Origin of the sequence: Marinobacter nauticus, assembly GCF_003634635.1 — a bacterium.
GTDB lineage: Bacteria > Pseudomonadota > Gammaproteobacteria > Pseudomonadales > Oleiphilaceae > Marinobacter > Marinobacter nauticus.
In genome coordinates, this window is record NZ_RBJB01000004.1 from 115,343 (window position 1) to 171,089 (window position 55,747).

Below are 55,747 nucleotides of genomic sequence, written 5' to 3' on the forward strand. Positions count from 1 at the left end.
TTGTTTTTCGGCTCGAAGCCTTCCACTTCCTTGCGCGGAAGCTGCTTCTTGATCAGCTTCTCGATACCCGCCAGCAGCTTGCCTTCGTCAGCACTGACCAGTGACAGGGCATGGCCACTTTCACCGGCACGGCCGGTACGACCAATGCGGTGCACGTAATCTTCCGGCACGTTCGGCAGTTCAAAGTTCACCACTTGCGGCAGCTGTTTGATATCCAGGCCACGGGCAGCAATGTCGGTGGCGACCAGTACGCGCACTTCACCGGCTTTGAAATCCGCCAGGGCACGGGTACGGGCACCCTGGGACTTATTGCCGTGAATGGCGGCAGCCGTGATACCGTCTTTCTCCAGCTTCTGGGTCAGGCGGTTGGCGCCGTGCTTGGTACGGGTGAAAACCAGTACCTGATCCCAGTCGTTGTCACGCACCAGCTTGCTCAGCAAGGCTGTCTTCTGGCTCTGGTCAACCGGGTAGACGGACTGCTTCACTTTCTCGGCGGTGGTGTTACGGGCCGCCACTTCCACCTGCACCGGGTTATCCAGCAGGCCCTGGGCCAGGGTGCGGATTTCGTTGGAGAAGGTGGCGGAGAACAGCAGGTTCTGGCGCTTGGCCGGCAGCAACGCCAGGATCTTGCGAATGTCGCGGATAAAGCCCATGTCGAGCATGCGGTCGGCTTCGTCCAACACCAGAATTTCCACTTCGTTGAAGCGCACCGCGTTCTGCTGGTACAGGTCCATCAAACGGCCCGGTGTGGCCACCAGTACGTCCAGACCCTTGCGCAGCTTCATCATCTGCGGGTTGATCTTTACACCACCAAAAACCACAGCGGCCTTGGTGGGTACGTATTTGCTGTAAAGGTTCACGCTATCGTGTACCTGGGCGGCCAGCTCACGGGTGGGAGTGAGAATCAGGGCGCGGGGGCCTTTGCCAGTGCGGGGGTTTTCCGCCAGGCGCTGCAACAAAGGCAGGGTAAAACCAGCGGTTTTACCCGTGCCGGTCTGGGCCGCGGCCATTACGTCTTTGCCAGACAGCACCGCGGGAATCGCCTGCTGCTGGATGGGAGACGGGGTTTCATAACCCTGATCGGCGGTGGCACGGACCAGCTGCTCGGACAAACCGAGAGAAGAAAAACTCATATACGATGTACTCTTGATTGATTCTGCCTCCACGAACACCGTCGTCGGCGAATGCGGGCAGATGCCATGAAAGTCATGGAATAAAAGACGACTACGGTCACGCGCCGGGTTCGGGGTGACGTCCTCTGACAGGTCGTATGAAATGGTTCGCAAGGCGGCTTTAAGCCGGAAACTGCGGAATCCCTAGAGGCAGGATGCAGGCACGGTAACAGAGCACCCGGCAAATAGCTATAGGTGGTTTTATTGGCCGGCTTTCATTTTCAGGGTGATAAATGGAACTCTGACAGGGCCCGGCGGTCATTAGCCGCCGTATGCTACTAAAAACTCACCGATTTCCGGAGATTCCATGCTCAGCGTAGGCATCGGCCCCCTCAGCCTGTCCATCGGACACCTGCTTCTCGTTCTGGCCTTCGTGGTTGCCCTGGTGGTTGGCGCCCTGATCGGCCGGAAAGAGAAAACGCCGGTGGCCGGTACCCTGGCCGATATCTTTCTGGTGGCCATGGTCAGTGCCCGCATCGGTTTTGTGGTGCGCTACTTCAGCGAGTATCAGGGCGACTGGCTGGGCATGATCGACATCCGCGACGGCGGGTTCGACCTGGTGACCGGCCTGATTGCTGCGTTGGCCTTCACCGGTTACCTGATGTGGAAACGGGCGGCCATACGCCGGGCGCTGGGCTCGGCGGTCGCGGCTGGCCTCATCATCTGGGGCGGTATGTCTGGCATTATTGCGCTGATCAACCAGCAAACCCGGGGCCTGCCGGAAGTGGCCCTGACCGATCTGAACGAACGCCCGGTAGACCTGGCCAGCCTGGCCGGTGACAAGCCCACGGTGGTCAATCTCTGGGCCACCTGGTGCCCACCATGTATCCGCGAGATGCCGGTGCTGGAAGACGCCCAGCAACGCTACCCGAACGTGAACTTTGTGTTCGCCAATCAGGGCGAACATCCGGAAACCATCCGCAAGTTCCTGATGGCACAGAACCTGAACCTGAGCCACGTACTGAGCGACAGGCAGAACCGGTTTGGCCGGGTAGTTGGCAGCCACGGCTTGCCCACCACCCTGTTCTACAACGCCGAGGGCCACCTGGTGGATACCCATATGGGCGAACTGTCCCGCGCCAGCCTTGCCCGAAGCCTCGAGCGCTTCGACCCGGCTTACCTCAGGCCAGCCACAGGGTCAGACTGAAGCCCAGAAGACTGGCGGCGCAAAGACCCGACAGCGACAACGCCAGGCTCCAGCGAAACGAGGCATCCCTTGTCCGGTATCCGGTCAGCCGTTCCATAATTAACGCATTGGCCGCAAAGGGCGTGCCGAAGGCGGTAATACCCCAGCCAGTAACCATGGCGATGGCCAGGCCGAGCTGAGCTGCGCCCGGCCACAGCGAACCCAGAATACCGCCAATGAGGGTAGCAATAATAATCGGGTTCATACCCGCCAGTCCGGCAGCAAAAAACACCCAGGGTACACCGGCCGCCAGCAGCGCCCAGAGCCACACAGGCAATTCCGGCTGACCGCTGATCTGGCCCAGTACCACGCCACTGAGCACCGCCCCGATAAACGCCGAGCCACCAACAATGGCCAGCTCATTGCTGACATTGGCCATGCTGGCCAGGGGCGGATTTTCCCGCTTTAACCAACCCATAATCCGGTACAAGAGCACCGCTGCCAGACAGCTCAAGGCCACCGCATGGGCATAACTCAACCCGAACCGGTGGCTGAGCCAGAGTACCCCCACGCAGATCGCCAGAATCAACCCACCAAACCGCAACCAGCTACCCGCGCCAGCACGGTTAACGCTCCGTTCTGTGCTTTGCAACGGTTCCGGTTCTCGCCAGTGCAGCCCCGCCAGCACCATCAGCACGGAAAACGGTACCGCCAGTAACAACAGCGAAAGCAGACTCACCTGCGGCAACAGCGTCAGGGTCAGCACCACCGAAATGGACAGGGGCGAAAACATGGGGGCGACACCAAACCCTCGCAAAACAGCCCGGGTGGTATTGCGGGTAGATTCGGAATCGCCATTGCGACGGATACGCTCGCCCACCAGGCTGCCCACCACCGCCACCGAACCAAAGTTCAGGGGAACAGACACCAGCGAAGTGCCGAACGCGAGGCTGAGGTATCGGGCCAGCGGCTTACCACCAAACAGACTGACGGAAATCTGTTGCAGGTCCTCGGTGCGGGCCAGCACATTCGACAGCAGCATCACCGCCAGCATCAGGCCGGCCAGCCGGGTCATGTTGCCGGATGCGGTCTCAATCAGCTCCGGGTCATAGCCCAGGGCAAAAACCAGCATAACCAGCGCCACGACAAACACCACCCGGGGCACGTTGCGCATGTCCTGCCAGCCCAGCAAGACGGTCGCACCCGCGGCGGCAGCTCCCAGATAGGTCATACCCGGCAGGCTCGCCAGAATGGCAGAGAGTAAGGCAACGTAGGCTAACGCGGAGCGAAGTGGCAGCAAGACCGTTTCCCGGACAGATCAAAGGAACCCGAATAGATCGTCTATGTTAAGGAAGCTACTTTTACCGCGCCATCAGCAATTATGAGGATGGCCATCAAACCAGCCCGTGCTCCCTGGCACTGGCTTCCAGGCGGGCCTGCTCCTGCTTCAACAACTTACTGACGGCCTTCAGCTCACGAATCCGGGCATCCACCAGGGTCCTCTTACGGGCCATCACCGCCGCACCCTGCAGGCAATCAATCCGGTCCGAGCGAACCGCATCCAGCAACTCACGGATTTCGTTCAGCGAAAAACCCAGGCTTTTGAGTTGCCGCACCATCGCAACACGCGCGACGGCCTGCTCCGGGTAGTCCCGATAGTTGTTCCCGCTGCGGCCCACCTCCCGGATCAGACCCTGTTTTTCGTAGTAGCGCAGGGTATCCCGGGGTATCCCGGTGCGCCGTTCCAGTTCCGATATCCTCATGCCAAGCACTCTCCCTGTTGACCTTCGAGCATACTCCATACTTTAGGCTGCGTTCGACTCAATGAACAAGGAACGCACCATGACCATCCTGATCACCGGCGCCACCGGTTTTATTGGTAAATATCTTTGCCTCACCCTGATGCAGCAGGGGCATGACGTGAAAGCACTGACCCGCTCCAAGTCCAGCCTGAAACAGCTCACCGGCTTTCTCGAACAGCAGGGCGTCGCCATGGAGCGGTTTTCCGCCCTGGAAGGCGATCTGGAAGAGCCGGATCTGGGGCTGGTCACCTTACCGAGCGGCATCGAATGCATCGTGCATCTGGCCGCCCGGTTCGCCTGGAACCTGCCCGAGCACGAGGCCCGTCACACCAACGTTACCGGCAGTCTTCGGGTGGCGGAACTGGCCCGCCACCTGAACTGCCGGCTGGTGTTTATTACGGGGTTCATGCTCGCCAACGAGGCACACCTGTCACGCCAGGGCATTCAACTGAGTCACCCGGAGCAGACCGACTGGACCCAGGTGTACCGGCGGGCCGGTGGCTATGAGGCGAGCAAACTGGAATCCGCATTCCGCTTGCGGAAATTCGTGGCAAGGCACGGGCTGAATGCGGTCGAAGTACAGCCAGCGACGGTGGCGGGCCACGGATCAACGGGGGACCTGGACCCGGCCCAACCGCTGTACAGCTTGCTCGACAACCTCTACCACGGACGACTGGCCATGATTCCGGGGTCGCCAGAGCACTGGTTGCCATTGATTCCGGTGGATAGCCTGGCGCAACTAATTGCAACGGCCTGCACGGCCACTCACGTACCCGATACGCTGTTGGCGCTGGACCAGAACACGCCCAACCTGGCGGGGCTGTTACAGGCTGCGGCGCAACTCCTGGGCAAGCCGGGCCCCCGCAGGCATCTTCCTATCGGCGTGATGAAAGCTCTGCTGGCCATACCTGGCTTGCCCGGGCTGCTGAAGGTGGCCCCGGAGTCCCTGGCGTTTATTCAGACCTGCCGTTTCGACACCTCCCGCACAGAGCAGTTTCTGGCGCAGCAGAACGTGCAACTACCGCCATTCGCTCAGTACCTGGAGGCAAGCTGCCGACACTACTGCCAACGTCTCGGTGTCGGCGGAGGAGCAGTAACGATCGGGGCCTGACTCAGGCCCCGAACAGCGCCGAGCGAAGCGGGCGAAGGAAACCGGATGAACGGCCTTCGCTCGCGCGACTGGGTTGGCCATCAAATTCAAGATAGCCGTCTTCAATGGGATCGAAACGCAGGATCTTCACATCCTGCAGATAGTTCTGGGAGGCTTTCCACGGGCCGTGGGTGCCCTGACGCGGCAACCGGTCTTCTGCCCGCTTGATGTAACCCGCGTCGAGGGAACCGAGAATGGTATCGTCTCCTTTACTGTTCTCGGTATCTCGTGCCACGGCCACCTGATGGCCGTTACGATCCATGTGATTGATCAGCCGGCACAGGTACTCACTGGCAATATCGGCTTTCAGGGTCCAGGAAATGTTGGTGTAGCCAAAGATCATGCCCGCGTTGGGTACGCCTTCCACCATCACATTCTTGTAGATCACCTTGTCCTTGAGCGCCACCTCCTGGCCATCCACCCGGGGCGTGATGCCGCCCAGCATCTGGATGTCCAGGCCGGTAGCCGGAATGATGATGTCGGCTTCCAGCTCTTCACCGGACTTCAGGCGAATGCCGGTTTTGGTGAAGCGTTCGATATGATCGGTCTTGATGGAGGCGGTGCCGGCTTTAATGGCCTCAAACAGGTCGCCATCTTTCACCACGCACAGGCGCTGGTCCCAGGGGTTGTAGTCCGGGCTGAAGTGACGCATGTCGGCCTTGCCTTTGAGCTGCCGTTTGATCACCGACAGAAAGAGCCGGCGCATGGCTTTCGGGCTCTTGCGCGAACGCTCATAGAGCAGCCGGGAAATCGAAATGTTGCGGGCACGGGTTAACCGGTAGGCCGTCTTTTCCGGCAGCACTTTCTGCAGCGCCAGGGTGACTTTATCGGTTGACGGCAACGGCATCAGATAGGTAGGCGAACGCTGCAGCATGGTAACGTGTGCGGCCTTCTCTGCCATAGTGGGCACCAGGGTAATTGCCGTGGCACCGCTGCCAATCACCACCACCTTCTTGCCCGAGTAATCCAGATTCTCCGGCCAGTGCTGGGGATGGACGATCTGCCCCTTGAAGTCCGCTTCGCCCGGGAAATCCGGTTTGTAGCCCTGGTCATAATTGTAGTAACCGGTGCAGCCCACCAAAAAGCTGGCGGTGTAGGTTTCCTGATCGCCGGTCTGCTCGTTCTCAGCGGTCAGAGTCCAGCATTTGTCGGTGCTGGACCAGTCCGCAGTCTTCACGGCCACGCCGTAACGAATGTGGCGCTCGACATCGTTCTCTTTCGCGGTTTCCGCCACGTAGTTTTTGATCGACGCGCCATCGGCCAGCACCTTGCCGCCGGTCCAGGGCCGGAAGTTATAACCAAAGGTGAACATGTCGGAATCCGAGCGGATACCCGGGTAACGGAACAGATCCCAGGTGCCACCAAGGGACTGGCGGCGCTCCAGTATGGCGAAACGCTTGCCGGGGCATTCCCGTTTCAGGTGACAGGCCATGCCAATGCCGGATACTCCGGCGCCAATGATCAATACATCATAATGCTGTTTAGCCATATCCTGCCCTCTCGGAATCCGATCCGTTTCTTGTAATCACGTGTAGAGAATCACGATAGCGCAGGCCGACAGCTCCGGGAATTGGCCAATCTGCGCTCAGGATATGGCTGTTTGAGTCAGTCGTGGTGACCGATTGGCCCCTCTTTGAACAGGAATTCCCGAAGGTACTTGTCCATGGTCGGATCCTTCCGCCGAATCCACTCAAGCACCATGGCCGCGTGTTCTTTCTCCTCGTCGCGATTGTGTTCAAGAATCGCTTTGAGTTCCGGATCCTTGCAGGCATCCACCCGCTGGTTGTACCAGTCAACGGCTTCAAACTCTTCCATCAGCGAACTGACGGCCCGGTGCATATCACGGGTGTCGTCTGTCAGTTCACCTACCGGCTCATGATAACTGTCGTTTGCCATGCATCACTCCTGATTGGCGGTTACGAGGTGCCCATTGGCACCCTTAGACCATAGCCAAAGCCAGCGACGACGACAAACTTACCCGCGCTCTTCTCCCGACCTTGGCGCCTGCAGATCAAGCCCGGGATATTGTTTCTGCAGCCGGTACAGCCGGATGATGGTAATGATGTTGGTAACCAGCACCATACCCTCAGCCAGGGTACCGCCGACGGATCCGATCACCAGGTTATTGAGCATCCAGGCCAGCGCCGCCAGCCCCAGAACAATACGCAGGGGAATACCCCGGAGCATGAACATGCCCACGGTGCCGAGAACGGCGGCGGTGAGGGGAAACACATCGGTAGCAGACGTCCAGGTTGCCCAGGCCACCAGCAGATTGACCACCAGCATGACCGCCATGATCAATCCGTTGCCCTGGTACCGGCGCGCCAGGGCGATGCGCAGGATCACCAGTACCGTCAGGGCCGCCGCCGTCCAGCTCTGAAAGAACGCGAACATCAGGGCGAAGGCCACATTGGCCGAAATCAGCAGGACCAGCAGGCGGTCGTCGTTCTTGTTGGCAAAACCGGCAATACAGAACCCCAGGGCCACCAACCCACACAGCTGCCCCAGCCCCTGGCTGAGCGTAAGCCCGGCAACCAGTTCTGTCATAGCGGTAATCCCCTCTCCCGATGCTGCGCCCCAGCCTGCCACACTTACCGGGTTTGAGCCATGCACAAACCTGTGCCAGAGTGCTTCCACGTTGATATCAAGGACCCGCGCCCTATGAAAACCGTCTTCTCCCCGTTGCACAGCCGGCGCCACGTGCGCACCGAACTGGATGGCGGCCTGCTGATCGAACCCCATGAAAAACCCTCAAGGGCCGAGACCATCCTGGCCAGGGTGAAAGACCAGGCCCTGGGCGAGATTCTGGAGCCGGAAGAATTCGGGCTGGCGCCGATCCAGCGCGTGCACACACCGGATTACGTTGCGTTTCTGGAGACCTGCTGGCAGGACTGGCTGGCTGCGGGCAAACCCGGCGAAGCCATTCCCGCAGTATGGGCTGGCCGGGGCATGCGCCACCGGATTCCCAAGGACATTGATGGCCGCCTGGGCTATTACAGCTTTGCCGCCGAAACCTCGATCTCGGAGGGCACCTGGGAAGCCGCCCGCGCTTCCGCCAACGTGGCCCTGACCGCCCAGAAACTGGTGGCCGATGGTGAGCGCGCTGCCTTTGCCCTGTGCCGACCACCCGGGCACCACGCCCACGCCGACCTGTTCGGCGGCTACTGCTTCTTCAACAACGCAGCTATCGTGGCGCAGGCGTTCCGGGACCAGGGCTACGGCAAGGTTGCTATCCTGGACGTGGATTTCCATCACGGCAATGGCACCCAGGCCATTTTCTATGACCGGGCCGATGTCCTCACCATCAGCCTGCACGGCGACCCGGATCTGGTGTTCCCGCACTTTCTCGGGTTTGAAGACGAGCTCGGAGAAGGTACCGGCGAAGGCTACAACCTGAACATCGTCTATCCGCCTGGCACACCCTACAGCACCTGGAGCCAGGGCCTGGAAACCGCTTGCGAACGCATTGAAGTGTTCAAGCCCGATGCCCTGGTGGTGGCGCTGGGCGTGGACACCTTCGAGCACGACCCCATCTCGTTCTTCAAGCTGGCCTCGGGCGACTACCTCAGCCTGGGGCAGCGCCTGGCGCATCTGGGTTTGCCCACCGTGTTTACCATGGAAGGCGGCTACGATGTGGACGCCATTGGCGTAAATGCGGTCAATGTCATGCAGGGCTTTGAGGGAAAATCCTGAGTAATACTGGCCGACCGGAGGGAGCCCCTTCCTCCGGTGCGCTATCTGCCGCCCTGCTGCATCAACGCCGCCGAAAAACTGTCCATTAATCGCTCGGCACTCACAGGCACCTCGCGGAGCTGTGAATTGAACACCCGACTGAAAGCCCGGAAATCGACAGCTTTCCAGTTTTCCGGCGCAAGCATGTGGGCGATGTTGTCCACGTTGTCGGCAGTCGCTGCCTGAAACTGGTAGTGCATCGAGGCCGATTGCCCGCTATCTGCAAAATCGTATCCCCGGTGATAGTCGTGCACCAGCAGCAACGCCAGCCCTCCACCCATGAAATGCCGGCCAAGACTGACATACAGATCGCCCGCGCGAATCGCCGCAAGCGCTTCCGGCTCCCAGTCAATGCCACCCACTACCAAGTCATTGCCAGGGCGTAAGCCCGCGCGCCGGGCAGCATCCATGGCCCCGAACGCCATGCCGTCGCTGGCGCTCCAGATTGCAGCCGTATTCGGATACCGCCGCAACAGCACCGATGTCTTGTCTCTCGCCTCCTGCTCGCTCCAGTCGGCACGAACGGACTGCAACAGTTCAGAGCCTGCACCATCCGTCGCTTCAAGCAGCCCGAGACTGCGATCACGAGCCGCAGAGGAATCCAGGGTGCCAGTCAGTGCAACAACAGGCACCGGCTCATCAGACCTGACCAGGTTGAGCGCCCGTGCGCGCTGGTCGAGCATCCTGGCCAGTATTTGACCACCGGAGACATTATCGACCCCCAGATGGCCAATCCAGTTCTCCAGTTTTTCCCTGGGCGCGGAACCCACCTTCTCTCGCGCGGCCTCTGGCACCGCAGTGTTAAACGAGAACACCTTAACGCTTTGCCGGCGCGCATAATCCAGGATCTGAGCAGTTACCTGCTCCTTCCACATGATGATCAGGTAATCGGGTTTCTCCTCCCGACTGAGAACTTGCTGGACCAGCTTCAGATAACTGAGCCGATGCCGCTCCTCATCGAACAGGACGTCAAACTCAACCTCCAGGTCCGCAGCCACCTGCTCCATGAATCCTGCAACCATGTGCCAGAAACGGGAGGTATCCGGTGACAGGAACACGACATTCGGGAGCGTGTCCGACGCACTCGGGTTTGGGAGCGTATCCGCATCCGCCACCCGACCAACGGTGCCCAGAAACAGGCTGATCATCAGTACAACACGTAAAACCATGCAGCTCCTTAGCCGTCGGCAAATCTTGCCGGTCAGTATAACGAACAATACGGTATCCGCATCGACCTCTGCCCAGATGATCGAACCCGGTGCCTCTGGTCACCCGGATTGGTGGAAAATGTCATTGCCTGTAGCTTGCTAATCGGGAGATCATCAGCCAACCATGCGCAAACTCTGGATGCCCGGAATGGAAAACTACCTGAGAGCCACCCCCTTCTTCGACTACGACCATCCCGCCGTCGAGGCCTGGGTCCAGCAGCACCTGGCCGGCGTATCGGACGAGCCGGTGGCACAGATCAAGGCGCTGTATCTGGCGGTGCGCGACAGCATCCAGTACAACCCCTACGTGTTCAGAACCGAGCCACGCACGCTCTCGGCCAGTTACGCGCTGGAATCGGGCGAAACCTACTGCATTCCCAAAGCCGTGCTGCTGGGTGCTGCAGCCCGCTCCATCGGCATTCCCAGCCGGCTGGGCCTGGCGGATGTACGTAACCATCTTTCCAGCCCGAAGCTGATTGAGTGGCTGCGTTCCGACATTTTCCGCATGCACGGCTTTATCGAGCTGTATCTCAATGGTCGCTGGGTGAAGGCCACACCGGCCTTCAACCGACAGTTATGCGAGCTGATGAAGGTAGAGCCCCTGCCGTTTGATGGGGTGAACGACTCGGTCTTCCAGGAATTCACGGAAGACGGCCAGGCGCATATGGAATACATCAATGATCACGGCGTGTTCGACGATGTGCCCTTCGATTTCATCGTTGACGGCGTTCGCCGGGCCTATGGCCACCTGTTTGAAGCGGATGGCCAGCCCCAAACCATGACGGGCAGCCTGGAACAGGACATCTCGGACCGTTCCTGAAGCCATAAAAAAACCGGCAGCCCACTTCCCGTGGGCGCCGGTTTCAGGGGTCAGCCTGAATTCAGGCTTGTGTGAACAGCTTACTCAGCAGAGTTACGGATCAGGAAGTCGAAGGCGCTCAGGGCAGCCTTGGAACCTTCACCCATAGAGATCACGATCTGCTTGTAGGGCACGGTGGTGGCATCGCCTGCCGCGAACACACCCGGGATCGAAGTCTCGTTACGGTCATTTACGATGATCTCGCCGTGCTGGCTCAGTTCGATGTCGCCTTTCAGCCACTCGGTGTTCGGCACCAGGCCGATCTGAACAAACACGCCTTCCAGCTCAACGTGATGCGACTCACCGGTGGTACGGTCGGTGTAGTTCAGGCCGCTGACCTTACCATCGGTACCCACCACTTCCGTGGTCTGGCCAGACGTAATGATCTTCACGTTGTTCAGGCTACGCAGTTTCTTCTGCAGCACTTCATCGGCACGCATCTGCTCGCCAAACTCGATCAGCGTCACGTGGCCGACAATACCTGCCAGGTCGATGGCCGCTTCCACGCCGGAGTTACCACCGCCAATCACCGCTACGCGCTTGCCTTTGAACAGTGGGCCGTCGCAATGCGGGCAGTAGGCCACGCCCTTGTTGCGATACTCTTCCTCACCCGGCACACCCATCTGGCGCCAGCGGGCGCCGGTGGACAGAATCACCGTGCGAGCTTTCAGAGAGCCGCCGTTGGCCAGGCGTACCTCGTGCAGGCCTCCGGTCTGCTCGGCCGGAATCAGCTTCTCGGCACGCTGCATGTTCATGATGTCGACTTCGTATTCGTTGACGTGCTGCTCCATGGCCGCCACCAGTTTCGGGCCTTCGGTATAAGGCACGGAAATCAGGTTTTCGATGCCCATGGTGTCGGCCACCTGGCCACCAAAACGCTCAGCCGCGATACCGGTCGAAATGCCCTTTCGTGCGGCATAGATAGCCGCAGCAGAACCTGCCGGGCCGCCACCGATCACCAGAACGTCAAACGCATCTTTCTGGTTGATCTTACGAGCTTCTTTTTCAGCCGAGTTGGTGTCCAGCCTGGCCGCAATCTCTTCCAGCGTCATCCGGCCCTGGCCCCAGGGCTGGCCATTCAGGTAAACACTGGGTACCGCCATCACTTCACGCTGCTCAACTTCGTCCTGGAACAGGGCACCGTCAATGGAGGTGTGCTTGATGTTCGGGTTCAGCACGCTCATCAGGTTCAGCGCCTGAACCACGTCCGGGCAGTTCTGGCAGGACAGCGAGAAGTAGGTTTCAAACTCGAACTCACCTTCCAGCTCCTGAACCTGCTGGATCACTTCCTGAGACGCCTTGGATGGATGGCCACCCACCTGCAGCAGGGCCAGCACCAGCGAAGTAAATTCGTGGCCCATGGGAATACCGGCAAAGCGAACGCCAATGTCGGTGCCTACACGATTGATGGCGAAGGACGGACGACGCACCTCAGTCGATTCCTCGGTCCGCAGGCTGATCTTCTCGGACATCGGCTCGATTTCTTCCAGCAGCTGCTTGAGCTCCTCAGACTTCTTGCTGTCGTCATAGGCTGCCACCAGCTCAATCGGCTGCTGCAGCTTTTCCATATAGGCCTTCAACTGTCCTTTGATATTGGCATCCAACATGTTTGGTATTCCCCTTTATGTCGTGAAACTAAGTTTCTGAATTCAATAATGAATCGTTATCTGAAGTTATGATTAAGATACGGCCAGACGGTTCGTTGCTCAAATTGATTGACCCAAATCTTCTGATAGGCCATACCTATAAAATTCAGTCGTAACGATTGATAGATACAAAAAAGGCCCGCAGTGCGGGCCTTTCTGTAAGTTTCACCGAATCGGGGAAACTTAGATCTTGCCAACCAGGTCCAGAGACGGGGCCAGAGTTTCTTCGCCTTCTTTCCACTTGGCCGGGCAAACTTCGCCAGGATGGTTGCGAACGTACTGGGCAGCTTTAACCTTGCGCAGCAGGTCGTCTGCGTCACGGCCGATGCCTTCGGCAGTGATTTCAACAGCCTGGATAATACCGTCCGGATCGATCAGGAAGGTGGCGCGGTCTGCCAGGCCCTGGCCTTCACGCATAACACCGAAGTTGTTGGTGATGGTGCCAGTCTGGTCGCCAACCATGTAGTAGTTGATCTTGCCGATGGTCTCGGAAGTGTCGTGCCATGCCTTGTGGGTGAAGTGAGTATCAGTAGATACAGAGAACACTTCTACGCCCAGCTTCTGCAGTTCTTCGTACTTGTCAGCCACGTCGCCCAGCTCGGTCGGACACACGAAGGTGAAGTCGGCCGGGTAGAAGAAGAAGATGGCCCACTTGCCTTTAACGTCGGCTTCAGAAATTTCTACGAACTCGCCCTGCTTGAATGCGGTGGCGTTGAACGGTTTGATTTCGCTGTTAACGATACCCATCTCAGAATAACTCCTGTCGGTTCATTTAACTGATGGTTTGGAAACGATGCACAAGATACGGGTTTGACCATCTGAGTGAAAATTGATTATTTCCAATCTCAGCATAGGCATAGCCTATATACAGCCATCAACTTCGGCTAAACATGGCGGCCAAAAGCCTTCCGGGCCTTCAGCCACCTGCCATTGATATGGGGCCTTAACCTGCAAGTTCAATCTTGCGGAAGTCCAGAATATTTTCTTTTGGTGACGTTTGGATGGCAGCCACCTCTGAACGTTTCCTGAGCAGTATATAACCAAAGCAACCAAAGTAGAGTGCAATGACCAGCGCACCCACCCACTGAATCCGCAGGAAATCCAGCTTGAACAACATGGTCAGCCCGACCATGGCCACCAGGTTGAAGAGCACATAATTCACCCGCCCCAGGCGTTGCGCCGTGAGGTTCAGGTTATCGGTGTAGAGCCGGATCAGGGAATCCAGGGAGTTGATGACCATCAACACCCCCACCGAGATCATGGCGATGTTGGTGAAGGCGGCAATCTTCAGCCCCTCCGCGTGATAGTAATAGAGCACGCTGAACCACACACCAATGGCAACGGACGGCACGACCAGCATGGCAATCAGCAGCTGCCAGGTTTTGATACCACTCACGAAACGCGCGGTGAACTGACCAATCATGATGCTCCAGGCAAACCACCAGAACAGATAAAACTCGTGGTAGTCGTTGATGGGCAGGACAAAGTGATGGATGTTGGCAAAGTACTCACCGAGCATGCCGGCGGTGCCAAAGAAATCTGCCGGCGAGCCTTTACCCATAACAAATGCCCGGAACCACATACCCGCAATCAGGGTAATGAACAGCACACTGGAACCAACACTCAGAATACGGATGTATTTGACCTTGGAGCTGGAATACACAGCCAGCGCAATGGACAGGAACACGATGAGGTAGAACGCCGGCACCACCGATTCACCATCGCCCAGTTGCGGCAGATACCAGGGCAGATTCACCAGCAGCAGGTAAGCGGTGAACGCGCAGGTGCCGATAATCACCACGTTGTTGACCAGCTTCACCATCGGAATCTCGAAGAACTTCACCCGCGGCTCAATGATGGCAAAGTAGAAGCAGGTCAGGAAATAGAAGCCCCAGATCAGGAAGGCCCAGAACCCGAACTCAATGGCCAGCGGGTTGGCAAAGGCGTATTCCGGGTTTTCAGAGACATTGCCGTAACCACCGAACTCGGTAAGCGGGAACATGATCAGCCCCACATCCAGACCGGAGGTGAACAGGATGGCAATGAAGGTCAGCGTGCGAACCGGCGTAACGCCGATGCACTGCATGTCCCACCACCGATACAGAATCAGGGCGATGGCGGCGAAGGTAAAGATCAGGCCTGTGGATAACCAGAGTGTCATGCGATCTCCCTCCGGTTGTTCCTTGTCATTGTAGTGCACAGCATGGGTGTTCCTCCTCTAGTAAGCTCTGCTTCTTTCGAATCGGACACAAACCCAGGACTTGCCTATCAGTCGCCCGAAAACGGCGGGATGCCGTCGCGCTGATAGGGAAATCCTGAGGGCTTGCTACCCGGGCACCTTGCGTACCCGGGCCGGGACTGCGGTCGCTAGGCCAGCGACCGTTTCGCTTGTCCCGGACGTTGGCGCGCCTGCCATTGGTCATCCATGAAGACCGGCGCGTCCGAAGGTTGCAGGGGCTCCCTGCCCCGGATAAGGTCGGCTGCCCGCTCGGCCACCATGATGGTGGGCGCGTTCAGGTTGCCATTGGGTATGGTCGGGAAGATGGACGAATCCACCACCCGCAGATTCTGGATACCGCGCACGCGGGTTTCCGGGTCTACCACCGCCAGCGCATCAGTGCCCATCTTGCAGGAACAGGACGGGTGATAAGCGCTCTCCACCGCCTGGCGCACGAAGGCATCGATCTGCTCATCGCTCTGCACATCCACACCGGGCTGGATTTCTGCACCGCGGTACTCGTCCATGGCCGGCTGGTTGATGATCTCCCGGGTCAGGCGCACGCAGTCGCGGAAGCCTTCGCGGTCGGCCTCGTGTTCCAGGTAGTTGAAACGGATGCGCGGGGCCTGTTTGGGGTCGGCAGATTGCACATGCACAAAACCCCGGCTCTTCGGCTTGTTGTGACCGATGTGGAGCTGGAAACCGTCGCCATCAAAGGCTTCGCGACCGTCGTAGCGCATGGCCGCCGGCAGGAAATGGTATTGCAGGTCCGGCCATTCAACGCCGGCCTTGGAGCGGATAAAACCACAGGATTCAAAATGGTTGGTGGCCCCCAGGCCATCCTTGCGCAGAATCCAGCGCACCCCGATCTTGAGCTTGTTCCACCAGTCCAGTTTGCCATTCAGGGAGACCGGCTTCTGGCAGCGGAACTGGAAGTAGAACTCCAGGTGATCCTGCAGGTTCTCACCCACGCCCGGCAGCTCATGCTTCACCTCAATACCGGCCTGCTCCAGCACTTCGCGCTTGCCAATACCCGAAAGCTGCAACAAATGTGGCGAGCCAATAGAACCGGCCGACAGAATCACTTCCTTGGCGGCTTTGGCCTCATGCACCTGGCCGCCCTGCTCATAGCGCACGCCGGTGGCGGTTTTGCCCTCCAGAAGGACCTTATGCACCAGGGCATGGGTGACCACCGTCAGATTCGGCCGCGCCATGGCCGGGCGAAGGTAGGCGTTGGCGGTGGACCAGCGGCGACCGTTCTTCACGGTCATGTGCATGGCGCCAAAACCTTCCTGGCGGGCACCGTTGTAATCATCGGTCTCCAGATAACCGGCATCGACGCCGGCCCGAATGAACGCCGTATACAGCGGGTTGCGCATGTTATTGCCGTTGTTCACACCCAGGGGGCCGGAATTCCCCCGGTAGGCATCGCCGCCGAAGGCCCAGGTTTCCGCCTTCTTGAAATAGGGCAGCACGTTACGGTAGTTCCAGCCGTCGGCACCTTCAGACTGCCACTCGTCGAAATCCCGGGCATGGCCACGGACATACACCATGCCATTGATGGATGACGAACCACCCAGCACCTTGCCCCGGGGGCAATGCATGCGGCGATTGTCCAGATACGGCTCCGGCTCGGTCTCGAACTGCCAGGCGTACTTTTTGGTGTTCATGGGAATGGATAGCGCGGTGGGCATCTGGATGAAGATGCTCTTGTCACTGCCACCGGTTTCCAGCAGCAGCACCCGGTTTTCACTGTCCTCGGTCAGACGGTTAGCCAGCACACAACCGGCTGAGCCCGCACCCACAATGATGTAGTCGTATTGGTTTTCTTTCATACGCGTTCTCCTCTGTGGCCTGCGGGGTTAAAACGGGGCGTCGATGTCTTCCATGCCCACATACACCGACTTGATCTGGGTGTAGTGCGCAATGGTTTCGCGCCCGTTCTCACGGCCGATACCGGAGAGTTTGTAGCCACCCACCGGCATTTCCGCCGGCGAAGCACCGTAGCTGTTGATCCAGCAGATGCCGGCCTGGATCTGGTGAATCACCCGGTGTGCCCGGCGGATATCATTGGTGAACACACCCGCGGCAAGTCCGGTATCGGTATTGTTGGCCCGGGCAATCACCTCGTCTTCATCGCGGAAGGTGAGCACAGACATCACCGGCCCGAAAATCTCTTCCTTCACGATGGTCATGTCGTCGGTGCAGTCGGTGAAAATGGTCGGTTCCACGAAATAGCCGCCCTGAGAATCCTCCGGCTCAAAGGCCCGACCGCCGTGGCTGAGCGTGGCGCCTTCGGCCAGCCCTTTGCTGATGTAACCCAACACCAGTTCCTGGTGCTTTTTGGAGATCAGCGCGCCGAAGTTGGTGTCCGGGTTCATCGGGTCACCGGCCTTGATGTTCTTGCGGGTGCGCTCCAGCAGGCGCTCGATAAAGCGCGGGTAGAGATCCTCGTGCACAAACACCCGGGTACCGTTGGTGCAGATCTCGCCCTGGGTGTAGAAGTTACCCACCATGGCGGCGGAGATGGCGTTCTCCAGGTCCGCGTCGTCAAAAATGATCAGCGGCGACTTGCCACCCAGTTCCATGGTCACGTCTTTCAGCGACGACGCGGCGGCGGCCATCACCTTCTTGCCGGTGCCCACCTCGCCGGTGAACGACACCTTGGCAATCTCCGGGTGATGGGTCAGCCACTGGCCCACTTCGGCAGCGCCCTGCACCACGTTGAACACGCCCGCCGGCACACCGGCTTCGATAAAGATTTCCGCCAGCTTCACCGCGCCCATGGGGGTTTCTTCGGATGGCTTGAAGATCATGGCGTTGCCGCAGGCCAGGGCCGGGGCCGACTTCCAGCAGGCGATCTGGATCGGATAGTTCCAGGCACCAATGCCCGCACAGATGCCCAGCGGCTCCCGGCGGGTGTAATAGAAATCGCCCCCCAGATCCTGCTGGTTACCTTCGATGGACGGCGCCAGGCCGGCAAAGAACTCAATGGCATCGGCGCCGGTCACCACATCCACAGCTTCCGCTTCCTGCCAGGGTTTACCGGTGTCACGCACTTCCACTGCCGCCAGCTCGTCGTTGCGCTCGCGGAGCAAGGCCACCGCTTTCAGCAGAATACGGCTGCGCTCAATGGCGGGTGTGGCGGCCCACTGGGCAAAACCGGCGCGGGCGCTCTCGATGGCGGCCTGTTGCACAGACTCATCCGCCACTTCCACTTCATAGATCACCTGGCCCGTGGCCGGATTCACCACCGGGAAGGTCTCGCCGGTGCTGTTGGCCAGAAACCGGCCGTGGACAAAGTTCTGAACCACAGGAAGAGATGCAGACATAGCGCGTTGGTAACCTCTGTTCGGTGTCTTCAGGCCTTGTGGGCCGTGGAATTCAAATTGGCTCAGGCGCCAGCCCGGGCCAGTGTCTCGTGGACAAACTGCTTGCACAGCCGCTCGCCGGCTTCAAAGCTCTCGGCCGGGTCCAGGCTCAGGGCGCTGCGCAACCAGAACCCGTCGATCATCGCGGCCGTTTGCCGGGCCGCCGCTGTCGCCTCGGCCTGCGGCAGCACTTGCGCGAAGGAATAACGCAGGTTGCTGTACAGCCGGGCGTTGTTGATCTGCTGCAAACGCTTCAGCCCCGGCTCGTGCATCGAGCGGGCCCAGAAGCTGAGCCAGGTTTTCGCCGCCAGCGCCGACCGCTGGAACTCGGAAAAGTTGGACTCGATAATGCAGTCCAGCCGCTGGGCTGGGGAGCGATCGGTTTTCGCCATGCGCTCCCGCAGCTCCTTGCCTAACTGGTCCAGCAGGTAGCGCAAGGCGGCCTCAATCAGCCCCTGCTTGCCCCCGAAATAGTGGCTGATGATGCCGGACGACATTCCCGCCCGCTTGCTGATGCTCACGATCGTGGTGTTCTGCATCCCCAGTTCAGCGATGGACTCCATGGTGGCGTCGATCAGTTGCTGGCGGCGGGTGTCTTTCATTCCGACTTTCGGCATGTGCTTTCCATCCAATCTTTATTAATTGAACGTTCAATTAAATTAAAGGCTACAGAAACGTGACAGGGATTTCAAATTTGATCAGAAAATCACCACACCCCCTCATTACACTGGATGCGTCTTCCACCAAAGGTTGCTGGCAACCGCCGGCCAGTCAGGACACAATCGGGGCAACCGCGAACAACAAGGAGCCACTATGAGTACCCTGCCCCAACTCACCGATGCCCTGCTGACTCTGGAAAACCGAGTGGCCACGCTCACCATGAACCGCCACGACCTGCGCAACGCGCTCACCGGCTCCCATCTGATCGACGATATTGTTGCCACCGCCGAGTGGGTGAACAGCTGCGAGGAGGTATCCGTGCTGGTGATCACCGGTGCAGGCTCGGCCTTCAGTGCCGGGGGTAATATTCGCGATATGGCCGAACGGGGCGGGGACTTCGCAGGCGATCCGGCGGAATGCGCCGAGCGCTACCGCAAGGGCATCCAGCGTATTCCCCTGGCACTGGACGCCGTGGAAGTGCCAGTGATTGCGGCGGTGAACGGCCCGGCCATCGGCGCAGGATTTGATCTGGCCAACATGGCGGATCTTCGCCTGGCCGCAGACAACGCGAAGTTTGGCGAAACCTTCCTGAATCTGGGCATTATTCCCGGTGACGGCGGGGCCTGGTTCCTGCAACGCCTGATCGGCTACCAGAAAGCGTTTGAGCTGACCCTGACCGGCCGCGTGATCGACGCCAACGAAGCCAAACAGCTTGGTATCGTGATGGACGTGGTGCCTGCCGATCAGCTAATGGACGCGGCCATGACACTCGCCGGAAGTATCGCCCAGCAGCCCGCCAAGGCCACCCGGCTGACCAAGCGCCTGATGAAAATGGCCCAGCGCACGGAACTGCGGGATTTCCTGGATATCTGCGCCTGTTTCCAGGGCATGAGCCACAACGAACCGGAACACCTGGAAGCCGTCAACCGCATGATGGAGGCGCTCAGCCGGAAGAAGTAGTAAAACCGTAAGACGCATCAATTACTTAGAAATATGACACATTTTGCTACATTAAAAACCGCACATGGCGCTTCCCTCGCGGCCCAGCATTGCTAGACTGACGGGGTAGACATAACAATAAACAATGTCAGAGTTGGCTAGCGAGGTCGGCTTTTGGTGAACCTGCAACACGCATGTCGCACGGTCCTGGTTGTACTGCTCGTTCTGTGCAGCCAAGCCGCCTATGCCAATTCGCCAACCGTTGTCATCAGCGCCGAACAACCCATTGCCAGCCAGTTCCAGTACTGGGAAGATCCAGATGCGTCTGCCTCCCTCCAGGACGTGCTGGCACTGCCAGACGCCCGCTGGAGCCGCCAGCCGGATGGCAAAGCCACCCTGGGCATTACCTCCTCCGCATACTGGCTCCGAATCCCTGTCAAAAATGCGGCCGACACCCGGCTCAACCTGGTGGCAGAACTCGGCTACTCGCAGCTGGACGATGTCCGGTTTTATCTGCTGGATGGCCGCACCGTCACACGGACACTGGAAACCGGCGATACCCGGCCCTTTTACCCCAGGGATGTAAACCACCCCAACAACCTGTTGCGCTTTGCGCTGGAGCCTGGTGGGACCGCAACGCTGATGATTCGGGTGGCCACCCAGGGAACCATGGTGCTACCCCTGACCATCTGGCGCGAACACGAGTTTTTCGAGTCGGTCGCCGATGAACAGAAGCTGCATTTTTTCTACTACGGCTGCCTGTCCGTCATCATTCTGATCAACCTGGCGGTCTTCCTGACGCTCCGGGAAAAACTCTACCTGTTCTATGCGCTCGCCATTTTCGGCTACCTGGCGTTTTTTGCGTCCATCCGCGGGTTTTCGTTCCAGCACCTCTATCCCAACGCGCCCGACCTGCATGCCCATGTACTGATGTTGTCCATGCCATTCCTGGCCATGTTTTCCATTCTGTTCTGCATGGAATTCCTGAAGGTGCGACAGCACAGCCCCCGGTTACAGAAGGCGCTCATTGCCATGCTGGTGTTTGAAATCAGCTATTTTGTGTCGGTTCCTTTCATGAGTTACAACACCGGGATCCAGCTCGCCTCGGTGTCTGCGCTGGTGTTCTTTTCCCTGCTGCTGGTCGCCGGCCCGATTGCCTGGGCCGCCGGCGTACGCGCCGGCATATTCTTTACCCTCGCCTGGACCCCATTAACCATTGGCGTGCTCGCCACCTCCGGGCGTGCGCTGGGCCTGTTTCCCGAAACCTTTTTTACCGAATACGCCATGCAGATTGGCTCCGGGCTGGAAGCGTTCATTCTCACGCTGGCCCTGGCCGACCGACTGTACCGGGAGCGGGAACAGAAAATACGGGCCCAGGCCGACAGCCTGCGACAGGAAAAAGCCCACAGCGAAGCCCAGGACCGCCTGAACGACGTCATGAGCCACGACCCGGTTACCGGCCTGCCCAACCGGAATCGGTTTGAATGGATGATCGATGAAGAGCTTCGAGCCCACCCGGAGCGCCGCTACATGGTCGGCGTCGCCCGTATTACCCGCCTGAAAGACATCAACCGCACCCTGGGCCTGGAGCGCAGTGAGCGGTTGTTACGATCCATCGCCGAGCATATGTCCGCACTGGCCGAACAGCTCCCCCTGCTGCACACCAGTGTCGACCAACAGGGCCGTGTGGAACGGGTATACCAGCTCTCCGGCGACAGCTTTGGCCTGTTGGTCGACGTGGAACGGGCGGGCGACAATTTTCAGCCCCTGGACCAGGCCCTCAAACAACTGGCCGAGCCGGTACTGCTGGACCACCTGGCTATTGAACCGCACCCACGATTTGGGGCCGCCAGTTATCCCGAGCACGGCCGCAAAGCCAGTGAACTGATCCGCAACGCCCATGTCGGTATGGAAATGGCGCCCCACGGCCCCTTTGAAACCGGCTTTTACTCACGCAGCAACGATATCTACGATGAGCGCCGGCTTACCCTGATGTCGGACCTCAAGGAAGCCCTGACCAGCGGCACCACCGAACTTCACTATCAACCCAAAATGGATCTCCGCAGCGGACAGATTATCGGCTTTGAAGCCCTTATCCGCTGGCAGCACCCGGAGCGTGGCTGGGTACCTCCGATTGATTTCATTCCGCTGGCAGAGAAAACCGGGGTGATCACGCAGCTCACTCACTGGGTCATCGACCAGGCCCTGAGCGATCTCCGTACCCTGCAGAAGATACAGCCAGGCCTGGGGATGGCCATCAATGTCTCGGCGCGGGATCTGCTCTCGGAGGGGCTGGAAGAACAATTCGCCCAGAGCCTGGCGCGGCATCAACTGGAGGCCGGCCATGTCACCGTGGAACTCACCGAGACGGCCGCCATGGACGACCCTGAGAAGGGGCTGGAAGCACTGGGCAGACTGTCTGCCCTGGGCCTGCGTATCTCCATCGACGATTTCGGGGCCGGCTATTCGTCATTGTCGTACCTGAAGCAGATCCCCGCCTCGGAACTCAAGCTCGACCGCACCCTGGTACACGACATTCAGGCCAGTGACAGCGCCCGGGTGATTGTCGAGACCGCCATCACCATGGGCCACACCCTGGGCTATCAGGTAGTGGCCGAAGGCGTGGAGAGCGGCCAGGACGCCGCCCGCCTGAAAGCCATGGGCGCAGACCTGTTGCAGGGCTTCTGCCTGTGCCGCCCGCAATCGCTGACAGACACCGTCGACTGGCTGGAAAAACAACGGCAGCCTGAAGAAAGTCGCAACGCGAGCTGGTCGGACTAACCAGCCGCATCCCGCTTGCCCAGCCGGACGTTCATACGGGTATAGCCGCGCACAAAATTGGACTGCACGTATTCCGGCTCATCCACCACCTCAATCCGGTCAAACCGGGCGAGCAGTTCCTCCCAGAGAATCCGCAGCTGCATCTCCGCCAGCCGGTTGCCCATGCAGCGGTGCACCCCGAAGCCGAAGGCCAGATGCTTGCGGGCGTCTTTCCGGTCAATCCGGAACTGGTCCGGGTCTTCGATGGCCCGCTCATCCCGGTTTCCGGAGGCGTACCACATCACCACCTTGTCGCCCTTGCGGATGGTCTGGCCCCGGAGCTCAACGTCCTGGGTCGCAACCCGGCGCATGTAGGCCAACGGGGTTTGCCAGCGGATGATTTCCGACACCATGGACGGGATCAGGGAGGGGTCCTGCTTCAGGCGATCGAATTCCTGAGGGAACCGGTTCAGGGCCAGCACTCCACCGGTCATGGAATTGCGGGTGGTGTCGTTGCCGCCCACAATCAACAGCACCATGTTGCCAATGAACTCCATGGGCCGGCTGATCATATCCCGGGTGTGTTCGTTCTCCAGCAGCAGACTGATCAGATCAAACCCCATCGGTTTGCCGGCGGCTTTACGGGCCTCTTTCTCGCGCCAGAGCAACGACATATGTCGCGCCATATCCGCAGCCGCCCGGAAGCCCTCATCGCGATCAACCTGGCCACCGGTGGTTTCTGGCGCAGCGGTGGCCAGGTCAGACCAGTAGGCGAGCTTGTGCCGCTGGTCGAACGGAAAATCAAACAGCGTGGCCAGCATCCGGGAAGTCAGGTCGATCGACACCCGCTGCACCCAGTCAAATGGCTCATCCACCGGCAGCTGATCCAGCACCCCGGCAGTACGCTGGCGAATCAGCGACTCCATCTGCGCCAGGTTTTTCGGTGCCACCACCCCCTGCACCGCCTGGCGCTGGACATCGTGCCGGGGCGGGTCCATGGCGATAAAAGTCTCGATTTCCAGCCCCTCTGGCTGCGGGCCGATGGAAATAATGGGCTCGGCGGAGAACAGTTCGTGGTGTTTGTCGACAAAAAGAATGTCCTCGTAACGGGTAATCGACCAGAACGGACCAAACGGACTGCTGGCCTGGTAGTGCACCGGGCACTCATCCCTTAACCGTTTGAAATAGGACTCCCACAGCCCCTGCCGATACAGGAAGGGATTGCTGACATCGATCTGTTCCAGCGCCAGCTCAGACGCCGGCGGCAACGGGGTTTCCCGGAACTCCGGCACCGACCGGCTGAGGCCGGCCCGTTGCCGGGCCACCTGCAGTGCGTGCGAGCCCCGGATCTGCCAATGCAGGGGAACGCGGGAACTGGCTTTCGCGACCAAGGGCTGAACAGCGGCTTCAAGCTGGGATAAAAGCGGGCGCATAACGTGACTCCTTGCGGGTAGGTGGCAGGGTTTGACTACATCTGGAATTCCGGCAAACGCACCACCATGCCGTCCATGGCCTCCGACACCGTCACCTGACACGCCAGCCTTGAAGTCTCGGTTTTCTCCGGCGTCATCGACAGCATGCCCGCCTCACTGGCCAGCATGTCGCCGGTGGCCGGCAACCAGTTGGCCTCCACCATCACATGACAGGTACCACAGGCACAGGCACCGCCACAGTCAGCATCAATACCCGGCACCCCATTCTCGGTGGCGGCTTCCATCAGCGACTTTCCCGCCTCAATGTCGACCACATGCTCGGTGCCATCATGTTCAATGAACGTAATACGGCCCATCACTCACCCTCTGTTGTTATTGATATCGGACAATGAGGCCAGAATACGGCCGAACAGACAGGTGCAGCAGGTCATCAATTGACACAGGGGAGTCATTTCAAGACACTCTGATTGTCGCGACCCTGCGCCGCGACCTCTCCTTCCTGAGCCCAGACGGAGGCCGTTAACGCCATGCTGACCACCAACCCGGACAGGGCGTGTATTCCCTCCAATTACAGCCGGTTGATCGCGCGGGAACTGGGCCTTCAGCCTCGGGAGTTGCGCAAACTGCTGCATGGCACCGGCCTGACCGTGAATCAGTTGCTACAGGAAGACACCCTGCTGACCCCGATTCAGCAGGTCCAGGTACTGCAGAACAGCCTCACCCTGGCCGGCGACGAGGCCCTGGGGCTACGGCTGGGCCAACGCATGACCTCGCCCAGCCACGGAGCGATGGGGTTTCTGGTGAACAGCAGCCCGGACCTGCTCACCGCCCTGAAAGCCTTCCAGACCTTCCTGCCCACCCGACTGAACCTGGCAAAACTGGACCTGAGCATTCGCAATCAACGTTTGACGGTGACCTGTTCCTTCAACCTGGCGTTGACCGCTTCCCTGCAACGTCTGCTCAGTGAAGCGTTCGCCGTGATTTTCTTCGACACCGCCGAGTTCATCATCGGCCGCCCCCTGCATGAGGCCGTGCTGGCCTTTGGCCACGCTGAGCCCGCTTACAGCGAACTCTACGGCCGTTATCTGCCCTGCACCGTGCAGTTCCGGTCACCCGTGATTGCTCTGGAGCTGCCCCTCCCGGTGTGCAAAGTGCCGAATGCCTCAGCCAATCATGAGAACTACCAGCTGGCGCTGAAACAATGTCAGGCCATGCTGGATCAGCTGAAGGCCAGCGACAGCGGATACCGTGCCCGGGTACAGAAAGCGATGTTGTCGACCCCGCTTGGGGCCCTGTGTGAAGATGAGGTCGCCGCGCAGTTGTTCATCAGCAAACGAACACTGGCACGGAGGCTGAACGCAGAAGGAACGAGTTTTCGGGCACTGAGGGATCAGGTGCTTGCACAGCAGGCGGCAGGCTACCTGCGTGACAGCCCGTTGGCGGTAGAGGCCATTGCGGAATTGATGAACTACCACGACAGCGCCAATTTCCGGCGCGCGTTCAAGCGGTGGTTCGGGGTGACCCCGGACGAATACAGAAAACGCAGGTCTGACTGAAACACCAACCATGCGAAACCTTTCAGGCTGCTTATAAGAGCTGCCTCAGCCTGGCAGCAAGGTAAGGGGCGAACACCGTAACCGCGAGAACCATTGGCCAGAGGTTACCGCCCTTGAACGTGTAGGCCTCCAGCAACTCTGCCCAGGATTTGCCCTGCCAGAGCCCGAAGGAGAATTCGAACACCAACGTAAGTACCAGCCAGGCCACCCCCAGGCCCAAGAGCCCCACCAGGTGGCGGACATTCAGCCAGGGCAAGGCAACGTAGGCCATCCCAATAATCAGCAATGAAAGCAGAATACCGCTCAGCACCAGCGCAACCGACCTGCCCAATACAGGTTCCAAAACCGCTTCCCGCAGCACGCCATTGGCGATGGCCAGCACCAGAATACCGCCCCAGACCACCAGCCCCTTCAGCAAAACCGTCATCATCATCCGCCGTCCTTCAGCACTATAGCCTGCGTCAAGTCGCCTTCGGCAAACCGGAGAACTCCGGCACATCGCCCAGCGCGTGATCCCAGGCTGCCCGGCTCGACGTGAAAAGATGCGCGGTAGGCACCCGGGAGAGCTCCGAGTCCAGACACCCGGCGGGCACTACCAGCAAACCCGGAATATGGGTGTTGGGCACTGCCGAACCACAGGTCCGGCAAAAACACTTTTGGTGCCGGGTGCCCGGGAGCGTAAAGGAGGCCACAGCCTCCTCACCCGCCAGCCAGACCAGCCGGGCCGACTGGGAGAACAGGTTTGCCGCATGGGCAGACCCGGTGTCCTTCTGGCAATACCGGCAATGACACAGGTAAAAGCTGTCGAAGTCTCCGTGCACCTCGAACTTCACGGCGCCACACAGGCAAGAGCCAACATAATCCGTCATCGCATTCCCTCCCTTCAGTATTCGAGGTAACAACCGGTGTTCGCGTGCATGCAAAGCTTCGGCAAAGGCACCACCAACTGGCTGCATGGCGCAGGCTTAACGGCTACAATGGGCCTTAGTGGAGCGCAGGCGCCGCTGCCATTTTTTACAGGAAAGCCCATGGCTATTCAGCTTGATTTTCGCACCCTGAGCCTGACATTAATGCTGTTCAGCCTGGTGTTCGGTCTTGGTATGTTTGCTTATTCCAGAGAACATACCAAGTTCTCCGGAATCCGAACCATGGGCGCAGGCTATTTTCTGATCGGCGGCGGCTGTGTGCTGCTCGGCCTGCGCCACGTAATCTACGATTTCCTGTCCATCGTGATTGCCAATATCGCAATCATTGTGGGCGTTGTGCTGATATATCGGGGACTGTTTCGTTTCCTGGGTATCACACTGCGCCATGAGCGTTGGCTGAGCACCACACTGGTGGTCCTGCTTGCTGCTTTACTGTATTTCTACACCTTTCCTATTCCAGATATAAATATCCGTATACAGGCCTTCTCTATGGTCTGTGCAGCGATCTGCCTGATCGGTGCCAGCGGACTGCTGAAACACCGTGACATCCGCAACCGCATGGTCGCCAAAATGCTCATCGCCATGTTTTTGCTGATGAGTAGCTTGTTTATTTTCCGCTTTTTCTGGTCGTTCTACGCTATACCGCCTCAGGATTTCATGAGGGCTGGGCTGCTCAGCGCCTTGACGATCATTGCCGGAGAACTACTGGTTATTCTGTCATCCTTCTGCACGATATGGATGGCGTCCGATGAGTTGCAGGATGAACTCTCCGAAATCGCCAGGATTGATCCTTTAACGGGGCTCTACAACAGGCGGGCATTCGACGAATGTTGTGACATTGAGTTCAGCCGTGCGCAGCGTTCAGGTGCGCCCTTCGCCATTATCATGTGCGACCTGGACCACTTCAAAAACGTGAACGACGAGTACGGCCATCATGTAGGCGATGAGGTATTGAGACGCTTTGCCAATACGCTCAAAGAGCACATACGAAAGCATGACGTGGTGGCGCGTTTCGGGGGCGAAGAATTTGTTCTGTTGTTGCCTGGTAAAGACACCGAGCAGGGATTAGAGGTGGCGGAGAAACTCAGAGCCAAAACGGCAGGCACCCAGATCACGATTGGCGATGATGTCTGTTTAACGCTCTCGGCCAGTTTCGGAGTGGCTCACTACGATTCCAGAGACCGCGAGTGGAGTGCCGTGCTGCACCGTGCGGACAACGCGCTGTACGCCGCCAAAAAACAGGGGCGTAACCGCGTTGTCGATCTGGTAACGGAAGGCCAGAACGTTCAACCGGGGCAATTGCTCAATACGTAGCCTTAGGTTCTGATCAGTCACCCTCGAAAATCCAGCTAGCTGATATCGTATTTCTCTGACCAAACCCTGAGATCGTCTAGGATCTTGAGCGCGCTGCGGCCAAAGTCGGTCAACTCATAAGTGACTGCGACTGGCCGATCATTGATGACCTTGCGCACCACCATCTCCCGAGCCTCCAGTTCCTTCAGGCGCTGATCAATCATCTTCTTGCTGGCACCACCAAGCATGCGGGCAAGATCGTTGAAGCGCACCGGGCCGTCTTTCAGATGATAGATGATGGAACCGGTCCATTTTCCGCCAATGATGCGCATGCCCCGCTCAATAGCGCAGGGCTCCATACAGGCGTTAAAAACTTTTTTCCGACCATAATTGTCTGTTTCTACGCGACTTTCCATTCATTCTCCAGCAACTGGCAGCAGGTTACCAAAAGTATACTAATTGATCACCATTAACAGGTAACCATAGTATACCAGCAGTACTTTCGTTACCAATTATGGAGGCTCCGATGAGCAATATCCTCATCATCAATGCACACCACTACTACCCCTTCGCAGAAGGCAAACTCAACGGAACTCTGGTTCAGATGGCCGATGAGATACTTACAGCCAACGGCCATCAGACCCGAATCGTGGAAGTCGACAAAGGCTGGAACGTGGAGCAGGAGCTGGAGAACCACCAGTGGGCAGACATCATCCTGCTGCAAACGCCGGTGAACTGGATGGGCGTACCCTGGGTCTTCAAGAAATACATGGATGAGGTCTATACCGCCGGCATGGGCGGCGCGTTGTGCAACGGTGACGGCCGCACCGAAGAGGCTCCCAAGGCAAATTATGGCAATGGCGGCACGCTGCATGGCAAAAAATACCTGCTGTCGATCACCTTCAATGCCCCCGAAGAAGCTTTCAACAACCCGGAGGAGTATCTCTTCCGCGGTGCCAGCGTAGACGACCTGCTGTTTCCCATGCACATGAACTTCCGCTTCTTCGGCATGGAAGCACTGAACACTTTCGCCTGCTACGACGTGATGAAAAACCCGCAGGTGGAATCGGATTTCCAGCGTTTTCGGACCCACCTCGCTGCCGAGATTCCAACCGCCTAAAGGAGGCAGCCATGCCCAGCACCAATCGAGCGAAGTGGTTGCAATCATTGTTGAGGACAAACCCTGATCACTTCTGTCGAAACCCGATTATTGTCGGGAGGGAGAAAGGTACCATGACCGATACACACCAGGTTCATTGCGACTGCGGTGCCGTGGAAGTCACCATGACCGGCGACCCGAAAGTCCATGCGTTCTGCCACTGTGAAGACTGCCGGGACCTGCTTCAGGTCCCCTATCACTCCGTACTGGCCTGGGAAGCAGACCAGGTTACGGTGACCAAGGGCGAGTCGGATGTGAAAACCTTTCAGCACCCTTCCAAGCGCATGACCCGTGTATTCTGCGGGAACTGTGGCGAAGTGCTTTACAACACCAATGCCATGGGCTGGAAACTGGTGTCACAGATTCTGGTGCTCAAGACCAACGGGTACGCGCTTCCCGAGTCCTACAAGCCAAACGGACACTTCTTCTATGACCGCCGGATCGTGGATATCGATGATGCGCTGCCCAAACGGTAGCGCCTCGTTTGATAGGTTTTCAGGCAGGATTAAATCCACCGTTTTGCCTCAGCAATGACCGTCTTCATTCTCGCCGCCAGGGCCCGATGCCGGGGAACGCAGAGATACAGCGTTTCGCTCACGGGGTTGGCGAGGGGATGAACTCTGATCTGCCCGGGCTTCTCAAAGGCCTCGACGGCATGCGCAGGCAGAACGGTAAAACCCAAGCCCATGCTCACTGGCTCCAGAATCAGACCAATCTGGTTTGAGAACCCTTTCTTCGGAAACAGGTTGCTGTGCTGGAACTGAGGGTAATTGGCACCGAGAAGCAAACTCGCGTGATGACTCCCATCCGGGTGGTCAATAAACCCCAGGTTCATCAACGTGTCCCAGTCCGGTTCTTCGATGGATGCCGGTGTTACCAGCAACAGCGCTTCGTGCGCCACAGGCGTGCAGCTTACGTCCGCCAACGTCGATCTCGACGTCATGAATCCAAGATCCACACCCGACCCGGCAATCGCCTTTTCCACATCGGGATTCGGCGCAAACCGGTAATCAATGATCAGCTTCGGGTGCTTGCTCTGTAGCGCCAACAGATGTGGGTAAAGTTTCAGCCCGACACTGCCCGGAGACATGATCCGCACACTGCCTTCGAAAGGCGGGTCCTCTGCGATTGTCTGTTCCAGATTCGACAACGCAAATAGGATGCCCTGCGCCTCGGCATAAAGCCTCTCGCCGGCACCAGATAGAGAAAACTGTTTACCCTGCCGCACCAGCAATTCGGCGCCGAGTTGCTCCTCAAGCTTACGTATATGCTGACTAACGCCCGACTGTGTCATATGCAGGCGTTCCGCCGTACGGGTGAAATGACCAACTTCCACCAGAGTGCAAAAGGTGCGCAACCACGTCGTATTTATCATTACATTGCGTAATTTTTTAAAGAATCAATGATAATTTTATCTGATTAATAATCGTGTGTAACCTGCTCTCAGCCTTAACAGAGGAGGGCAGGAAATGAACAACGTTTACCCAAGAAATTTCTCACACATGGGCATCTCCGTGCCGGACCTTGAGCAAGCCGTAAAGTTCTACACAGAGGTGATGGGCTGGTACCTGATCATGGAACCAACCGAGATCGAAGAGGACGACAGCGCCATCGGAGAAATGTGCACTGATGTCTTCGGCGCAGGCTGGGGCAGCTTCCGTATCGCTCACCTGTCGACAGGCGACCGAATCGGCGTGGAGCTTTTTCAGTTCAAGAACCAGACCAACCCGGAAGACAATTTCGAATATTGGAAAACCGGGGTGTTTCACTTCTGTGTTCAAGACCCGAACGTGGAGGAACTGGCAGAGCGGATTGTGGCTGCGGGTGGTAAAAAGCGCATGGAAAAACCGCGCTACTATTACCCGGGCGAGAAGCCCTACCGCATGATTTACATGGAAGACCCGTTTGGGAATATCGTAGAGATCTACAGCCACAGCTACGAGCTGATATACAGTGAAGGCGCCTACTGATAGAGGCTGAAACCATTCGAGGCGGCATACGGCGGGGCGCAAAGGACGTTTCGTGGATGCCGCCCTATGCCTGCTTGGGGACGGCGCAGTGGGTCGCCAGTAACAGTGGCACCGCGTTTCCTCTACGGGCTATCAATTGTACGAGTGTAGATCGTCCTGGTTCCAAAAACGGATTTCCGGTTCACCATTAGAAACGGGACCGTTGGGATCGCAGACAGGAGTATGAAAGTGCAAAAATCGTTGATGTAGGAGTTTGAACTGACGGGAATCTGAACTCCCTCGCTACTGACCACAAAAAACACCAAAATCATGGTCAGATAATAGACGGGGCCGAACCGTAGATGAAGCATGTCGTCCGACTCACCTGCCTCACTCAAATTGGCGCTGCAAAAAGGACAGAGAAAACCATTCCGAAAACCCTGATCACCGCCATCAACAGCCTCTCTTGTAGGGAAGGAACGTCCACAGGAGACACAGAGATATTGCTCTTTCACAGCTCACCATCCTCATTGTTGGCCTCAACTCACCAGATCTTACAAGATGGCTATGTCTTTGGACCGGCCTTCGTGATGGTGCCTTGGGCAACCGCAACGATACGCTCTCCGTCATCGCTAACCGCAACCACATTGCACTGACAAACCGCCTGGTTCCTTCCTGACGAGAGAACGGTGGCTTTGGCCACCAGTTTTCTGCCGATGGCAGGGCGCAAATAATTGATCTTGAATTCGGAGGTAACCGAATCGCCCAGCACCGAGCCGCCTGCATAAGTCAGTGCGTTGTCTGCCAGATAACTGAGAACACCGCCGTGGACGAAACCATGCTGCTGCTTCAGCTCCTCGCGCACCTTGAGTGTGAGAACCGCAGTACCCGGTTCAAACACTTCAAGCTCAGTACCAAGCAACACGCTGAATGGCTGACTCTCTAAAATGCCTTTACCAAATTCGAACAACTCACTCACGATTGCACCTTTTGTCGAAAAAACGCCAATGATAACCGCCCGGTTGGACGGACTTGGGGCCGGGAACGGGTAAAATGCCGTAGTCGCGCTCAACCCTCGCAATACGAACCCGAAAGCTCGAGTACCATGTTTGATGGCCAAGTCTCTGAGCTTCTCGGTGCTCTGCGTTCTTTTTCCAATTGGTGATGGACTCCAGGCTCTCCCAGTAGGAAACGGTGATGCCTAATTCCTCACGCACCGATTCCATTCCCAGGAACCCTGGCTGGCTTGCAGCCAACTCAACCATCCGCTCTGCCATTGCCTCGTAGCCATTGTCGCCCTCAGTACGATGGCTACTGAAAATGACCGCGTAATACGGCGGCTCAGGGGTTTTTGCTATCTCCGACATAGATCCCTCTGGCATTTAACGCCCGGCGTAACCGGCTGGCTTTGGAACATCAGCGGAAAAGCCCTCCACGTGGTCGCTACAGTCCGGCGCTTATTCATGAAGCCATGGCGCATAACTCAGGCCAATCAACACACCCTCGGGGCTCATAAACCGTGCCACGGTTTGCCCCCAGTGTTCAGTTCGGGTTTCATGAACGAATTCCTGCCCCCTTTCCTTCATCTCTTGCACTGCCGCCCCTACAGCCGCTGCATCCGCCAACTCAAATTCAATGGTCGCCGTCGGCTCAGGAATATGGTCGGGCCATTCCTCCTGGCCAAAACAGGAGTTCGCTGCCATAGAAAGCGGCCATACTCCGAAATGATTCGCTCCGGGGAACTTATCCATGAAGCGATAGTCGTCCATCTTCTCCAGCGGCAGGCCCAGCGCATCCTCATACAGAGAGGCACTGGCCGCAGGGTCTTTGGTTATGGACGCAAAACCTGAAATACACTTGATTTCCATACAATCCCTCCGTGGTTTATGGAGCACTTTGAGCCAGGGGCTTCCCTAGCTATAGAAGGTGTTTCCTGTTCGTGGGTATAGTCGGGGTTAGCGATGAGTATCCACTACATCAGGGGAAGTCCACAACGTACCTGAGCGATTTGTTAGGCACCATACTACTCTGGCCCAGAACTATCTTTAGCTGGATTAAATCTGAACTTAAACTCTTGAACGTAAGGCCCAGAGGTTCCCTTCAAGCGGCCAGATTTTGGCAACACCAGCCATCTGGAAATTGAATCAATCGCATATTTTTCATACATACCTTGCGGATTTGATGACACAACCTTCGCATTAATGACCTTGCCAGATGAATCTACATAGAACTCAATATTCACGTGACCAGAAATGCCCTGATTAACTATCTCTGCGGGCATATCAACACCCACAATCACTGCTCGAAAGTTATCATTATCAAAAAATGGCGACACTTTAGGCAGAGGCAAATCTCCAAAATTAGATTCCAAACTGGCACTACGTGTTCCCATATCCCGCTCACTCAGCGCTTCCAAGCCGAGACACGGTGCTGATATTAGTAACAAAATTAGTATATATATTTTCTTCACTATATTTGCCTAACGCTAAACGAAGCGGTGCGACTCATGAATACGCTGCCACCGCTTGGCAAGGGTAAATACCTGATGCCTCTTTGACTGGGAGTTTTGCTTATTAGAGGCGAAGCTCTCTAGCTCTGCCGCAACTTCGCTATCTATTTCAACTCCCTGCTCAAGCCAGTCCAAAGCCTCAGAAGCCCAGCCATCAGTTGGCCATCTGAGTGCGACCAGAACAACTTCTCTAGGAGAAACCGCCTCAATGTCTAGCTCTGCCAAAGGCTTAATCAGGTTCGATACGATTTCACGCTGATTCACACTGAGCCTCTAACGCCGGCGTAACGGGCCGGTTTGTGGGGCCGCGGCGGAATAAACCAGTCCCGTTGACGCACTGGTCATACGCTCCCCACTCACTGGCGACACTGCTCTTCGTATACTTGGTCAATCATACCTTGGCCAACAAATTTCTCTCTATCGCCTCCAAGCTCCGACTCCAGCCATGACAAACACTCTTCTAACGTTCCCTCAAAAAAATTTTTCTTCTAAAGGATCATCGTCGGCTACTTGTCCGAAAGAAAGTACATCGCAACATCCCCAGTCTGCCCCAGCGTCATATGATCGGATAAGGTCAATTTTGGCTTTTTCCGGTAAGCCAGACAGATTTGCCCATTCAAAGGTTCAAGATTGGAAGTACTCCCCGAAACCCAGGAACTGCGGCAATTCCCGCCCCAGCTTCAAATAGGTTTTTAATTGACAGGAATCGATGTATTTCACGGGATATCTCTTTACGTATAACGCTGAGCACAGCGGCGGCTGAAAGCCGTCCGGCGGCCGCAGACCGTTGACCACCTTGTTAAACGACTATTGCTCAGGTGACGTGCGTTCCTGGATTAAATCTCTGAGCACTGAGATTTGCCCTAATGCCCAGCTAACATGCTGATCTTTGCTGTAGCCGTTTGTAATGTCATAACCCACTGCTGCGCGAATGCTCCAGCATGCGGATGATAGCTTTTCAGCACTATAGCCATCCAACTCATCCTCAAGTGCGTCAAACTCAGATTTGATCGCTTGCGTTGCAGCATATATGGCTGCCTGCTCAAAGCCGCTGGAAGCATGAGAGGCGAGATTAGCTAAGTCTTCAAGCCGATCCACGATTAAAAGCTGATCATTCATTGCACGCTCCTTGTTGTTTAACGCCTTGAATAAGCCGCCGTTTGGAGCGGTAGCGCAAAACGGTCGGCTTGATTCACTGGTTATTTCTTTTTCGGGCAGTCCTCTTGGCGATTTTGGGCACCGACTCAGATGGCGAAACAACGGTGCTTCCCTGCACACTTTCGCCAAGATATTTTTGTACAAGCGATGCCATTGGCTTGCCGGTTTTTCTACTTTCCTCCGCCATAGCAGCAATAGCATCGCCACTTATTGGCTCCTTGTCCGCCTTTATCATTGTTTGTATATGGTAAGTCGCCTCAGCTTCATCCTCGCATAAAGTAGTATTCTCAACGATATCTTGAGGCTCAATTTCTACTGCTTCCTGCATGCCAGAACCACCCGGGCCAAAATCGTGATGGACTATATCTGGTTTCTCTCTCACGAGGTCTAGGTTGAACAAATCTCTTTCAGAAAAAGGGATGTGGTGAGAGTTGAATTTTAGGAACGGACGTTCTTCGATTCTCATCTGGAAATGAAAATGCGGAAAATCCGATTTGGTTCCCTCATGCCCCTGATAGTCGCTCTCTGAGCATTCGAATGTCCACTCGATGTTTTTCCATTGAATTGTTGTTTGAAAGACCTTTTTCTCTGACCTCCCATCTTTCAGGTCATTGATATTTCCCTGAAAACGCTCTTCGTTCGCGATCCATCGTAGGTATGATTCCATCTGATGGTAATCAAACTCTCGGTATAACTTAGGGAAATCCTTCGCTTTAAATTTGCATCGCCGCAGTAACCAGTGAAGACATGGCTTCTCTTTACTTATTGTTTTAAACGGTTTTCCACAAAGATAACACTCACCTCTTGAATACGAATCCTTAAAACGCTCGTACTCTTGGACGTTAAGTTCATGCTGAATTTGGTTGCGGCGATCAATCTCTTCGGGCCCCAAGCTCTCAAGCATTTTCTCAAAAGCCTCGGGATCCATTCGTCTTGGTCGATTCATAGGTCACGCTCGTAGAAATAACGCTGATGTTAAGCGGCGCCTGCGGAGCGCAGCGTAGTAGGCGGACGGCGGAGCGCAGCGTAGTAGGCGGACGGCGGACGGCCCCCAGGCCGGTAGCGAACTTGAACGATTGGTTATACATGAGGCTACCACCCCCACCAGTGCCAAACTTTGGCGATACCGCGCCAGACACCCCCGAGAATAGACGGAAACAGTTTCGGGAGCAGCAACGCAGACACAGCAAAAATCAAGATACAGGAAATGAGGTAACGACTGCTGAGAAAGCCATCCCAGTAAACCGCCAACTCCAAATTGACCCAGAGCCAAACGAATACTGCGGTTGGGATAGAGAAAAACAGTGATGCAAAAAGGCTAATCAACCTTGTTTCAATCGGCCCACCTTGGCCGCGATTCATTGCCATGATCTACGAACATTCCTTGTGTATAACGCCCGCATTTGCGGCTGGTTTGGAGCGCAGCGAAAAACCAGTCCGGCAACATGCGTTTGTTAAGCACCAAACCTTAGTGCGCTAAAGTACGAGTTCTTTGGCCAAATAAACCATTACGCCGAGGCACACGTAAAACCCCCAAACAGAGAACGATTTTAGTGCAGCTATTTGATGGTTTGTCATATTTCCTTTGGGCACAACAGAATATAGATCCTCTGAACAAATCCTTTGCTCATGAAGCTTACAAATAAATTCGTTGTAGGAATCTCTAAATGCTTTTTCAAGCGCCAAATAATATGAATCTAGGGCCAAAAAGAGAAAAATAGGTACTAACGCTATAAATGCATATTCTGGCTTGCTTTTGTCGGCAACCAAAACCAGTATCGCTGACACGATCGTGATACACCACGCCTTTGATGCCGTGCTATTTGCAGCCATCCGACTAATTACACCCTGCATAATTTGCAGGTGAGCCTGAACCGATGGTGATTCTTCGGTTAGTGCGCCTGGATTCGACATTGCTATATCCAACTCGCGAAATTATTGTATCCGTTATCAGATACCCAATCATATACGTTGAAAAAGTTACCAAGATTGTAACCATTTCCTCTGTATTTTTGAGCGACTTCAACCCGATAAGATGCAGATCCATCAATCTTATCGTATTTCACCCATTTTCCATTATTTTTTTCCCATAGAGTGGCTGTCAAACCAGAAGCGGAAAAGGTAACCCCTACATACTCTAGTGGGTTTGGCCCCTTTATTTTGGTCTGTTGGTTCCTGCATTTTATTGAATTGACATGAACGCCAACGATATTATTTCCCCTTTTGAAGCTTTTCAGGAGTTCGTATCTTACCCACGGTCGCTCATACGTCTGGCTACCTATTAGAACACACGTATTCGAAGTCCTTTCTAAGCCCGAATTTATTAGTCTTTTGAGCGCAACGTCACCTTGTTTTTTTGCGCTCTCCCATATTGAGGCATCATGATAGCCAGCTATTTCACGGTTAAGCTTAAACCTCCAATGGTTTCTAACAACATTAGCCCTAAATTCGGCAACGTCTTTATAATGAAAGCTAAAAAATACCCTCTTTGCCATACGCTCCCTCAATATTTGAAAACTTTTGGGTTTTCCCCGCGCATCCAGCCATCCAAATTAACCCATTCGTTCGACCTTTTGTGGACATAGAATTTATCCATAGTCAGATCCAAGTAGGGATACATGCCTAAATACTCTCTACCTTCAAATTGCTCGTCATCTCCGACTATTGGCGCAACAGAGACTCGACCAGTTTTTGCATCCATGTATCCAAGCTCCCACGGCATCCAAAGAGATTTTTCCGCTGACGGCGAGGTCAAATAGATTAGTGAGGAGCAATTGTTCATTCTATTTCGAAGAACTGCTGCAGTTTCGGGGGAAACTTCACCACGATCCAGATGGTCATCGTCTATCCAGTCCACATAGACGCTGTAACCACTCTCTTCGAGCAACTCTTTTACTATTTTCACCACTCTCGCATCATCGAAGGAATGTGAGAGAAAAATGTCATAGCTTTCAGCATACGAGAATGCTTGAGCTGATTCTTCAAGCTTCTTCTTCGCGAACCTCCTCTCTCCCGCCTCGTCGATAAGGTACGATTGACGGTTATTGTAGACGTTTAGTAGTTGTGATTTTTTTAGTAGAGCCAATTGTGTTCCCTAGTATCCCTACTCTTTACCATGTTGCTTAACGCCAGCCAGCATGCGCGGCTACGAAATGAAGGCGAAGCCGCAATATAGTAGCCGTCGCCGTGCCTGACATTGTTAGGACAACTTAAATTTTTCGACAAATAGATTAAAGCAGAATTCGTTAAAACTGATTAAATTGTCCGAAATAGACATAACATAATCGAGATCGACAGATAGGCGCTTGCCTAGCTTTTCAACACCCACGGCTTTGCAATATTTCTCATTTGCAACGCCTTTGTTATGAATAAAAATATTTCTCCTAAAGCTGGCCTCTACAATATCATCCCACTTCTCAAAATTTGAAAGATTGATATTCATCTTTGAAGAAAAATAGCGCTCTACGTCATCTATACTTCCAAACCCAAGCTGATCAACCTCCTTTTGAGCTAAGTGAGCGATCAACGATTTCATAGAGGTATAAGAAAGGACATCCTGATATGTGATGCTAGACTTGCTTTTAAGCAAAGACTTCCTATTCACAAGAATGCAGTGCAAATAGTCTTTTAACATTGCCTCTTGATGAGCAACCAAGTAGGAGAGAGTCATTTCAGTCAAAAAGCTTTTGTGCTTAATGGGAATAGCAACCTGAACAAAGAGCTTGCTAACCATTTCAGATTTTATTGTTAATTTTTCATTCTTAACGTCGTCATCGGCCATCCTATTAAAAAAGTCACTCAGGCGCTCGAGCTCTTTTTTATCGTCCTCTTCAAGCTTTCCTTTGGGCTTTTTCCGCTGTTTTCGCGTCAAGGATCTTTCTGTCGTGTTAACGAAATTTTTGATTTGTCGAATCTCACCGTCATAGCGAGATTTCGTTTTCTTTAGCTCGTCGTGTAATCCCATATCTACTCTATTCAGGCCTAACGCCTTGCTCACCGGTAAATTGCGAGCGCAGCGAGTAATTTATCCGCGTGCAGCAAATTGTTAGGCAATTACCGGCGCACGACTCTGACCTAGTTCAAGCAGGTCTCTAATTTTCACGTCAATATATTTTAGAAAAACAAGCATTTCTTCTAGATCAAGGTTTTTCTGGTTAATTGTGATACTTGCTGGAGTAGCATGAAGTAGCTTACTGCTAAAAGTGTAGATGAAATCGTATTCCTCAGTTAAGCTGACTTTTTCTGCCATTTGACGCCAATTCCAACGCCTAGGTATCAAGCTTCGTATATCTTCTGAAACCGTATCATCAAATGTAGATTTTTCTTCTTCCAAACTAGCTATGGAACCTTCGACTTCTGGCAAAGCTTGCTTCCCTACCAAATATGCTTGAAATCCGTAACCATTAATTTTCGCTTGCTCGGCATAGATTGAAAATTGCCGAGCCGCTTTCCTGTCGATTATTTCGGCTACAATTTTAGGGGCTGATATAGCGGCCTGCTGCTTTTTTTGCTCATCAGAAATCAGGCTCAACTCCCCTATCTTGTCATTCAGCAGAGATGATTCTTCTTCTGCCAGCTGATTAAGTAGACTAATCTCTCTGTTGAGTTGCGAACGGTAGTCTTTCCAGTAACGAAGTTGTGTATCTATAAGTTGTTCGTAGTACACAAGTCCATAGCGTGCATCAAGATCCAAAAGACGCAACCAAAGACTTAACTCGAATATATAGCGAGCAACAGAAATAACACCGACTGTTTCTACAAAATTGAAGTTATTTTCGGTAAATAGGCGCAGTTTTATTAAACCATCCCCAAAGACTGAACTACGCCAACAATCGTAGTTCCATTTATCGAACGAATCCATTATTTCCGGGGTTCGGAAAAGTTTCGCAGTAGCATCCAAATCTTCTTGATGCCCCTTTATTGAAGCCACTAGTTGACTAATTTGGTCTTCGATCATCGCAATTCCCTTGGACACTTCTTTACTGCCTAACGCAAAGCTCAGCCGCCGAGGTACGAGGTCGGCTGCAGTGTTTTGTTAGAAGCCTCAAGAATATACTTCAGCTGTTCCGGAGTAATATCTTTTAGCGCCCAATACTTTTCCGACGGTGAGTAATCTGAAATTGCTCGAGGATCATAGAATTGGACGTTCTCGGCTTGAAGAAATTTAAATCCATCATCTTTACTCACATAGTCAACACCAGTTGCAGAAGGCAACCACCCCTTTATAAAAGCCTCATATGCGAGAAGCCAATTTGATGTCTTAAGCTCTGCGGGTGTCATCAGAGATTGCCACAGATTAAACGTGTGAGTGCTCGATATCAGTCCCTGATGCTGGGCATCTAATGTGAGCAACGCTACAAACGGGTTTTCTATATCAGATATAATATCCACAATACCATCGGAAAAAGTAAGGCCAAAAAGTATCATGCCAAAAACAGCATACGAAACTTCACTGGTGTGGCCCATCGGTGAGTGCTCCGATATAAGAAACTCCAATGTTTCTTTTAGCTCATCCCTGTCAATTGTGTAGCCTTGCTTCTCGTAAAAACGAATGAAGTCTAGAGCAATTGGGAGTATGCCAGGCTCCGCGATTGACCATTGTAAGATAATGCTTTGATAACAGTCCCAATTACTCTCATAAATTATTTTAGATGCGGACCTTAATATTGCATACTTTACTATTGGTTCTTCTGGATATTTTTGAAGATAGTCCATCACTAAGTCAAAGTAATGCAAAAAATCGTTTCTCTGCTGGGTTTTCCCATTCCTAAATTTGTAATTTTTTAAATCGTGAATCCACACCGGATCAATATAGCATGGAGATGCTACAATTTTTGTTTTTGATGAATTTAGAGTTAACTCAAAATGCTCAAGGGCCTCTTGTAGCCTCGCCAAGGTAGCTTCAGCTTCTTGCAGGGTTGCACAGCCAAACTCAAAATCATCGATATACCTGTGATACTTTTTGCCAACTACAGGAACCAAAATCTCATCAATCGCCGTCATGACGATCTCTGCAATGACAAAAGAAACATCAGGGCCTATGGGAACGCCTTTTGTTTGCATTTCCTGGCAGTTTCTAATGTGCGCATCAATTTGATTACCTAAACTGGCGGAGAAGGCAAATGCTCCTTTGGCAACCGGCTTGGTATGCAAAGCCCAAGGGATACTATGTGTATATATCGAGGGGTAAAAATTGCTTATGTCTGCTTTTAGTATGTACTTTGACGCCGATCGAGTTCTCAGCTTTATACTTGATAGTTCAGAGAAGCCTTTCTCCCATCCCAGCGCACGATAGGTATCTGGCACCGGTCTACTCAAAGCCTGCTCTGACTTTTTATAGTGTGTCTCTATTTCAACCCAATTGTCAGCTATCGATTTTGCCACGTGATAGTAGTTTATGGGATTAGGTACTGATAGAACCCTACGAAGCCTTCCTCGTCTGGCCAAATTAAATACAGCGCTTTTAGAATTATATTTCGGACCTTTTTTTCCATAAACATATGGGTGACCACCAGGCAAAGAGCTGGAGCATATTGCTGCCGCATATTCCTGCGTAGTAAATGGGGCGGGCAGCTCTGCCGGAAAGTATCCTTTTTCGAGTAGCTCTTTTAACATCTGAAACGTCACTCCTTTCTACCGACAGACTTTGCCTTCTAACGCTTTTGTTTAGCGGCGCCCCGACAGGGGCGTCCGGTGGAGGCCGCAGGCCGGAACAAACTACAACAACTTGTTATAACTTGTGATTTTCCTGCACCCACGTATCGAATTGATCCTTGTTTAGAACATCGAGCCCAAGCGCAGCAGCATTTCTAAGAGCCCGGCGAATCATCCAATATGCCTCGTCACAGTCGTTCATTTCGAACTCGATCCCATCATCCTGATTGTGGTGTTTCAATGTATTCCTGCCACTATTCCAAGCTTTAAAAATTGAACTCTTAGATTGCTGTTCAATTTCAGGGTCGAGGTCTAATACGGCCCGAAAGGTTCTCAGTAAGTCATAAGAGACTTCGTGAGAAGGCTTCTGCCCCTCGCTTTCCAGAAGCCCAGCAAGGATCGCATCAGCCGCACCTGCAAGCGTAAGGCTGCAAATGAAATTCTGGTGCAGGAATAATTCGATGCCCTGGGTAAGCTGAGTTATCGCCACCTCAGATTTTCTGAATATTTCCGGCTCTTTGAAGCCCAACCCTCTAAGGTGCTTTTTGCTCATAGTTATAACGTTGAAATTTGCGGCAGTTTTGGAGCGGCGAAGCTGCGGAAAAACTGTCCGGCAACATTGACTGGTTAAGTGCTTGGCCCAGCATGGACCCGCACTGCTGGGCTAGAAAATACCCAGCCGTCCACACCACCTTTTTGAATTTTGATTGCCATGAAGTCCTTGCCGTACCGAATGCGCTGCACGTCATATTCGGCATTGGCGTTTAACTCGAACACCACGCTGCAACCTGATTGATTGGGATAGCCACACTCCCAGTCAGTGTATGCAGAAACCGGCGCACTGAATTCTACGATCTTAGCTCGGTCGGTAGCGACATCCATGAGCCGGGCGCCCAAAACGACCAAGGTAAGTACGATTAATACACCTAAGCTAATTTTCATATCGCCACTTAACGCCGAAGCACAGCGGCGACCTTGGAGTGGCGACGAAGGAGCCACGGAAAGGGCGTCCGGCGGCCACCGGCCGCGAACTGCTGCGCCTTGTTAAATTTTTTCATTTTTCTCGCATGCCAAGCAGTGCTTGTACGGCCCATAACGACCATGTTTTTGATCAACAATGCCACCACAGGTGAAACAGCAATCTGAGTTACCTTGGCTCCAACGCCACAACCGATAAAAGCTCACTATGAACAAAACCACTGAGGCTAGCAAAAGAGCTGCGCCAACCCAGGGTGCCGCAGCGCGAGAGCCATCAGCCAAGCCTTTAAGAACAGCACTGCCAGAGAACTGATCAGGCACAAAGTCGCCGAAAAAGTGAAGCCCGACGAATGCAAGAACGAGCAAAAAACTTGGAAGGGCAAACAATCTAAACAACATCCTGTTAGACAACGCAGATCCCTCTCTCATTGAAATTTAACGCCATGGCTTTGCGGCGGACCGGAGCGCCAGCGCAGGTGCGTCCGACAACAGCCGCTTGTTATGTGCTAAAGCTAACTTATCCATAGTAGTAAAAGATGTCTTTAATTAAAGCTTTCGATTCATCTGATGCTTGAGTATCGCTATGCTGACTTATCGTTGCCAGAAAGTGTTTAGCCGGGAAAGAGCCTCTTATTTTCAGTTGCTCAGAAATTTCACGGTGGATCTTGCTTCTAATAGCGGGAGTTGAAATCGATTCTTCAATAATTTTTGAAAAGGCACTTAGAAGTTCATCATCGTTCATCAGAATTCCTCAACCGCAACTCTTTGAGCTGCCACATAACAGCTAATTATACGAACCCGTTCGTATAACACGCATTCGTATAACTCCAAAAATCGCGGCCCGCTCAAACCCCAGCTTCGCCAATAAAATCAGCAGATTACCTGAAGCCACCACGGCTACCGCCGGAGTTATACGCCCGTGCTCGAGCCACCCCTGCTCCATGTTGGGGGCGTATAATTCCGCCCGCCCTGTTTTTCCTTTTCAAACTTATCAGAAGGTTAGCAACAATTTCCGGAGCCTGCCCGAGGTTTTGCGAACGCGTTCGTATAACTCCGGTTTTTAGGCCGGTTTTTGCTGCAGGGCCCGGCCCAGGGAATGGAAGTAGGTTCGGAAGGCGGCGTTTATCCGGTCCCGCTTTTCACCCTGTGGGTATAGCCCCAGGCGGGCTTCTTCACTCTCTTTGGTGCCCTTCACCAGAAAGGCGTTCTTCACTGCAGCATCCTGAATAAAGGCTTCGAAGGCTCGGGCACAGAGTTCTTCTGGCTGGCTGTAGTAGTGCACGCCGGCGGCTTTGTCGGCTTTTGCGGAGTTCTGAAACAGGGGACTGGGGTTTTGGCCGCTGTCGTCCAGCAGGATGGCCTGGTAACAGGCTTGCAGGCGCTGGTTCAGCGGGTGCTGGATGGCGTCCTGGCGGGTGAGCCATTGGCGCGAGGCGAACTGGCCCCGGGGTATGTTGGGGAACAGTTTGTCGCCGATGTAGTGGTCGAAGGCATGAAACCATTCGTGGGCGATGCTGCCGGGGCCGGCGTTTTTGGCCAGGGCGAAGCTGCGGGTGGCGGGGGTGTAATGGGCAGACACCCCGGGGCGGCCGCCAATGCCGTATTGCAAAGCCAGGGTACCGCGCAGGGAGATCAGGCTTTCTGTGCCGCCGAGGATGGTCATCAGGTCGCACAGAGCGTCGTAGAACAGCGCAGCGCTGCGCTGTTTTTCAGGCTCGGTTACCCAGCGGCCAATCTCGACGGATCGAAACTGGAACCGCCGGCGCACGTCTAGAAAGCTGACCGGTGCCCCGGCGCGGTGGTCGGGGCCGGTTCTGTAGAAGGGTCTGGGCATGGCGGCATTGTACGAAGGCGTGGGCGGCTTGTCTCAGCTCAGGTGCTGCCGTTGGCGGCCAGCACCCGGTTGGCGCACCCGCCGCCGGATTCCAGGTCCGCCAGGTTGCTGAGTGTTGTGTGGGCAATGCTTTCCAGGGCGTTGCGGGTGAAAAACGCCTGGTGGCCGGTGATAACCACATTCGGGAATGTGAGCAAACGGGCGAACACGTCGTCTTTCAGCACGATGTTGGAGAGATCTTCGAAGAACAGGTCGCTTTCTTCCTCATACACATCCAGCCCCAGGTAGCCCACCTGGCCGGATTTCAGGCCTTCGATGATGGCGGCGGTGTCCACCATGGCGCCCCGGCTGGTGTTGATCAGCATCACGCCTTTTTTCATTTTGGCCACGGCTGCGGCATCAATCAGGTGATGGGTGTCCGGGGTGAGCGGGCAATGCAGGGTCACAATGTCTGCTTCCCGGAACAGTTCGTCCAGGCTCACATATTCCGCGCCCAGCGTTTGCGCCTCCGGGTTGGCGTGCAGGTCGTAACACAGTACGCGGCAGCCGAACCCGCGCATGATGCGCACCACTTCCACACCAATCTGGCCGGTGCCCACCACACCCACGGTGCGGCCCCGCAGATCGAACCCCAGCAGGCCGTCGAGCGCAAAGTTGCCATCACGAATGCGGTGGTAGGCCCGGTGGATCTGCCGGTTCAGGGTCAGGATCAGGGCGGCGGTGTGTTCTGCCACCGCATAGGGGGAATACGCCGGTACCCGTACCACGGCGATGCCCAGGCGGTCGGCAGCTTTAAGGTCGACGTTATTGAACCCGGCGCATCGCAGGGCCACGGCCCGGGTGCCGCCGGCGGCCAGTTGTTCCAGTACGTTGGCGTCCACCTGGTCGTTCACGAACACGCATACCGCGTCGAAGCCTTTGGCCAGTGCCGCAGTGGCCGCGTTCAGGCGTGGTTCCAGGAACACCAGTTCATGCTGGTGGCTGGCCTGGTTCGCCTGTGCCAGGAACTGTTCGTCGTAGGGTTTGGTGCTGAAAACCGCCACTTTCATGGGATTGGCCTCATCCGGTCTGGGTGGGTACGGGGTTCTTCAAACATAAATCAAATGCCCGGCGGCGAGCCACCGCAATTTTGTTCAATACCGGTAATAGAGCCCCGTGCACACTGGGCGCCTCCGTTGGTTCACAGAGTGCTGATGCTATGAGTCTGTCTATTATCCTGCCGATGTCGGCCTTTGCCCTGGTGGCTTCGGTATCGCCGGGGCCGGTCAATCTGGTGTGCCTGAGCAGTGGCACACGCTATCCGGTATCTCAGGGCCTGGTGTTTGTCACCGGGGCCACTCTTGGCTTTATCGCGCTGTTTATCGCGGTGGGCATGGGCCTGAATTCGCTGTTGGAACACGCGCCCGGGTTTGAGCGCTGGTTGAGCTGGGCTGGCGTCGCCTTCCTGCTGTACTTGAGCTACCAACTGGCCACCGCTGATGGCCATCTCAGTGAGGATGAGGCACGCCCGGCCCCCGGCTTTGTCACCGGCGCCCTGATGCAATGGCTGAACCCCAAGGCCTGGCTTGCTTCGGTGGCGGGTATCAGCGCGTTTACCGAGGGCGGCGACAGCACCCTGCTCTGGCTGTTTGCGGGGCTGTATCTGCCCATTTGCTGGCTCTCGCTGGCCAGTTGGGTGTATGTCGGGGCCGGGCTTCGCCGGCTGGTGCAGCAACCGCGAATCCTGCGCGGGTTCAATCGGGTTCTGGCGCTGTTACTTGCCGGAAGTTGCGTGTTCCTGCTGCTGGATTGAGGGCTGGCGATACTGGTTCGGGGTGGCCGCCACCACGCGTTTGAAGGTTCTCTGGAAATGCGCCTGGTCGGCAAAGCCGGCGTTGAGGGCCACGTCGGCAATACTCACGCCGCGTTTCAGTTCGCTCTGGCCGTGCTGTATGCGGCGATTGATCAGGTAGGCGTGGGGCGTTAACCCGTAGCTTTGGCGAAACGCCCGCACCAGATGCCCCGGGCTGTAGCCACTGAGCCGGCACAGGTCGTCCAGCGATACCTCGTCGGTACAGTGGCTGTCCAGGTACTCAGCCACCGCGGCCAGGGTGCCCGAGGGGCGCGGAATGCCCCGGGCCGGCGCTTCCGCCAGGCTCTGCATCAGGTCCAGCAGATACTCGGCAACCCGGCTCTGCTTTTCCAGCAGGTCCCGGCCCGAGTCCAGCAGGCAATCGGCCATGGTGCAGTAGTCCTGGTACTGGCGGGGGTCGGTGATCACTGCCGTGTCCAGGTCCTGCCAGTCTTCGCTGGGCAACAGGCCCGCTTCAAATCTGAGCCGGGTCAGCCAGGCGGTATCCACATACAGCATCAGATACGCCCAGGGCTGGTTATCAATGGGGTTGCAGGCGTGGGGCCATTCCGGGTTCATCAATACCAGCGTGCCGGCGCTCACGTGGTACTGGTCGGTGCGGTACAGGAACGTGCTTTCACCGCCGGTGATGGCGCCGATCGACCAGTGCCGGTGGGTGTGCAGGGCATAACAGACCTCGCGCCCATCCGCGACTTTGCGCAGTTCCACATGGGGCATGCGGGCGTCGCGCCAGAAGATGGGTGTGCGAGGGTCGGTCATGGTGGTTGCCTCAAAGCGAATCGGCCAGGCCAGTGCGTATGGCACTAGCCTAGCAGAAACTTACCACTCCAGCTGCGCGCCGGTCTGATACTCAATCACCCGGGTTTCAAAGAAGTTCTTCTCCTTGCGCAGGGTGGCCTGCTCGTCCAGCCAGGGCGACACGTTCTTCGCCCCCGGGAACGGTTCTTCCAGGCCCACGGTACGGGCCCGGCGGTTGGCCACAAAGCGGAACTGTTCGCTGTGGTATTCCGCCGAGTAACCCAGGATCGGGTCCCGCAGCACGTAGTTGGCGTAGGCCATTTCCGCGGCTTCGGATTCGTCCCACATCTCGCGCACCGCTTTCGGGTCCAGGGTGATTTTCTCTTCCTCGAGAATCTGGTTCACCACTTTCAGGCCGAAGGAGAAGTGCATGGCTTCGTCCCGCAGGATGTACTGCAACTGTTCGCCCGTGCCCCGCATCAGGCCCCGGCGCTGCAGGGCGAAGATGGGGCTGAAGCCATTGTAGAACCAGCAGCCCTCAAACACGGCGGCGAAGAACAGGTAGGACATCACGAAGTCCTGCAGCTCGTCCGGGTTGCGCAGGTTCATGTCGGAGCGCATGGCGGCGTCCAGCCGGCGGTTGGCCAGCTGGATTTTGCCGTTGATCTCCGGCACCACGCGGTAGCGGTTGTAGATCTCGCTCTGGTCCAGGTTCAGGGTTTCGATGCAGTGCTGGTAGGTCCAGGTGTGCAGCGCTTCCTCGTACACCTGGCGGGCCTGGTAGATCTGCAGTTCCGGCGCGCTCATCTTCTCCATCACCGCCAGGCCGATGTTGCGCATGGCGAGGATGTCGGAGGTGGTCAGGTACGCCAGCACGTTCTCGTACACGTGTTTTTCCGCCGGCGTCAGCCGGTGGTGGTAGTCGTGAACGTCCTGCGCCATGTTCACGTCCAGCGGCGTCCAGTGGTTCTTGTTGGCGTTCATGAAGTACTCCCAGGCCCAGGGGTACTTGAACGGTGCCAACTGGTTGATGTCGGTCTCGCCGTTAATCACCCGCTTGTCGTCGACATTCACGGGCGCCGGGCCGCCGGTGGCGGCGGCAGTGGTTTGCGCTTTTGGTTCGTCGTCCCAGTCCAGCATGTGGGTGCCTCCCAAATAAGTAAATGGTTACTGACAAGCTTCGCAGTCGGGATTGTCGATGCTGCACACCTGCGGCTGTGGCGCCGATACCGGCGCGGTCTTCTCGGCGCCAGTGGCCCCCAGGGAACGCAGGTAGTAGGTGGTTTTGAGGCCACGCTCCCAGGCCAGCTGATACAGGGCATCCAGCTTCTTACCGCTGGGTTCGGCCATGTACAGGTTCAGGCTCTGGGCCTGGTCCAGCCATTTCTGGCGCCGGGCCGCCGCTTCCACCAGCCAGCGCGGGTCAATCTCGAATGCGGTGGCGTAGCGGGCCTTGAGCTCGGCGGGGATGCGGTCGATCTGCTGCACGCTGCCGTCGAAGTATTTCAGGTCGTTCACCATCACGTTGTCCCACAGGCCTTCGGCCTTGAGATCACGCACCAGCGAGGGGTTCACCACGGTGAACTCGCCGGACAGGTTCGATTTCACGAACAGGTTCTGGTACGCCGGTTCGATGGACTGGGACACGCCCACGATGTTGGAAATGGTCGCGGTCGGGGCAATGGCCATCACGTTGCTGTTGCGCATGCCGTTTTTTGCAATCAGCTCCCGCACCGGGGTCCAGTCGAGGCGGCTGTTGGTATTGAGCGACAGGTCGCCGTCCCGGCGGTTGTCCTTCAGCAGGCCCACCGAATCCATCGGCAGGATGCCCTGGCTCCACAGCGAGCCTTCGTAGGTGTCGTAGGCGCCTCGCTCACCGGCCAGCGTGGCGGAGGCACGCAATGCGAAGTAGCTGAGTTGCTCCATGGCAACGTCGGCAAATTCCACCGCTTCCGGGCTGGAGTACGGCAGGCCCAGCTGGTACAGGGCGTCCTGGAAGCCCATCAGGCCCAGGCCCACCGGGCGATGCTTCAGGTTGGAATTGCGCGCCTGCGGCACCGCGTAGAAGTTAATGTCGATGACGTTATCGAGCATGCGCACGGCGGTGTTCACGGTGCGCTCCAGGCGCGTGACGTCCAGCTCGCCGTCCTTGATGTGGGCAGCCAGGTTCACCGAGCCCAGGTTGCACACCGCAATCTCATCGGCGCTGGTGTTCAGGGTGATTTCGGTACACAGGTTGGAGCTGTGCACCACGCCCTGATGCTGCTGCGGGGAGCGCAGGTTGCACGGGTCTTTGAAGGTGATCCAGGGGTGACCGGTCTCGAACAGCACAGTCAGCATCTTGCGCCACAGCTGTTTGGCGGGAATTTTCTTGAACAGCTTGATCTTGCCCTGCTCGGCCAGGGCTTCATAGTGCTGGTAGCGCTCGCGGAAGGCGTTGCCGTACAGGTCGTGCAGATCTGGCACATCGCTGGGGGAGAACAGGGTCCAGTCGCGGTCTTCGCGCATGCGTTCGATCAGCAGATCCGGCACCCAGTTGGCGGTGTTCATGTCGTGGGTACGGCGGCGCTCATCGCCGGTGTTCTTGCGCAGTTCCAGGAACTCTTCGATGTCCAGGTGCCAGCTTTCCAGATAGGCACAGACCGCGCCCTTGCGCTTGCCGCCCTGGTTCACGGCCACGGCGGTGTCGTTGACCACTTTCAGGAACGGCACCACGCCCTGGCTCTGGCCGTTGGTGCCCTTGATGTGGGAACCCAGGGCCCGCACCGGGGTCCAGTCGTTGCCCAGACCACCTGCCCATTTCGACAGCAGGGCGTTATCGCGAATGGCCCCGTAAATGCCTTCCAGGTCGTCGCCCACCGTGGTCAGGTAGCAGGACGACAGCTGGGAATGCCGGGTGCCGCTGTTGAACAGGGTGGGCGTGCTGGCCATGTAATCGAAACTGGACAGCAGCTCATAGAATTCGATGGCGCGGGCGTTGGGGTCGTCCTCACGCAGTGCCAGGCCCATGGCCACCCGCATGAAGAACACCTGGGGCAGTTCCAGGCGGGCCTTGTTCCAGTGCAGGAAGTAACGGTCGTACAGGGTTTGCAGGCCCAGGAAGCCGAACTGGAGATCGCGCTCCGGTTTCAGGGCGTTGCCAAGGCGTTCCAGGTCAAAGGCCGCCAGGGCTTCGTCCAGCAGTTCGTAGCGAATACCGGCGTGAACAAAGGCGCTCAGGGCCTGTGGATAAATCTCTGCCAGCGGAAGACTGCGGGGCAGGTCCAGGGCTTCCGCTGTCTCCAGCCGGAGCTGTTCCAGCAGCAGGCGGGCGGTTACGGCGCTGTAGTCGGGTTCCCGTTCAATGCGGCCCCGGGCGGTCATGATCAGGGCAGACAGGACTTCGGTCTCTTCGATGCCGTCGTAGAGGTTGCGCAGGGCGTCTTCCACCAGCGAATCGCCGTTGATGCCGTCCAGGCCGGTAGCCGCCTGTTCCACCTGCTGCTTCATCAGGCCCAGGTCCAGCGGGGCGATGCTGCCATCGGCTTTTTTCACGGTCAGGTGCGGATGCGCTTCCACCGGCTCGTCCACGGCGCGCTGGCGGGCGTGTTCTTCACGGTACAGCACGTAGGCCCGGGCCACTTTCTGCTCTTCGGCCCGCATCAGGGCCAGTTCCACCTGGTCCTGGATGTCTTCGATGTGCACCTTGCCACCGGCCTTGAGGCGGCGGCTGATGGCCTGCACTACCTGTTCGGTAACCCGGTGCACGGCGTCGTTGATGCGGGCGGAACCGGCTGCCTGGTCCCCTTCCACCGCCAGGAAGGCTTTGGTCACCGCGACACTGATCTTGGCCGGGTTGAAACTCACCAGGGTGCCGTTTCGTTTGATAACTTGCAGGGATTGGGTATCGGTCGCGGGGGCCGGGGGTTCGGCAATGGCAGTGGCTGTCATGGTGCTCTCCTGAATTCGCGTTGGTTCCGTTTCACCCTCGCGAACGCAGTGGCACACCTTGCCCCGAATACGGGCAGGCCTGACCAATCTGCTCACCCTTGAATCGCGAAGGTGCAGTCCAGAAACCCATGGGGGGCTTCTGATCCCTGGCAGGTCTTCGGACTCAGGGGCACGAATCGTTTGATTCCGCCTTGCGTGGCGACTTCCCGGCTTGCGCCAGTGTCATCTTGCCACGCTCGTTCCCCAATACCGCTGCGCGTCAGTTCCGGATTCTCACCGGATTCCCGACTACCCTGTGATCAAGATGATCAGAGTTTGATCACAATATATGGTAGTTAACCAAGGACCCGGTCACTATATAGGGCCGAATACGCCAAGACAAGGCACTTTTTGCAACAGAGCCTGTCCATCTCCAGACCACCGGATTTGAGGAATGAATGTGAGAATTTCGCTGCTTTTGGCCAGTACCCTGACGCTCGGTCTCGCCGCCAGCCCGGTGTGGGCAGACACAGACCGGCTAACCCGGTTCTCCACCATGACCTCACTGGAGGACGGCTGGGAACCTCTGACCTTTCCGAACATCGAGACGCACACCCGCTACACCCTGGACACGGACGACGGCCAGCAGGTGGTCCGTGCCGACGCAGACGCCAGCGCTTCCGGGCTGATTGCCCGTGTTGAGCTGGTGCCCGGCGACTCGCTCACGCTGTCATGGCGCTGGAAGGTGTCGAACATCTACGAAGCCGGCAACGCCCGCGAAAAGTCCGGTGATGACTACCCTGCCCGCATCTACGTCGCCTTTGAGTTTCAGCCGGACAAGGCCGGCTTTTTTGAACGGGCCAAGCGCAAGACCGTGGAAGTGCTGTTCGGCGAGACCCTTCCCGGCAACGCCCTGAACTACATCTGGGCCAATCAGCTACCAGAGCAGAGCATGGTCGCCAACGCCTACACCGACAAAACCATGATGATTGCTGTCAACTCCGGGCCGTCGCGGGTGGGCGAATGGGTGACCGTTACCCGGGACCTGGTGGCAGATTACCGTCAGGCCTTCGGCGAAGAACCGCCTGCCATTGTGGGCGTGGCCATCATGACCGACGCCGACAACACCGGCGAGCAGGCCACGGCCTGGTATGGCGACCTCACCCTGGAGCAAAACCGCTGATCGGCCATAAAAAAAGGCCCCTCAAGGGGGCCAAACACGTGAAAGCAATGGTCAGTGGCTGATCATCCAGGGCCGCATGGACGGGAACATCTTCTTGCCATCGGCGGTGTAGAACAGCATGTGTTTACCGTCCGACTGTTTCTTGCAGCCACAACTCTTGCGGTGCTCGGCGTCCCGGGCTCGCTGGTCGGCGGTGGAGATGATGGGCTCGTGGCTCGCCTTTTCATTCCGCGCCTCCGCGTTGCGGCGGGCCGGGTCCATGGCCAGGAGCTCCGGCGGCAGCACAATCACCCGGGGTGACAGCGCCTTGCAGGTGGGGCAATGGGCCGGGTTACCGGCTTCGGCCATGGCGCCCAGTTCCTGGAACAGCCCGTGTTCCCGGCATTTGTAGTCGTACAGTGGCATGGCTTACTCCTTGTCCGGTGAAAGGGGTACGTCGGTGCCCGGCGTGACCTTCCTGGTCGGTCCTTCCGCCGTGGGGTTGATGTCGAAGTCGAAGATCTCGGTCGGCAACCACAAGGTGGCGCAGGCGTTGGGTACATCCACCACGCCACTGATGTGGCCTTCCACCGGCGCACAACCAAGCAACGCGTAACCCTGAGCCGGGGTGTAACCGAACTTGGTCAGGTAGTTGATGGCGTTGAGGCAGGCCTGGCGGTAGGCCACGTGCACGTCCAGGTAGTGCTGCTGGCCCTCTTCATCCACCGAGATGCCCTCGAAGATCACATAGTCCTCGTAGCGCGGCTTGATGCTGCTGGGTTTGAAGACCGGGTTCTTGATGCCGTATTTGGCCATACCGTCCTTGATCAGGTTCACCCGCAGATGAATCCAGCCGGCCATTTCGATGGCGCCGCAGAAGGTGATCTCGCCGTCGCCCTGGCTGAAGTGCAGGTCGCCCACCGACAGGCCTGCCCCCTTCACATAGACCGGGAAATACACCTTGGAACCACGGGACAAGTCCTTGATGTCACAGTTACCACCGTGTTCCCGGGGCGGTACGGTGCGGGCGGCTTCCAGCGCCGCCTCTTTGGCGGCATCACCGGCCAGCTTGCCCAGGTGGGCAGTGTCGGCGTAGGGCAGGTTTGCCAGGCCCGGCACCCGATCCGGCTCGGTGTCGTACAGTTCTTTCTCGCGCTTGTTCCACTCCGCCAGCATTTCCTTGGACGGCAGGCAGCCGATCAGGCCCGGGTGGATCATGCCGGCGAATTCAACGTTGGGGATGTGGCGGGATTTGGTGAACATGCCGTTGAAATCCCAGATGGATTTCTGGGCTTCCGGAAAGTGCTCGGTCAGAAAGCCGCCGCCGTTCTTCTTGGAGAAGAAACCGTTGAAGCCCCACTGGCTGTCCTTAAAGGCACCGATGTCGAGGATGTCCACTTCCAGCAGGTCGCCGGGTTCTGCGCCCTCCACGCCCACCGGGCCAGACAGGAAGTGAACCTGGGTCAGATCCACATCGCGCACGTCGTCTGCGCTGTCGTTGTTCTTGATCTGGCCACCGGTCCAGTCGTAACACTCGAGGATGAAATCGTCCCCGGGCTTGACCGTCGCCGCCATGGGAATGTCCGGATGCCAGCGGTTGTGGATATTCTCGTTCTCGTACGCGGATTTGCTCAAATCGATCTTGATGAGTGTTTCGGCCATAGCGGTCGCTCCTTGGTTCTTGGCGTTCGGCGTCTAAGCTTGGGAACGCAGTGCCCGACGGCGCCTGCGCTGACCGTTTCACTATCCGCGATACGCCACCGGCGCGGTATTCGCGAATTGCCCCCGGCACCTACGTCATTCGACGTATTGGCGCACCACTATCTCCTGCCCCTTGAGCTCGGCCAGAAATGAGGAATGCTCGGGATGCGCCAGCAACGCACGGGCCAGCGCCGGCTCCAGTTTCTGGCGGAACGCCCGTAGCATCTCGCGGGCGCCATAGCGGCTGTCGTAATCGCGGCACAACACACTGCGCAGCTCCACCGACAAATCCAGCGAGGCCTGTTTGCGGGCCAGGCGCTTGTTCAAGCCGGCCAGCTCAATCTCCAGAAGGGCATACAGCCACTGGTCTGTCAGGGGATTAAACGTAAGAATCTGGTCAATCCGGTTCAGGAACTCCGGGTCGAAATGCCGGCGCAGGGCCTTGTCCCGAAGGTTCTCCTGCGGGCCCGGCTCCAGCCCCAGCCAGCGGCGCCAGCCTCGCTGATAGCGGTGATGGTGCGCTTCCGCTTCCAGGGCTCCAGCGTTGCTGGTCATAAAGATCAGCGTGTTGCGGAAATCGATCTCCCGATTGCCGGAGGGGAACACCAGCCGGCCGGTATCGAGCACATTGAGCAGGGTCCGGGTGACCTCCTTGCTGGCCTTTTCAAGCTCGTCGAACAGGACGATGCCCGGTTTGCTGAACGACCCCTGAACCTTCTCAAGATCAAACAGGCTGTGGCCTTCCTTGCTGCCCACATAACCGGGCGGCGCGCCGGTCAGCGCGGCCGCGTAGTGCTCCTGGGCCAGGGTGTTCATGTCGATGCGGCACAGGGCATCGCGGCTGCCATGAATGGCCTCGGCAATCAGCCGTACGGTTTCAGTCTTGCCCACCCCGGTCGGCCCCAGAAACAAGTGAACCGCCAGCGGGCGGTTCTCTTCACCGATGTCGGCCTTGACCCGAACCAGCATGGATTCCATCGCCTCCAGGGCGTGCTGCTGGCCCACGATATTGGCCCGCAGGCTCGCCATTACGGCGTCCGGCTCAAAGCGGAACCGGGAAACACGAACCGGGCCTGAATCGGCCCGGTTCCTTGCCAGCGTTTCCCGGTTGGCTTCCAGCCGCTCATTGATAAACGGCATCGCGGTCTCCCGGGCTCAGGCCCCTGCAGTTTTTTCCTTGCCATCGAACGGCAGTTCACCCACCGGGCATTCCGCCGTGCCCACGGTTTTGCGGGTCATGGCCTCGACGTTTTCCTGGGCTTTCTGGGCATCCATCACCCAGGTGCGATAGAACTCGAACGGGCAATCGGCCACGCCCTTGTCGCCGTCACCGGAGTTGTGGACGCCGGTGTAGCCCCGGTGCAGCAACTTGAACAGGTGGTTCTGGGACTGGTCGTTGGCGCGGGCGTCACGGATCTGGCTAACCGACAACTGGGCGTACTGAACCCCCATGTCCTCCTCGCCACATTCACCCAGGGTACGACCATCAAAGCCGATGATGGCGGAGTGCCCGAAGTACGAATACACCCCGTCAAAGCCGGAGGCATTAGCCACCGCCACGTAACAGTTGTTGGCCCAGGCCATGCTCTTGGCCATCATGATCTGCTGTTCCTTGGCCGGATACATGTAACCCTGGCACCGCACAATCAGCTCCGCCCCCTTCATGGCGCAGTCGCGCCAGATCTCCGGGTAGTTGCCGTCGTCACAGATGATCAGACTGATCTTCATCCCCTTCGGCCCCTCGGTCACATAGGTGGTGTCGCCGGGGTACCAGCCCTCAATCGGGCACCAGGGAATGCACTTGCGGTATTTCTGGACAATCTCACCCTCGTTGTTGATCAGCACCAGGGTGTTGTAGGGCGCCTTGTTGGGATGATCTTCATGGCGCTCGCCGGTGAGCGAAAACACCCCCCAGGTATTCGCCTCCCGGCAGGCCGCCGAGAAAATCGCTGTCTCGTCTCCGGGAATGGTGGCGGCGGTCTCCATCATCTCGTCGTTGTCGTACATGATCCCCATGGTGCTGTATTCCGGAAACACCACCAGATCCATCCCCGGCAGCCCCACCTTCATGCCCTTGATCATCTCCGCAATCTTGCGGGCGTTGTCCAGCACCTCGGCTTTGGTATGCAGCCGGGGCATCTTGTAGTTCACCACCGCCACGCCGACGGTATCGTTACTGCTGGAAATATCACCGTGTCTCATATTAATTCCCCCTCAACAAAGCTAAACGGCCAGATAACTGGCAATCTTGTCCTGATCCGCCTCTTCCCGAAGCTCCTCGTGCACAATCTCC

59 protein-coding genes, 1 pseudogene and 1 riboswitch (2 of these 61 cut by a window edge) are annotated in these 55,747 nt (G+C 56.6%); of the genes and pseudogenes, 13 read left to right on the forward strand and 47 right to left on the reverse strand.

The annotated features are described in order from the left end of the window. Positions 1-1,133, reverse strand: partial view of a DEAD/DEAH box helicase gene (locus C7436_RS11945; protein WP_113879340.1) — the 5' portion only. 199 nt of this gene lie to the left of the window's left edge; the window shows 1,133 of its 1,332 coding nt (coding positions 1-1,133); its start codon is at positions 1,131-1,133; its stop codon lies off the left edge, out of view. A 346-nt stretch (positions 1,134-1,479) separates the two neighbouring features. Between C7436_RS11945 and C7436_RS11950 the strand changes: the two genes are divergently transcribed. Next, the gene (locus tag C7436_RS11950) at positions 1,480-2,319 is read left to right on the forward strand and encodes a TlpA disulfide reductase family protein (protein ID WP_113879341.1); all 840 of its coding nucleotides are present in this window, start codon (positions 1,480-1,482) and stop codon (positions 2,317-2,319) included. Here the strand turns inward: C7436_RS11950 and C7436_RS11955 are convergent. Both C7436_RS11955 and C7436_RS11960 read right to left on the reverse strand, forming a co-directional pair. Further along, positions 2,294-3,598: a hypothetical protein gene (locus C7436_RS11955; protein WP_121207969.1), complete on the reverse strand. Its 1,305-nt coding sequence runs from the start codon at positions 3,596-3,598 to the stop codon at positions 2,294-2,296. The two genes, C7436_RS11950 and C7436_RS11955, sit on opposite strands and share 26 nt — an antisense overlap. Positions 3,599-3,692: 94 nt before the next feature. Next, positions 3,693-4,061, reverse strand: a complete 369-nt coding sequence (locus tag C7436_RS11960) for a MerR family transcriptional regulator (protein ID WP_121207970.1) — start codon at positions 4,059-4,061, stop codon at positions 3,693-3,695. Between the two features lie 79 nt (positions 4,062-4,140). Between C7436_RS11960 and C7436_RS11965 the strand changes: the two genes are divergently transcribed. Continuing rightward, the gene (locus C7436_RS11965; RefSeq protein ID WP_228198124.1) at positions 4,141-5,211 is read left to right on the forward strand and encodes an SDR family oxidoreductase; all 1,071 of its coding nucleotides are present in this window, start codon (positions 4,141-4,143) and stop codon (positions 5,209-5,211) included. 1 nt (position 5,212) lies between these two features. On the opposite strand, the gene C7436_RS11970 is transcribed toward C7436_RS11965, so the two are convergent. From C7436_RS11970 to C7436_RS11980, 3 genes are all read right to left on the reverse strand, one after another. Then, positions 5,213-6,739: a flavin-containing monooxygenase gene (locus tag C7436_RS11970; RefSeq protein WP_022991374.1), complete on the reverse strand. Its 1,527-nt coding sequence runs from the start codon at positions 6,737-6,739 to the stop codon at positions 5,213-5,215. 116 nt (positions 6,740-6,855) lie between these two features. Further along, entirely contained in the window at positions 6,856-7,146 is a 291-nt protein-coding gene (locus C7436_RS11975; RefSeq protein ID WP_011787234.1) for an encapsulin-associated ferritin-like protein, read from the reverse strand. A 78-nt stretch (positions 7,147-7,224) separates the two neighbouring features. Next, the gene (locus tag C7436_RS11980; RefSeq protein WP_113879346.1) at positions 7,225-7,797 is read right to left on the reverse strand and encodes a YgjV family protein; all 573 of its coding nucleotides are present in this window, start codon (positions 7,795-7,797) and stop codon (positions 7,225-7,227) included. Positions 7,798-7,911: 114 nt separating this feature from the next. Between C7436_RS11980 and C7436_RS11985 the strand changes: the two genes are divergently transcribed. After that, a complete protein-coding gene (locus C7436_RS11985) occupies positions 7,912-8,943 on the forward strand; it encodes a histone deacetylase family protein (RefSeq protein WP_121207972.1) in 1,032 nt (343 codons plus the stop codon). 41 nt (positions 8,944-8,984) lie between these two features. Here the strand turns inward: C7436_RS11985 and C7436_RS11990 are convergent, their stop codons facing one another. After that, positions 8,985-10,151, reverse strand: a complete 1,167-nt coding sequence (locus tag C7436_RS11990; protein ID WP_121207973.1) for an ABC transporter substrate-binding protein — start codon at positions 10,149-10,151, stop codon at positions 8,985-8,987. A gap of 187 nt (positions 10,152-10,338) precedes the next feature. Here C7436_RS11990 and C7436_RS11995 point away from each other — a divergent pair, with 187 nt between their 5' ends. Continuing rightward, on the forward strand, positions 10,339-11,010 hold the full coding sequence (locus tag C7436_RS11995) for a transglutaminase-like domain-containing protein (protein ID WP_023008743.1): 672 nt from the start codon (positions 10,339-10,341) through the stop codon (positions 11,008-11,010). A gap of 80 nt (positions 11,011-11,090) precedes the next feature. Here the strand turns inward: C7436_RS11995 and ahpF are convergent, their stop codons facing one another. The 6 genes from ahpF to betI form a co-directional block, all read right to left on the reverse strand. Next, positions 11,091-12,656, reverse strand: a complete 1,566-nt coding sequence (gene ahpF, locus C7436_RS12000) for an alkyl hydroperoxide reductase subunit F (RefSeq protein WP_022991379.1) — start codon at positions 12,654-12,656, stop codon at positions 11,091-11,093. A gap of 222 nt (positions 12,657-12,878) precedes the next feature. Then, a complete protein-coding gene (ahpC, locus tag C7436_RS12005; protein WP_011787240.1) occupies positions 12,879-13,442 on the reverse strand; it encodes an alkyl hydroperoxide reductase subunit C in 564 nt (187 codons plus the stop codon). Between the two features lie 196 nt (positions 13,443-13,638). Further along, complete coding sequence (locus C7436_RS12010; protein WP_041655235.1) at positions 13,639-14,856, reverse strand: BCCT family transporter; 1,218 nt, start codon at positions 14,854-14,856, stop codon at positions 13,639-13,641. A gap of 206 nt (positions 14,857-15,062) precedes the next feature. Continuing rightward, positions 15,063-16,748, reverse strand: coding sequence for a choline dehydrogenase (gene betA / locus C7436_RS12015; RefSeq protein ID WP_011787242.1), 1,686 nt, complete (start codon positions 16,746-16,748; stop codon positions 15,063-15,065). A 27-nt stretch (positions 16,749-16,775) separates the two neighbouring features. After that, positions 16,776-18,245: a betaine-aldehyde dehydrogenase gene (gene betB / locus C7436_RS12020; protein ID WP_113879352.1), complete on the reverse strand. Its 1,470-nt coding sequence runs from the start codon at positions 18,243-18,245 to the stop codon at positions 16,776-16,778. A gap of 62 nt (positions 18,246-18,307) precedes the next feature. Beyond that, positions 18,308-18,901 (reverse strand): transcriptional regulator BetI, encoded by a 594-nt coding sequence (gene betI, locus C7436_RS12025; RefSeq protein WP_023008748.1) that lies wholly within the window; start codon positions 18,899-18,901, stop codon positions 18,308-18,310. Positions 18,902-19,097: 196 nt separating this feature from the next. Between betI and C7436_RS12030 the strand changes: the two genes are divergently transcribed. Both C7436_RS12030 and C7436_RS12035 read left to right on the forward strand, forming a co-directional pair. Further along, positions 19,098-19,904: an enoyl-CoA hydratase-related protein gene (locus tag C7436_RS12030; RefSeq protein WP_121207974.1), complete on the forward strand. Its 807-nt coding sequence runs from the start codon at positions 19,098-19,100 to the stop codon at positions 19,902-19,904. Between the two features lie 156 nt (positions 19,905-20,060). Continuing rightward, positions 20,061-22,664 carry an EAL domain-containing protein gene (locus tag C7436_RS12035; protein ID WP_228198126.1) on the forward strand — a complete coding sequence of 868 codons (2,604 nt, stop codon included), beginning with the start codon at positions 20,061-20,063 and terminating at the stop codon, positions 22,662-22,664. Here C7436_RS12035 and C7436_RS12040 read toward each other — a convergent pair. Further along, on the reverse strand, positions 22,661-24,076 hold the full coding sequence (locus tag C7436_RS12040) for a cytochrome P450 (protein ID WP_211329871.1): 1,416 nt from the start codon (positions 24,074-24,076) through the stop codon (positions 22,661-22,663). The two genes, C7436_RS12035 and C7436_RS12040, sit on opposite strands and share 4 nt — an antisense overlap. Positions 24,077-24,111: 35 nt before the next feature. Further along, on the reverse strand, positions 24,112-24,432 hold the full coding sequence (locus tag C7436_RS12045; RefSeq protein WP_114434931.1) for a 2Fe-2S iron-sulfur cluster-binding protein: 321 nt from the start codon (positions 24,430-24,432) through the stop codon (positions 24,112-24,114). Between the two features lie 171 nt (positions 24,433-24,603). Here C7436_RS12045 and C7436_RS12050 point away from each other — a divergent pair, with 171 nt between their 5' ends. Continuing rightward, positions 24,604-25,632: an AraC family transcriptional regulator gene (locus C7436_RS12050; RefSeq protein ID WP_121207976.1), complete on the forward strand. Its 1,029-nt coding sequence runs from the start codon at positions 24,604-24,606 to the stop codon at positions 25,630-25,632. Positions 25,633-25,663: 31 nt separating this feature from the next. On the opposite strand, the gene C7436_RS12055 is transcribed toward C7436_RS12050, so the two are convergent. Then, a complete protein-coding gene (locus C7436_RS12055) occupies positions 25,664-26,065 on the reverse strand; it encodes a hypothetical protein (protein ID WP_121207977.1) in 402 nt (133 codons plus the stop codon). A gap of 28 nt (positions 26,066-26,093) precedes the next feature. Further along, positions 26,094-26,501 (reverse strand): GFA family protein, encoded by a 408-nt coding sequence (locus C7436_RS12060; protein ID WP_041656545.1) that lies wholly within the window; start codon positions 26,499-26,501, stop codon positions 26,094-26,096. Between the two features lie 159 nt (positions 26,502-26,660). Here C7436_RS12060 and C7436_RS12065 point away from each other — a divergent pair, with 159 nt between their 5' ends. Further along, the gene (locus C7436_RS12065; RefSeq protein WP_228198128.1) at positions 26,661-27,872 is read left to right on the forward strand and encodes a GGDEF domain-containing protein; all 1,212 of its coding nucleotides are present in this window, start codon (positions 26,661-26,663) and stop codon (positions 27,870-27,872) included. 35 nt (positions 27,873-27,907) lie between these two features. Here C7436_RS12065 and C7436_RS12070 read toward each other — a convergent pair whose 3' ends face one another. Continuing rightward, on the reverse strand, positions 27,908-28,267 hold the full coding sequence (locus C7436_RS12070; RefSeq protein ID WP_121207978.1) for a winged helix-turn-helix transcriptional regulator: 360 nt from the start codon (positions 28,265-28,267) through the stop codon (positions 27,908-27,910). Between the two features lie 110 nt (positions 28,268-28,377). Here C7436_RS12070 and C7436_RS12075 point away from each other — a divergent pair, with 110 nt between their 5' ends. After that, entirely contained in the window at positions 28,378-28,971 is a 594-nt protein-coding gene (locus C7436_RS12075; protein WP_121207979.1) for an NAD(P)H-dependent oxidoreductase, read from the forward strand. Positions 28,972-29,084: 113 nt separating this feature from the next. Further along, entirely contained in the window at positions 29,085-29,486 is a 402-nt protein-coding gene (locus C7436_RS12080) for a GFA family protein (protein ID WP_158595266.1), read from the forward strand. 29 nt (positions 29,487-29,515) lie between these two features. Here C7436_RS12080 and C7436_RS12085 read toward each other — a convergent pair whose 3' ends face one another. Further along, positions 29,516-30,385, reverse strand: coding sequence for a LysR family transcriptional regulator (locus tag C7436_RS12085; RefSeq protein ID WP_121207981.1), 870 nt, complete (start codon positions 30,383-30,385; stop codon positions 29,516-29,518). Positions 30,386-30,479: 94 nt separating this feature from the next. On the opposite strand from C7436_RS12085, the gene C7436_RS12090 reads away from it, so the two are divergent. Beyond that, positions 30,480-30,980, forward strand: coding sequence for a lactoylglutathione lyase family protein (locus C7436_RS12090; RefSeq protein WP_121207982.1), 501 nt, complete (start codon positions 30,480-30,482; stop codon positions 30,978-30,980). A gap of 544 nt (positions 30,981-31,524) precedes the next feature. Here the strand turns inward: C7436_RS12090 and C7436_RS12095 are convergent. From C7436_RS12095 to C7436_RS12185, 20 genes and pseudogenes are all read right to left on the reverse strand, one after another. Continuing rightward, positions 31,525-31,938, reverse strand: coding sequence for a PaaI family thioesterase (locus C7436_RS12095; RefSeq protein WP_228198130.1), 414 nt, complete (start codon positions 31,936-31,938; stop codon positions 31,525-31,527). Between the two features lie 73 nt (positions 31,939-32,011). Further along, positions 32,012-32,326: pseudogene (locus C7436_RS12100) on the reverse strand (antibiotic biosynthesis monooxygenase family protein); the annotation flags it as partial. A gap of 90 nt (positions 32,327-32,416) precedes the next feature. Then, entirely contained in the window at positions 32,417-32,827 is a 411-nt protein-coding gene (locus C7436_RS12105; RefSeq protein ID WP_121207984.1) for a VOC family protein, read from the reverse strand. Positions 32,828-32,982: 155 nt separating this feature from the next. After that, positions 32,983-33,351 carry an energy transducer TonB gene (locus C7436_RS12110; RefSeq protein WP_147423441.1) on the reverse strand — a complete coding sequence of 123 codons (369 nt, stop codon included), beginning with the start codon at positions 33,349-33,351 and terminating at the stop codon, positions 32,983-32,985. 93 nt (positions 33,352-33,444) lie between these two features. Continuing rightward, entirely contained in the window at positions 33,445-33,732 is a 288-nt protein-coding gene (locus C7436_RS12115) for a hypothetical protein (RefSeq protein ID WP_121207986.1), read from the reverse strand. Between the two features lie 543 nt (positions 33,733-34,275). Next, positions 34,276-34,587 carry a hypothetical protein gene (locus tag C7436_RS12120; RefSeq protein WP_121207987.1) on the reverse strand — a complete coding sequence of 104 codons (312 nt, stop codon included), beginning with the start codon at positions 34,585-34,587 and terminating at the stop codon, positions 34,276-34,278. Between the two features lie 73 nt (positions 34,588-34,660). Further along, positions 34,661-35,572 carry a hypothetical protein gene (locus C7436_RS12125; protein WP_121207988.1) on the reverse strand — a complete coding sequence of 304 codons (912 nt, stop codon included), beginning with the start codon at positions 35,570-35,572 and terminating at the stop codon, positions 34,661-34,663. A gap of 146 nt (positions 35,573-35,718) precedes the next feature. Continuing rightward, positions 35,719-35,994, reverse strand: coding sequence for a hypothetical protein (locus tag C7436_RS12130; protein WP_121207989.1), 276 nt, complete (start codon positions 35,992-35,994; stop codon positions 35,719-35,721). Positions 35,995-36,102: 108 nt separating this feature from the next. Further along, positions 36,103-36,540: a hypothetical protein gene (locus C7436_RS12135; protein WP_121207990.1), complete on the reverse strand. Its 438-nt coding sequence runs from the start codon at positions 36,538-36,540 to the stop codon at positions 36,103-36,105. A 2-nt stretch (positions 36,541-36,542) separates the two neighbouring features. Beyond that, on the reverse strand, positions 36,543-37,121 hold the full coding sequence (locus tag C7436_RS12140; protein WP_121207991.1) for a TIR domain-containing protein: 579 nt from the start codon (positions 37,119-37,121) through the stop codon (positions 36,543-36,545). Positions 37,122-37,129: 8 nt separating this feature from the next. Next, positions 37,130-37,711: a toll/interleukin-1 receptor domain-containing protein gene (locus C7436_RS12145; protein ID WP_121207992.1), complete on the reverse strand. Its 582-nt coding sequence runs from the start codon at positions 37,709-37,711 to the stop codon at positions 37,130-37,132. 114 nt (positions 37,712-37,825) lie between these two features. Next, positions 37,826-38,590: a hypothetical protein gene (locus C7436_RS12150; protein WP_121207993.1), complete on the reverse strand. Its 765-nt coding sequence runs from the start codon at positions 38,588-38,590 to the stop codon at positions 37,826-37,828. A gap of 81 nt (positions 38,591-38,671) precedes the next feature. Further along, entirely contained in the window at positions 38,672-39,583 is a 912-nt protein-coding gene (locus tag C7436_RS12155) for a hypothetical protein (protein WP_121207994.1), read from the reverse strand. A gap of 41 nt (positions 39,584-39,624) precedes the next feature. Continuing rightward, entirely contained in the window at positions 39,625-41,241 is a 1,617-nt protein-coding gene (locus C7436_RS12160; protein WP_121207995.1) for an RNA-directed DNA polymerase, read from the reverse strand. Between the two features lie 115 nt (positions 41,242-41,356). Beyond that, positions 41,357-41,833, reverse strand: coding sequence for a hypothetical protein (locus tag C7436_RS12165; protein WP_121207996.1), 477 nt, complete (start codon positions 41,831-41,833; stop codon positions 41,357-41,359). A 74-nt stretch (positions 41,834-41,907) separates the two neighbouring features. After that, complete coding sequence (locus C7436_RS12170; RefSeq protein WP_121207997.1) at positions 41,908-42,222, reverse strand: hypothetical protein; 315 nt, start codon at positions 42,220-42,222, stop codon at positions 41,908-41,910. Between the two features lie 102 nt (positions 42,223-42,324). Then, positions 42,325-42,645, reverse strand: a complete 321-nt coding sequence (locus C7436_RS18710; protein ID WP_147423442.1) for a hypothetical protein — start codon at positions 42,643-42,645, stop codon at positions 42,325-42,327. Between the two features lie 130 nt (positions 42,646-42,775). Continuing rightward, entirely contained in the window at positions 42,776-43,000 is a 225-nt protein-coding gene (locus tag C7436_RS12175; protein ID WP_121207998.1) for a hypothetical protein, read from the reverse strand. A 318-nt stretch (positions 43,001-43,318) separates the two neighbouring features. Beyond that, positions 43,319-44,092, reverse strand: a complete 774-nt coding sequence (locus tag C7436_RS12180; protein WP_121207999.1) for a CLCA_X family protein — start codon at positions 44,090-44,092, stop codon at positions 43,319-43,321. 38 nt (positions 44,093-44,130) lie between these two features. After that, positions 44,131-45,141 carry a 2-hydroxyacid dehydrogenase gene (locus C7436_RS12185; RefSeq protein WP_121208000.1) on the reverse strand — a complete coding sequence of 337 codons (1,011 nt, stop codon included), beginning with the start codon at positions 45,139-45,141 and terminating at the stop codon, positions 44,131-44,133. 149 nt (positions 45,142-45,290) lie between these two features. Here C7436_RS12185 and C7436_RS12190 point away from each other — a divergent pair, with 149 nt between their 5' ends. Beyond that, positions 45,291-45,884 carry a LysE family translocator gene (locus tag C7436_RS12190; RefSeq protein ID WP_211329872.1) on the forward strand — a complete coding sequence of 198 codons (594 nt, stop codon included), beginning with the start codon at positions 45,291-45,293 and terminating at the stop codon, positions 45,882-45,884. Here the strand turns inward: C7436_RS12190 and C7436_RS12195 are convergent. From C7436_RS12195 to C7436_RS12205, 3 genes are read right to left on the reverse strand one after another with little or no spacing between them, the layout of a single operon-like run. Then, on the reverse strand, positions 45,846-46,703 hold the full coding sequence (locus tag C7436_RS12195; protein ID WP_121208316.1) for an AraC family transcriptional regulator: 858 nt from the start codon (positions 46,701-46,703) through the stop codon (positions 45,846-45,848). The genes C7436_RS12190 and C7436_RS12195 overlap by 39 nt on opposite strands. A gap of 60 nt (positions 46,704-46,763) precedes the next feature. Further along, the gene (locus C7436_RS12200; RefSeq protein WP_011787257.1) at positions 46,764-47,822 is read right to left on the reverse strand and encodes a ribonucleotide-diphosphate reductase subunit beta; all 1,059 of its coding nucleotides are present in this window, start codon (positions 47,820-47,822) and stop codon (positions 46,764-46,766) included. A gap of 27 nt (positions 47,823-47,849) precedes the next feature. Continuing rightward, positions 47,850-50,612, reverse strand: a complete 2,763-nt coding sequence (locus C7436_RS12205) for a ribonucleoside-diphosphate reductase subunit alpha (protein ID WP_023008407.1) — start codon at positions 50,610-50,612, stop codon at positions 47,850-47,852. 131 nt (positions 50,613-50,743) lie between these two features. Further along, a riboswitch (cobalamin riboswitch) is annotated at positions 50,744-50,940 on the reverse strand. Between the two features lie 105 nt (positions 50,941-51,045). Here C7436_RS12205 and C7436_RS12210 point away from each other — a divergent pair. Continuing rightward, positions 51,046-51,774 (forward strand): DUF3047 domain-containing protein, encoded by a 729-nt coding sequence (locus C7436_RS12210; protein ID WP_170155435.1) that lies wholly within the window; start codon positions 51,046-51,048, stop codon positions 51,772-51,774. 51 nt (positions 51,775-51,825) lie between these two features. Here the strand turns inward: C7436_RS12210 and C7436_RS12215 are convergent, their stop codons facing one another. The 5 genes from C7436_RS12215 to urtE form a co-directional block, all read right to left on the reverse strand. Further along, positions 51,826-52,179 carry a zinc ribbon domain-containing protein gene (locus C7436_RS12215; protein WP_121208001.1) on the reverse strand — a complete coding sequence of 118 codons (354 nt, stop codon included), beginning with the start codon at positions 52,177-52,179 and terminating at the stop codon, positions 51,826-51,828. Positions 52,180-52,182: 3 nt separating this feature from the next. Continuing rightward, positions 52,183-53,415: a formamidase gene (gene fmdA, locus C7436_RS12220; protein ID WP_011787261.1), complete on the reverse strand. Its 1,233-nt coding sequence runs from the start codon at positions 53,413-53,415 to the stop codon at positions 52,183-52,185. A 135-nt stretch (positions 53,416-53,550) separates the two neighbouring features. Continuing rightward, positions 53,551-54,594, reverse strand: a complete 1,044-nt coding sequence (locus C7436_RS12225; protein ID WP_121208002.1) for an AAA family ATPase — start codon at positions 54,592-54,594, stop codon at positions 53,551-53,553. 15 nt (positions 54,595-54,609) lie between these two features. Beyond that, positions 54,610-55,656: an aliphatic amidase gene (locus C7436_RS12230; RefSeq protein ID WP_121208003.1), complete on the reverse strand. Its 1,047-nt coding sequence runs from the start codon at positions 55,654-55,656 to the stop codon at positions 54,610-54,612. A 21-nt stretch (positions 55,657-55,677) separates the two neighbouring features. Further along, positions 55,678-55,747, reverse strand: partial view of an urea ABC transporter ATP-binding subunit UrtE gene (gene urtE, locus C7436_RS12235; RefSeq protein WP_011787264.1) — the final stretch only. Its footprint extends 620 nt past the window's final position; only the last 70 of its 690 coding nucleotides appear in the window; its start codon lies beyond the right edge, outside the window — the gene reads right to left on this strand; it ends in the stop codon at positions 55,678-55,680.

What these genes read in the sequence shown, in the direction of transcription:
- C7436_RS11950 (WP_113879341.1), top strand. Translation starts at nt 1,480, where the DNA reads ATGCTCAGCGTAGGCATCGGCCCCCTCAGCCTGTCCATCGGACACCTG.
- C7436_RS11960 (WP_121207970.1), bottom strand. Translation starts at nt 4,061, where the DNA reads ATGAGGATATCGGAACTGGAACGGCGCACCGGGATACCCCGGGATACC.
- C7436_RS11965 (WP_228198124.1), top strand. Translation starts at nt 4,141, where the DNA reads ATGACCATCCTGATCACCGGCGCCACCGGTTTTATTGGTAAATATCTT.
- C7436_RS11970 (WP_022991374.1), bottom strand. Translation starts at nt 6,739, where the DNA reads ATGGCTAAACAGCATTATGATGTATTGATCATTGGCGCCGGAGTATCC.
- C7436_RS11975 (WP_011787234.1), bottom strand. Translation starts at nt 7,146, where the DNA reads ATGGCAAACGACAGTTATCATGAGCCGGTAGGTGAACTGACAGACGAC.
- C7436_RS11980 (WP_113879346.1), bottom strand. Translation starts at nt 7,797, where the DNA reads ATGACAGAACTGGTTGCCGGGCTTACGCTCAGCCAGGGGCTGGGGCAG.
- C7436_RS11985 (WP_121207972.1), top strand. Translation starts at nt 7,912, where the DNA reads ATGAAAACCGTCTTCTCCCCGTTGCACAGCCGGCGCCACGTGCGCACC.
- C7436_RS11990 (WP_121207973.1), bottom strand. Translation starts at nt 10,151, where the DNA reads ATGGTTTTACGTGTTGTACTGATGATCAGCCTGTTTCTGGGCACCGTT.
- C7436_RS11995 (WP_023008743.1), top strand. Translation starts at nt 10,339, where the DNA reads ATGGAAAACTACCTGAGAGCCACCCCCTTCTTCGACTACGACCATCCC.
- ahpF (WP_022991379.1), bottom strand. Translation starts at nt 12,656, where the DNA reads ATGTTGGATGCCAATATCAAAGGACAGTTGAAGGCCTATATGGAAAAG.
- ahpC (WP_011787240.1), bottom strand. Translation starts at nt 13,442, where the DNA reads ATGGGTATCGTTAACAGCGAAATCAAACCGTTCAACGCCACCGCATTC.
- C7436_RS12010 (WP_041655235.1), bottom strand. Translation starts at nt 14,856, where the DNA reads ATGACACTCTGGTTATCCACAGGCCTGATCTTTACCTTCGCCGCCATC.
- betA (WP_011787242.1), bottom strand. Translation starts at nt 16,748, where the DNA reads ATGAAAGAAAACCAATACGACTACATCATTGTGGGTGCGGGCTCAGCC.
- betB (WP_113879352.1), bottom strand. Translation starts at nt 18,245, where the DNA reads ATGTCTGCATCTCTTCCTGTGGTTCAGAACTTTGTCCACGGCCGGTTT.
- betI (WP_023008748.1), bottom strand. Translation starts at nt 18,901, where the DNA reads ATGCCGAAAGTCGGAATGAAAGACACCCGCCGCCAGCAACTGATCGAC.
- C7436_RS12030 (WP_121207974.1), top strand. Translation starts at nt 19,098, where the DNA reads ATGAGTACCCTGCCCCAACTCACCGATGCCCTGCTGACTCTGGAAAAC.
- C7436_RS12040 (WP_211329871.1), bottom strand. Translation starts at nt 24,076, where the DNA reads ATGCGCCCGCTTTTATCCCAGCTTGAAGCCGCTGTTCAGCCCTTGGTC.
- C7436_RS12045 (WP_114434931.1), bottom strand. Translation starts at nt 24,432, where the DNA reads ATGGGCCGTATTACGTTCATTGAACATGATGGCACCGAGCATGTGGTC.
- C7436_RS12050 (WP_121207976.1), top strand. Translation starts at nt 24,604, where the DNA reads ATGCTGACCACCAACCCGGACAGGGCGTGTATTCCCTCCAATTACAGC.
- C7436_RS12055 (WP_121207977.1), bottom strand. Translation starts at nt 26,065, where the DNA reads ATGATGATGACGGTTTTGCTGAAGGGGCTGGTGGTCTGGGGCGGTATT.
- C7436_RS12060 (WP_041656545.1), bottom strand. Translation starts at nt 26,501, where the DNA reads ATGACGGATTATGTTGGCTCTTGCCTGTGTGGCGCCGTGAAGTTCGAG.
- C7436_RS12065 (WP_228198128.1), top strand. Translation starts at nt 26,661, where the DNA reads ATGGCTATTCAGCTTGATTTTCGCACCCTGAGCCTGACATTAATGCTG.
- C7436_RS12070 (WP_121207978.1), bottom strand. Translation starts at nt 28,267, where the DNA reads ATGGAAAGTCGCGTAGAAACAGACAATTATGGTCGGAAAAAAGTTTTT.
- C7436_RS12075 (WP_121207979.1), top strand. Translation starts at nt 28,378, where the DNA reads ATGAGCAATATCCTCATCATCAATGCACACCACTACTACCCCTTCGCA.
- C7436_RS12080 (WP_158595266.1), top strand. Translation starts at nt 29,085, where the DNA reads ATGACCGATACACACCAGGTTCATTGCGACTGCGGTGCCGTGGAAGTC.
- C7436_RS12085 (WP_121207981.1), bottom strand. Translation starts at nt 30,385, where the DNA reads ATGATAAATACGACGTGGTTGCGCACCTTTTGCACTCTGGTGGAAGTT.
- C7436_RS12090 (WP_121207982.1), top strand. Translation starts at nt 30,480, where the DNA reads ATGAACAACGTTTACCCAAGAAATTTCTCACACATGGGCATCTCCGTG.
- C7436_RS12105 (WP_121207984.1), bottom strand. Translation starts at nt 32,827, where the DNA reads ATGGAAATCAAGTGTATTTCAGGTTTTGCGTCCATAACCAAAGACCCT.
- C7436_RS12110 (WP_147423441.1), bottom strand. Translation starts at nt 33,351, where the DNA reads ATGGGAACACGTAGTGCCAGTTTGGAATCTAATTTTGGAGATTTGCCT.
- C7436_RS12120 (WP_121207987.1), bottom strand. Translation starts at nt 34,587, where the DNA reads ATGAATGATCAGCTTTTAATCGTGGATCGGCTTGAAGACTTAGCTAAT.
- C7436_RS12125 (WP_121207988.1), bottom strand. Translation starts at nt 35,572, where the DNA reads ATGAATCGACCAAGACGAATGGATCCCGAGGCTTTTGAGAAAATGCTT.
- C7436_RS12130 (WP_121207989.1), bottom strand. Translation starts at nt 35,994, where the DNA reads ATGGCAATGAATCGCGGCCAAGGTGGGCCGATTGAAACAAGGTTGATT.
- C7436_RS12135 (WP_121207990.1), bottom strand. Translation starts at nt 36,540, where the DNA reads ATGTCGAATCCAGGCGCACTAACCGAAGAATCACCATCGGTTCAGGCT.
- C7436_RS12140 (WP_121207991.1), bottom strand. Translation starts at nt 37,121, where the DNA reads ATGGCAAAGAGGGTATTTTTTAGCTTTCATTATAAAGACGTTGCCGAA.
- C7436_RS12150 (WP_121207993.1), bottom strand. Translation starts at nt 38,590, where the DNA reads ATGGGATTACACGACGAGCTAAAGAAAACGAAATCTCGCTATGACGGT.
- C7436_RS12155 (WP_121207994.1), bottom strand. Translation starts at nt 39,583, where the DNA reads ATGATCGAAGACCAAATTAGTCAACTAGTGGCTTCAATAAAGGGGCAT.
- C7436_RS12160 (WP_121207995.1), bottom strand. Translation starts at nt 41,241, where the DNA reads ATGTTAAAAGAGCTACTCGAAAAAGGATACTTTCCGGCAGAGCTGCCC.
- C7436_RS12165 (WP_121207996.1), bottom strand. Translation starts at nt 41,833, where the DNA reads ATGAGCAAAAAGCACCTTAGAGGGTTGGGCTTCAAAGAGCCGGAAATA.
- C7436_RS12170 (WP_121207997.1), bottom strand. Translation starts at nt 42,222, where the DNA reads ATGAAAATTAGCTTAGGTGTATTAATCGTACTTACCTTGGTCGTTTTG.
- C7436_RS12175 (WP_121207998.1), bottom strand. Translation starts at nt 43,000, where the DNA reads ATGAACGATGATGAACTTCTAAGTGCCTTTTCAAAAATTATTGAAGAA.
- C7436_RS12180 (WP_121207999.1), bottom strand. Translation starts at nt 44,092, where the DNA reads ATGCCCAGACCCTTCTACAGAACCGGCCCCGACCACCGCGCCGGGGCA.
- C7436_RS12185 (WP_121208000.1), bottom strand. Translation starts at nt 45,141, where the DNA reads ATGAAAGTGGCGGTTTTCAGCACCAAACCCTACGACGAACAGTTCCTG.
- C7436_RS12190 (WP_211329872.1), top strand. Translation starts at nt 45,291, where the DNA reads ATGAGTCTGTCTATTATCCTGCCGATGTCGGCCTTTGCCCTGGTGGCT.
- C7436_RS12195 (WP_121208316.1), bottom strand. Translation starts at nt 46,703, where the DNA reads ATGACCGACCCTCGCACACCCATCTTCTGGCGCGACGCCCGCATGCCC.
- C7436_RS12200 (WP_011787257.1), bottom strand. Translation starts at nt 47,822, where the DNA reads ATGCTGGACTGGGACGACGAACCAAAAGCGCAAACCACTGCCGCCGCC.
- C7436_RS12205 (WP_023008407.1), bottom strand. Translation starts at nt 50,612, where the DNA reads ATGACAGCCACTGCCATTGCCGAACCCCCGGCCCCCGCGACCGATACC.
- C7436_RS12210 (WP_170155435.1), top strand. Translation starts at nt 51,046, where the DNA reads ATGAATGTGAGAATTTCGCTGCTTTTGGCCAGTACCCTGACGCTCGGT.
- C7436_RS12215 (WP_121208001.1), bottom strand. Translation starts at nt 52,179, where the DNA reads ATGCCACTGTACGACTACAAATGCCGGGAACACGGGCTGTTCCAGGAA.
- fmdA (WP_011787261.1), bottom strand. Translation starts at nt 53,415, where the DNA reads ATGGCCGAAACACTCATCAAGATCGATTTGAGCAAATCCGCGTACGAG.
- C7436_RS12225 (WP_121208002.1), bottom strand. Translation starts at nt 54,594, where the DNA reads ATGCCGTTTATCAATGAGCGGCTGGAAGCCAACCGGGAAACGCTGGCA.
- C7436_RS12230 (WP_121208003.1), bottom strand. Translation starts at nt 55,656, where the DNA reads ATGAGACACGGTGATATTTCCAGCAGTAACGATACCGTCGGCGTGGCG.